This window comes from Desulfuromonas acetexigens (assembly GCF_900111775.1).
In the GTDB taxonomy this organism is placed as follows: Bacteria; Desulfobacterota; Desulfuromonadia; order Desulfuromonadales; family Trichloromonadaceae; genus Trichloromonas; species Trichloromonas acetexigens.
Genome location: NZ_FOJJ01000012.1, coordinates 288,358 through 346,028, shown reverse-complemented (window position 1 = coordinate 346,028; position 57,671 = coordinate 288,358). Strand labels below are relative to the sequence as shown.

The 57,671-nt window shown below is 61.0% G+C and carries 51 protein-coding genes and 2 tRNA genes (1 of these 53 running past the window's edge); 11 read left to right on the top strand and 42 right to left on the bottom strand.

Annotated features, from left to right (window positions below):
* Nucleotides 1-57: 57 nt before the first annotated feature.
* Nucleotides 58-855, top strand: coding sequence for a 2-oxo acid dehydrogenase subunit E2 (locus BQ4888_RS08130; protein ID WP_092056239.1), 798 nt, complete (start codon nt 58-60; stop codon nt 853-855).
* 14 nt (nt 856-869) lie between these two features.
* The gene (locus tag BQ4888_RS08125; RefSeq protein WP_092056237.1) at nt 870-2,096 is read left to right on the top strand and encodes a glycosyltransferase; all 1,227 of its coding nucleotides are present in this window, start codon (nt 870-872) and stop codon (nt 2,094-2,096) included.
* Between the two features lie 4 nt (nt 2,097-2,100).
* Here BQ4888_RS08125 and BQ4888_RS08120 read toward each other — a convergent pair whose 3' ends face one another.
* Nucleotides 2,101-3,153 carry a nitroreductase family protein gene (locus BQ4888_RS08120; protein ID WP_092056234.1) on the bottom strand — a complete coding sequence of 351 codons (1,053 nt, stop codon included), beginning with the start codon at nt 3,151-3,153 and terminating at the stop codon, nt 2,101-2,103.
* 208 nt (nt 3,154-3,361) lie between these two features.
* Here BQ4888_RS08120 and BQ4888_RS08115 point away from each other — a divergent pair, with 208 nt between their 5' ends.
* Genes BQ4888_RS08115 through BQ4888_RS08095 form a run of 5 tightly spaced genes read left to right on the top strand, consistent with a single transcriptional unit; the run spans nt 3,362 to nt 8,815 of the window.
* Entirely contained in the window at nt 3,362-4,495 is a 1,134-nt protein-coding gene (locus tag BQ4888_RS08115; protein WP_092056232.1) for an ABC transporter permease, read from the top strand.
* 3 nt (nt 4,496-4,498) lie between these two features.
* Nucleotides 4,499-5,191: an ABC transporter ATP-binding protein gene (locus BQ4888_RS08110; RefSeq protein WP_092056230.1), complete on the top strand. Its 693-nt coding sequence runs from the start codon at nt 4,499-4,501 to the stop codon at nt 5,189-5,191.
* The gene (locus BQ4888_RS08105) at nt 5,188-6,225 is read left to right on the top strand and encodes an HlyD family secretion protein (protein ID WP_092056227.1); all 1,038 of its coding nucleotides are present in this window, start codon (nt 5,188-5,190) and stop codon (nt 6,223-6,225) included. Before BQ4888_RS08110 ends, BQ4888_RS08105 begins: the two co-directional genes overlap by 4 nt.
* Before the next feature lie 5 nt (nt 6,226-6,230).
* Complete coding sequence (locus BQ4888_RS08100; protein WP_092056225.1) at nt 6,231-7,946, top strand: TolC family protein; 1,716 nt, start codon at nt 6,231-6,233, stop codon at nt 7,944-7,946.
* Entirely contained in the window at nt 7,943-8,815 is an 873-nt protein-coding gene (locus tag BQ4888_RS08095; protein WP_240746310.1) for a ThiF family adenylyltransferase, read from the top strand. The genes BQ4888_RS08100 and BQ4888_RS08095 overlap by 4 nt, the downstream gene beginning before the upstream one ends.
* A 1-nt stretch (nt 8,816) precedes the next feature.
* Here BQ4888_RS08095 and BQ4888_RS08090 read toward each other — a convergent pair whose 3' ends face one another.
* Nucleotides 8,817-9,455, bottom strand: a complete 639-nt coding sequence (locus BQ4888_RS08090) for a PEP-CTERM/exosortase system-associated acyltransferase (RefSeq protein WP_170232794.1) — start codon at nt 9,453-9,455, stop codon at nt 8,817-8,819.
* 279 nt (nt 9,456-9,734) lie between these two features.
* On the bottom strand, nt 9,735-11,978 hold the full coding sequence (locus tag BQ4888_RS08085; protein WP_092056219.1) for a GAF domain-containing protein: 2,244 nt from the start codon (nt 11,976-11,978) through the stop codon (nt 9,735-9,737).
* 286 nt (nt 11,979-12,264) lie between these two features.
* Between BQ4888_RS08085 and BQ4888_RS08080 the strand changes: the two genes are divergently transcribed.
* Complete coding sequence (locus tag BQ4888_RS08080; protein ID WP_092056216.1) at nt 12,265-12,951, top strand: CAAX prenyl protease-related protein; 687 nt, start codon at nt 12,265-12,267, stop codon at nt 12,949-12,951.
* 34 nt (nt 12,952-12,985) lie between these two features.
* Here the strand turns inward: BQ4888_RS08080 and BQ4888_RS08075 are convergent, their stop codons facing one another.
* The 37 genes from BQ4888_RS08075 to BQ4888_RS07895 form a co-directional block, all read right to left on the bottom strand.
* Entirely contained in the window at nt 12,986-15,391 is a 2,406-nt protein-coding gene (locus BQ4888_RS08075; protein WP_276609543.1) for a Lon protease family protein, read from the bottom strand.
* 30 nt (nt 15,392-15,421) lie between these two features.
* Nucleotides 15,422-16,363: a dihydrolipoamide acetyltransferase family protein gene (locus BQ4888_RS08070; protein WP_092056210.1), complete on the bottom strand. Its 942-nt coding sequence runs from the start codon at nt 16,361-16,363 to the stop codon at nt 15,422-15,424.
* Nucleotides 16,364-16,594: 231 nt separating this feature from the next.
* Nucleotides 16,595-16,750, bottom strand: a complete 156-nt coding sequence (locus BQ4888_RS08065) for an SIR2 family protein (protein WP_092056208.1) — start codon at nt 16,748-16,750, stop codon at nt 16,595-16,597.
* 144 nt (nt 16,751-16,894) lie between these two features.
* The gene (locus tag BQ4888_RS08060; protein WP_092056205.1) at nt 16,895-17,449 is read right to left on the bottom strand and encodes a ComEA family DNA-binding protein; all 555 of its coding nucleotides are present in this window, start codon (nt 17,447-17,449) and stop codon (nt 16,895-16,897) included.
* 2 nt (nt 17,450-17,451) lie between these two features.
* Nucleotides 17,452-19,023, bottom strand: coding sequence for a citramalate synthase (cimA, locus tag BQ4888_RS08055; protein WP_092056203.1), 1,572 nt, complete (start codon nt 19,021-19,023; stop codon nt 17,452-17,454).
* Nucleotides 19,024-19,118: 95 nt separating this feature from the next.
* Nucleotides 19,119-20,351 carry an aspartate kinase gene (locus BQ4888_RS08050; protein ID WP_092056201.1) on the bottom strand — a complete coding sequence of 411 codons (1,233 nt, stop codon included), beginning with the start codon at nt 20,349-20,351 and terminating at the stop codon, nt 19,119-19,121.
* Nucleotides 20,352-20,399: 48 nt separating this feature from the next.
* Entirely contained in the window at nt 20,400-21,815 is a 1,416-nt protein-coding gene (gene lpdA / locus BQ4888_RS08045) for a dihydrolipoyl dehydrogenase (RefSeq protein WP_092056198.1), read from the bottom strand.
* Nucleotides 21,812-22,303: a tRNA (adenosine(37)-N6)-threonylcarbamoyltransferase complex ATPase subunit type 1 TsaE gene (gene tsaE, locus BQ4888_RS08040; RefSeq protein WP_092056193.1), complete on the bottom strand. Its 492-nt coding sequence runs from the start codon at nt 22,301-22,303 to the stop codon at nt 21,812-21,814. Before tsaE ends, lpdA begins: the two co-directional genes overlap by 4 nt.
* A gap of 3 nt (nt 22,304-22,306) precedes the next feature.
* The gene (locus tag BQ4888_RS08035) at nt 22,307-22,756 is read right to left on the bottom strand and encodes a CBS domain-containing protein (protein WP_092056192.1); all 450 of its coding nucleotides are present in this window, start codon (nt 22,754-22,756) and stop codon (nt 22,307-22,309) included.
* Between the two features lie 51 nt (nt 22,757-22,807).
* Nucleotides 22,808-24,382 (bottom strand): NAD(P)H-hydrate dehydratase, encoded by a 1,575-nt coding sequence (locus tag BQ4888_RS08030; RefSeq protein WP_092056187.1) that lies wholly within the window; start codon nt 24,380-24,382, stop codon nt 22,808-22,810.
* Nucleotides 24,379-24,762 carry a holo-ACP synthase gene (gene acpS, locus BQ4888_RS08025; protein WP_092056182.1) on the bottom strand — a complete coding sequence of 128 codons (384 nt, stop codon included), beginning with the start codon at nt 24,760-24,762 and terminating at the stop codon, nt 24,379-24,381. The genes BQ4888_RS08030 and acpS overlap by 4 nt, the downstream gene beginning before the upstream one ends.
* A gap of 1 nt (nt 24,763) precedes the next feature.
* The gene (locus BQ4888_RS08020) at nt 24,764-25,486 is read right to left on the bottom strand and encodes a pyridoxine 5'-phosphate synthase (RefSeq protein WP_092056179.1); all 723 of its coding nucleotides are present in this window, start codon (nt 25,484-25,486) and stop codon (nt 24,764-24,766) included.
* Nucleotides 25,487-25,488: 2 nt separating this feature from the next.
* Complete coding sequence (gene glmM / locus BQ4888_RS08015) at nt 25,489-26,865, bottom strand: phosphoglucosamine mutase (RefSeq protein WP_092056175.1); 1,377 nt, start codon at nt 26,863-26,865, stop codon at nt 25,489-25,491.
* Nucleotides 26,862-27,569: a CdaR family protein gene (locus BQ4888_RS08010; protein ID WP_092056170.1), complete on the bottom strand. Its 708-nt coding sequence runs from the start codon at nt 27,567-27,569 to the stop codon at nt 26,862-26,864. The genes glmM and BQ4888_RS08010 overlap by 4 nt, the downstream gene beginning before the upstream one ends.
* Nucleotides 27,570-27,572: 3 nt before the next feature.
* Nucleotides 27,573-28,364, bottom strand: a complete 792-nt coding sequence (cdaA, locus tag BQ4888_RS08005; protein ID WP_092056168.1) for a diadenylate cyclase CdaA — start codon at nt 28,362-28,364, stop codon at nt 27,573-27,575.
* Nucleotides 28,365-28,379: 15 nt separating this feature from the next.
* Nucleotides 28,380-29,603: a dihydropteroate synthase gene (gene folP / locus BQ4888_RS08000; protein ID WP_092056166.1), complete on the bottom strand. Its 1,224-nt coding sequence runs from the start codon at nt 29,601-29,603 to the stop codon at nt 28,380-28,382.
* Nucleotides 29,603-31,423 carry an ATP-dependent zinc metalloprotease FtsH gene (gene ftsH, locus BQ4888_RS07995; RefSeq protein ID WP_092056164.1) on the bottom strand — a complete coding sequence of 607 codons (1,821 nt, stop codon included), beginning with the start codon at nt 31,421-31,423 and terminating at the stop codon, nt 29,603-29,605. The genes folP and ftsH overlap by 1 nt, the downstream gene beginning before the upstream one ends.
* Nucleotides 31,424-31,527: 104 nt before the next feature.
* Entirely contained in the window at nt 31,528-32,904 is a 1,377-nt protein-coding gene (gene tilS, locus BQ4888_RS07990) for a tRNA lysidine(34) synthetase TilS (protein WP_092056161.1), read from the bottom strand.
* Nucleotides 32,905-32,967: 63 nt separating this feature from the next.
* A tRNA-Met gene (locus BQ4888_RS07985) sits at nt 32,968-33,044 on the bottom strand.
* A gap of 43 nt (nt 33,045-33,087) precedes the next feature.
* Nucleotides 33,088-33,164 (bottom strand) — tRNA-Met (locus tag BQ4888_RS07980).
* Between the two features lie 146 nt (nt 33,165-33,310).
* Nucleotides 33,311-34,090 carry an SPOR domain-containing protein gene (locus BQ4888_RS07975; protein WP_092056159.1) on the bottom strand — a complete coding sequence of 260 codons (780 nt, stop codon included), beginning with the start codon at nt 34,088-34,090 and terminating at the stop codon, nt 33,311-33,313.
* A 422-nt stretch (nt 34,091-34,512) separates the two neighbouring features.
* Complete coding sequence (locus BQ4888_RS07970) at nt 34,513-34,869, bottom strand: FtsB family cell division protein (protein WP_092056156.1); 357 nt, start codon at nt 34,867-34,869, stop codon at nt 34,513-34,515.
* A gap of 87 nt (nt 34,870-34,956) precedes the next feature.
* A complete protein-coding gene (locus BQ4888_RS07965) occupies nt 34,957-35,253 on the bottom strand; it encodes a ComEA family DNA-binding protein (protein WP_092056396.1) in 297 nt (98 codons plus the stop codon).
* Between the two features lie 238 nt (nt 35,254-35,491).
* Nucleotides 35,492-38,479, bottom strand: a complete 2,988-nt coding sequence (gene lptD / locus BQ4888_RS07960; protein ID WP_092056150.1) for an LPS assembly protein LptD — start codon at nt 38,477-38,479, stop codon at nt 35,492-35,494.
* 52 nt (nt 38,480-38,531) lie between these two features.
* Complete coding sequence (locus BQ4888_RS07955) at nt 38,532-39,815, bottom strand: bifunctional folylpolyglutamate synthase/dihydrofolate synthase (RefSeq protein ID WP_092056146.1); 1,284 nt, start codon at nt 39,813-39,815, stop codon at nt 38,532-38,534.
* Nucleotides 39,816-39,818: 3 nt separating this feature from the next.
* The gene (gene accD / locus BQ4888_RS07950) at nt 39,819-40,664 is read right to left on the bottom strand and encodes an acetyl-CoA carboxylase, carboxyltransferase subunit beta (RefSeq protein ID WP_092056144.1); all 846 of its coding nucleotides are present in this window, start codon (nt 40,662-40,664) and stop codon (nt 39,819-39,821) included.
* Nucleotides 40,665-40,824: 160 nt separating this feature from the next.
* Nucleotides 40,825-41,505: a uracil-DNA glycosylase gene (locus tag BQ4888_RS07945; RefSeq protein WP_092056140.1), complete on the bottom strand. Its 681-nt coding sequence runs from the start codon at nt 41,503-41,505 to the stop codon at nt 40,825-40,827.
* Nucleotides 41,506-41,521: 16 nt separating this feature from the next.
* On the bottom strand, nt 41,522-42,793 hold the full coding sequence (locus BQ4888_RS07940; protein ID WP_092056137.1) for a DEAD/DEAH box helicase: 1,272 nt from the start codon (nt 42,791-42,793) through the stop codon (nt 41,522-41,524).
* Between the two features lie 12 nt (nt 42,794-42,805).
* Complete coding sequence (locus BQ4888_RS07935) at nt 42,806-43,420, bottom strand: phosphoribosylanthranilate isomerase (RefSeq protein WP_092056134.1); 615 nt, start codon at nt 43,418-43,420, stop codon at nt 42,806-42,808.
* A 52-nt stretch (nt 43,421-43,472) separates the two neighbouring features.
* Nucleotides 43,473-44,825, bottom strand: coding sequence for a TrpB-like pyridoxal phosphate-dependent enzyme (locus BQ4888_RS07930; protein WP_092056130.1), 1,353 nt, complete (start codon nt 44,823-44,825; stop codon nt 43,473-43,475).
* 80 nt (nt 44,826-44,905) lie between these two features.
* Entirely contained in the window at nt 44,906-45,706 is an 801-nt protein-coding gene (gene trpC / locus BQ4888_RS07925) for an indole-3-glycerol phosphate synthase TrpC (protein WP_092056128.1), read from the bottom strand.
* 35 nt (nt 45,707-45,741) lie between these two features.
* Nucleotides 45,742-46,791: an anthranilate phosphoribosyltransferase gene (gene trpD, locus BQ4888_RS07920; RefSeq protein ID WP_092056124.1), complete on the bottom strand. Its 1,050-nt coding sequence runs from the start codon at nt 46,789-46,791 to the stop codon at nt 45,742-45,744.
* 85 nt (nt 46,792-46,876) lie between these two features.
* Nucleotides 46,877-47,443 (bottom strand): anthranilate synthase component II, encoded by a 567-nt coding sequence (locus BQ4888_RS07915; RefSeq protein WP_092056121.1) that lies wholly within the window; start codon nt 47,441-47,443, stop codon nt 46,877-46,879.
* Nucleotide 47,444: 1 nt separating this feature from the next.
* Nucleotides 47,445-48,926: an anthranilate synthase component I gene (trpE, locus tag BQ4888_RS07910; RefSeq protein ID WP_092056118.1), complete on the bottom strand. Its 1,482-nt coding sequence runs from the start codon at nt 48,924-48,926 to the stop codon at nt 47,445-47,447.
* 87 nt (nt 48,927-49,013) lie between these two features.
* Nucleotides 49,014-50,264 carry a cytochrome c biogenesis ResB family protein gene (locus BQ4888_RS07905; RefSeq protein WP_092056116.1) on the bottom strand — a complete coding sequence of 417 codons (1,251 nt, stop codon included), beginning with the start codon at nt 50,262-50,264 and terminating at the stop codon, nt 49,014-49,016.
* Nucleotides 50,265-50,295: 31 nt separating this feature from the next.
* Nucleotides 50,296-51,333 carry a carboxypeptidase-like regulatory domain-containing protein gene (locus BQ4888_RS07900; RefSeq protein ID WP_092056111.1) on the bottom strand — a complete coding sequence of 346 codons (1,038 nt, stop codon included), beginning with the start codon at nt 51,331-51,333 and terminating at the stop codon, nt 50,296-50,298.
* A 51-nt stretch (nt 51,334-51,384) separates the two neighbouring features.
* Nucleotides 51,385-52,248: a hypothetical protein gene (locus BQ4888_RS07895; protein WP_092056109.1), complete on the bottom strand. Its 864-nt coding sequence runs from the start codon at nt 52,246-52,248 to the stop codon at nt 51,385-51,387.
* Nucleotides 52,249-52,445: 197 nt separating this feature from the next.
* Here BQ4888_RS07895 and BQ4888_RS07890 point away from each other — a divergent pair, with 197 nt between their 5' ends.
* From BQ4888_RS07890 to BQ4888_RS07880, 3 genes are all read left to right on the top strand, one after another.
* Nucleotides 52,446-53,453: a DUF3187 family protein gene (locus BQ4888_RS07890; protein ID WP_170232793.1), complete on the top strand. Its 1,008-nt coding sequence runs from the start codon at nt 52,446-52,448 to the stop codon at nt 53,451-53,453.
* 232 nt (nt 53,454-53,685) lie between these two features.
* Nucleotides 53,686-53,937, top strand: a complete 252-nt coding sequence (locus BQ4888_RS07885) for an AbrB/MazE/SpoVT family DNA-binding domain-containing protein (RefSeq protein WP_092056105.1) — start codon at nt 53,686-53,688, stop codon at nt 53,935-53,937.
* Nucleotides 53,934-54,365, top strand: a complete 432-nt coding sequence (locus BQ4888_RS07880) for a hypothetical protein (RefSeq protein ID WP_092056103.1) — start codon at nt 53,934-53,936, stop codon at nt 54,363-54,365. Before BQ4888_RS07885 ends, BQ4888_RS07880 begins: the two co-directional genes overlap by 4 nt.
* Nucleotides 54,366-54,613: 248 nt before the next feature.
* Here BQ4888_RS07880 and BQ4888_RS07875 read toward each other — a convergent pair whose 3' ends face one another.
* On the bottom strand, nt 54,614-55,597 hold the full coding sequence (locus tag BQ4888_RS07875; RefSeq protein WP_092056100.1) for a transposase: 984 nt from the start codon (nt 55,595-55,597) through the stop codon (nt 54,614-54,616).
* 210 nt (nt 55,598-55,807) lie between these two features.
* Nucleotides 55,808-57,671 carry the 3' portion of an OmcA/MtrC family decaheme c-type cytochrome gene (locus tag BQ4888_RS07870; protein WP_170232792.1) on the bottom strand. 587 nt of this gene lie beyond the right edge of the window, so the window shows 1,864 of its 2,451 coding nt (coding positions 588-2,451); its start codon lies beyond the right edge, outside the window; it ends in the stop codon at nt 55,808-55,810.

The following is a 57,671-nucleotide window of genomic DNA, read 5'->3' as shown; positions in this document are numbered from 1 at the left end:
GCATCGTGCAGTGAACCAGTTTAGCCACGTCGGCGATCTTCCCCAGAGAGGAATCTCATGTCCACGCCTGCCCCCCCCGAGCTGTCACGTCCCAACCGGATATCCCGCGCCTTCTGGACCCTCAACCACGAGATGACCGCGGTCTACACCGTCCATTTCGTGCGGGAAATCGATGCCACCGCCTTGGACCGCCTGCGCCGGGAAACTTTCGAGCGCGAGGGAGAAAAACCTTCCTACACCGCCTTGGTCGTCAAGGCGGCGGCCCTGGCTTTGCGGGAGTTTCCCTACGCCAACCGGGCCATTCTCGGCCCGCCCTTCTTCCGACGCATGGTCCAGTTTCGCAACATGGACATTACCGTCGCCATCGAGCGGAACGTCCCCCAGGCCGAGGCGGTGGTGCTGGCCGACACGATTTTGGAAGTAGACGGCAAAAGCCCGCTCGACATCACCCGCGAACTGCAAACGGTTCTGACCGCCGATCCCGAAACCCACCCGCGCTGGAAACTCTTCTCCGGCCTGCTCAGTCGCCTGCCGGTCTGCCTCAGCCGCTGGCTGATCCGCGCCCCCCGCTACCTGCCCGAGCAGTGGGTCAAACACCGGGGGAATGCCTGCTTCGTCAATTCGCCGGCCAAATACGGCATCGATTTCGTCATCGCCGATATGATCTGGCCCTTGACGGTAATGTTCGGCTGGGTCAAGGACCGGCCCATCGCCGTCAATGGGCAGGTGGAGGTGCGCCGCACCATGCCGCTGACCATCATTTTCGACCGCCGAATCATGGCCGGCGCCCCCGCCGCCCACTTCTTCAATCGTCTGGCGGAAATCCTTGAAAACGCCGACCGCGAATTACGCTGAACCGGAGACCCGCCATGCGTATCCTCTGCCTCCCCTACACCCACACCCTCTCCCACATCAGCCGCCCCCTGGCCATCGCCGCCGAGCTACGCGCGCGCGGCCACGACATCATCTTCGCCGGGGACAGCCCGAAGGATCATTTCATCCGTAGCGAAGGGTTCGATGTGCTGCCCGCCTATCAGGTGGAGCCCGACATCCTCTTCAACCGCATTCGCCAGGGCAAACTGCAGTTTGTCAGCGACGATGAACTGTATCGTCTGATCGCATCGGACCGGGATCTGTACCGGCAGGTGCAACCCGACCTGGTTCTTTCCGACGGACGCTTCAGCGCCCCCCTGTCGGCGGGGCTCGACGGTATCCCCCAGGCCGCCATCGTCAATGTTTCCTCCACCGAATATCGGGCGCTCCCTTACATCCCCTTTTTCGAATGGCTGCCGGAGAAGCTCGTCAAACGGGACGGCTCGCTGGGGAAAAGTCTCGACCGTTTCAACCTGGCCCTGGAGATGCTGGTCTTCGACAACGCCGCGACCGTCTTCAAGAAACTCAGCCGCAAGTTCGGCCTGCGGCGCACGGTCACCGCCACCAACTGCCTGGCGGGCAACGACCTGACCCTGCTGGCCGATATCCCCGAATACTTTCCCACCCGCAACCTGCCCGCCGACTACCATTACATCGGCCCGCTGACCTGGCAAAGCCCGCTACCGCCGCCGGCCTGGTGGCCACCGAAAAACGACGGCAAGCGTCTGGTCTACTTCACCATGGGCACCACTTGGATGGGCGGCTCCTTCACCACCCTTTACAAACGATTGCAACAGGAAGGGCTGACGGCGATCATCGCCACGGGGGGCCAGGCGCAAGGGCTGGAAACGATCGAAGGGGAAGTCTACGTGGAGGAGTTCGTCGACGGGGATCTGGTCATGGCGGCCTGCGACCTGGTCGTCTGCCACGGCGGCAACGGCACCATCTATCAGGCGCTGCAGCACGGCAAGCCGATCGTCGGCATTCCGACCATCCCCGATCAGCAGTTCAACATGCGCCGGGTCAAGGCCCTGGGGGTCGGCGAAGCCCTCGCCCCCAAGACCTTCGCCGACCATCCAGAAAAACTTTTCGCCCTGGCCCGGCAGGTCGCGGAAGATTCCCGCTACCGGGATCATGCAAAACGCCTGCAAGGGCAGCTGGCCTCTCTCGCGCCGGCAAAAAAAGCGGCGGACCTTATCGAGGCCCGTTTCGGGCGGAACTAGCTTCCTACCCCGCCAGCTCCACCGGCCGCCGCAGGGCCCGGGCGCTGGGCGGCGCGCTGGTGCCGAGCCTGAAGCACATGACCAGGGAACGTCCGGCGCTATCGAAGGCACGGTCAAGTCCCGCGCCAACCTCGGTGACCAGCGCCCGCTGGGTTTCGTCCAATTCGTCGTTATTTCCCGAACGCAGGCGTTGTACCAGCAAGGCCAGGCCCGCCACCGGTTGTACGGCGAGCCCCAAGGCCGTCGCTTGCAGCCAGAAGCGCTGCATCCCCCGCCCGCCCATCACCAGAGTCGCCGGCTCCAGATCGGGCAGACTCACCCCGGCGATAGCGGCCGAGGAGCCGAGGAGTTTCAGGGCGGTGTGCTCGATGAGGTGGGGAAGACCGAGTCTGTTAAGAAATTCGACAAGGGGCCAGTGCTTAAGCAGGGGGAAGGCCAGCCGATCCGGCGGCGCCAGCTCCAGGGTCTTGATGTCCATGCCGTCGCCGGTGGTTCGCGCCTCTTCGTCGCTCCAGCGCAGGTGATCGAAAAGAAAGGCGTGCAGATTGCGGTTTTCGAAGACCAGCCGATCGTTCTTCGCCAAGAGCGCCGCCAGAACCCGGACCTCGCCCGGCTCATGCACCAGATGCACCTGCGCGGCGGCCCCTTCACCAGGAGCGGCCACCAGCTCCTGGCGCTGAAATTCGGTGAGGGGAATGGGCACGTACTTTTTGCGGTTGGTGCAGCGCCGCTCGATCCAGTAGCTTAGGGGATCCTTGACCGTCTCTCCTTCGGCGAAAAGCACCTCGGCAACATGCTCCGGCGCGGCGGGGTCGGGAAAGAACCGGATTTCGACCTGCAAACCGAGGCCGGGCGCGGCGATCGCCAGATTTTCCAGGAGCGCCCCGTGGGCCAGCAGTGAAGCGCGTTGAGCGTGATTGTAGAGGGAGGTATCCTGGTCGGGACGGTTGAAGAGCTGCAACCGCCCGTCTCCCAGGGAGAACCGCCACGGCTGGCAGTTATCCCCGGAAGGGGCGGCGACAGCGAGCTTAAGCAGTTGGGAGATGCGTTCATCCATGATGGCGTATCCTTTCATGTTGGTGAGAGCAGGTTTTTCAGAGTCTAAAGGATAATCGCACCAATTCAAATCCCCCGACCTCGGCCCTCATCGCCCCGGCCCCGAAAACCTTCACTTTATTGCTGACTTTCCTCAATCTTCCGGCTACATTAAATAAACACTCATTCAAACCGAAGCCATCATTAAACATTCCCGCACTGCAGACCAAATGAATATGCTCTATGTCGCCCTGAGGATTCTTCTTTACGATAAGCTGCGGTCTCTGATCACCCTGATCGGCATCGTCTTCGCCGTCGGGTTGATCTTCGCCCAGATCGGCATCTACTTGGGGCTGATGGAAACCTCGTCGGTGATTATCGACCATACCGAAGGGGACATCTGGATCACCTCGAAAAACAGCAAAAACTTCGACTTTTCCCAGCCTTTTCCCGAATATATCCACGACCAGGTACGCTCCACTCCGGGCGTCTCGACCGCCGAAAAACTGATCGTCGCCTGGGGACTTATCCGCCAGGAACAGGGGGGAACCGAGCAGGTGGAGATCATCGGCTTCAACCCCGACAGCGGCATCGGCGGCCCTTGGCGCATGCGCGAGGGGGATATCCAAGCGGTCAAAAACGGCAATTTCATCATCGTCGACGAATCGGCCAACAAGCGCTTGGGGGACATTCAGGTAGGCGACTACCGCGACATCCTCTATCGGCGCCTGCAGATCGTCGGCATCTCGCAAGGGGTCAAGTCCTTCACCACCGCCCCCTTCGTCTTCACCTCCTACAAACTGGCGCAAAGCCTGGTCGCCTACATCGGCCCGGACAACACGGTCTTCGTGGTCGCCCGGGTCGCGCCGGGCTTCACCGTCGAGCAGGTCGTCGCCTCCCTGAAAGAAAATCTTTCCGGGGTCGACGTCTACAGCTCGCAGGATTTCAGCCGCAAAACCCGCCTCTACTGGACCATTGAGACCGGCGTCGGCTTCTCCTTTTTGCTCACGATCATCATCAGTTTTCTGGTGGGGATGTTGATTGTCGGCCAGACCATCTATAATTCAACGATGGAACACATCAAGGAATTCGGTACGCTGAAGGCGTTGGGCGCGGAAAACTACGAGATCTACAAGATCATTTTCAGTCAAGCGCTGATCAACGCCCTGGCCGGCTACCTGATCAGCCTGTTCCTGACTCTCGCCTCGGTCAAATTTTACGAGACGGTAGGGACGGTGATGGTGGTCAATACTGCCCTGAATCTGGGGGTGCTGGCCCTAACTCTGGTCATGTGCCTGTCGGCGGCGGCGGTGTCGATCCGCAAGATCAAGCACATCGATCCAGCCATTCTTTTCCGGGGATAAAACGTGGAGCATCCCGTCGTCACGCAGGGTCTGGGCAAAACCTACCAGGAAGGCAAGACCGTGGTCCGGGCTGTGGTGGATGTGGATCTCCAGCTCAAGGCCGGGGAAGTGGTCGGCCTGTTCGGTCCGTCGGGGAGCGGCAAGACGACGCTTCTGTCGATGCTTGGCTGCATCCTGAAACCAACGGCGGGTTCATTCAAGCTCTTCGGCCACGAAATCTTCGGGCTGCGGGAAAAAGATCTGCCACCCTTGCGCAAACGGTATATTTCGTACATTTTTCAGGGATTCAACCTCTTCCCGGCGCTGACGGTCTACGAGAACATCATGCTGGTACTCAAGATCAAGGGGCTGACCGGAAGAGCGGCGGAGGACCTGGCGCGGGGGATGATCGCCGAGGTCGGCTTGAATGAACGCGCGGACTTCCTGCCCCGAGACCTGAGTGGTGGGCAGAAGCAGCGGGTGGCCGTCGCCCGGGCGCTGGCGGTGGAATCCCCCTTGATCCTGGCCGACGAGCCGACCGCCAACCTCGACCACGTCAACGGCAAGAAGGTCATGGAGATTCTGCGTGCCCTGGCCGTGGAGCAGAAGAAGTGCGTAGTGGTGGCGACTCACGACAACCGCATCGAAGATATCTTCGATCGCATTTTGACCATGGAAGACGGCCGCATTGTCGATGAAAGGCAGAGATCATCATGAAAAACAGCCGTTCCGGCCTGCTCCTGATTCTGTTTCTCGCCCTGGCGGCCGTGATCCTGGCGCTCTTCGGCCCCGGACTCTTCAGTAAACGTCCCACCGCGCCGAGTACTGCCCCCCAGCAGATTCCGTCACCGCCCCCGGCCGGCTTCGCCGCCAAGGGACTGGTGGAGAGTGTGCAGGAAGTCGTGCTGAGCAGCCGGGTCGCCGGGGAGATCATGGAGATTACCGTCGAAGAGGGGGATCGCGCCGGCGCCGGCGCGGTGCTCGTGCGCATGAACGACCGCAAGGTCGCCGCTCAGGTCGAACTGAGCGAAGCACGGCTTCTTGCCGCCCAGGCGGGCTTTCGAGAACAGTCCTCAGGTTTTCGGAAGGAGGACGTGGCGGCCGGGGACAGCGCCGTGCAACGTGCCACGGCGGTCTTCGAGCAGGCAGGCATCGAGTCCGAACGTCAAAAGCGCCTGCTGGAAAAGGGCGCGACGACCCGGGTCGAATGGGAAAAAGCGGAGGAGGCCCGACGCGTAGCCCGGGCTCAGCTTGACGAACTGAAAGCGCAGCAGGACAAGTTGCGGCGAGGGTCCCGGCAGGAAACGGTGGATCAGGCAAAGGCCGGGGTCGCGGAAATCCACGCCGAACTCAAATACCAACGGGCCCTGCTCGCTGATTACTCGATTGCCGCGCCCTTCGACGCTCTGGTCATCGAACGCTTTGTCGAACCGGGCGAGACAGTGGACATCGCCGCGCCCCTGCTCTCCCTGATCGACCCCGATCAGTTGCGCATTCACGCCGAGGTGGAAGAATCGGATGTCGGCCGGGTCGTCCTCGACCAACAGGTTGCCGTGACCGTCGACAACCTGCCGGGAAAAACCTACGGCGGCAAGGTCTACCGCATCTTCCCCACGGTTTCACGGAAATCCCAGCGCACCTTCGATCCCATGGCCTCTTTCGACATCAACACCCAGAAGGTCTATATCGCCCTTGATGACTATGCGGGATTGGTCCACGGCATGACCGTCAATGTCCGGTTCCTGGAATAAAAACCATGCAACGAATGACTGCCCGTGCGCTTCTCATCCTCTTGTTTACGGCCCTTCCGGTTTCGGCCATGGAACTGGGCCTGGAGGACTGCCTGCGCCTGTCGGTGGAGAATGACCGGGAGATCAAAGCCGCCCAGGCCCGGGAAGAGGCTCGCGGCGAGGAGGTTTCCGCGGCGCGCAAGAATTTTTTACCCGAACTGCGCATGAACGCTTCCTACACCCTGCTCGACCGACCACCCCGGGTGATCATCGATGCGGACTCCTTCGGTCCCGGCTTCCCCACTCAGGATGTGAATCTCTACGGCGACCGGCGCTTTCGTTCGGCCAGCCTGGTGCTGGAACAGCCCCTTTACCGGGGTGGCGCCTTGCATCAGGAGTTGGAGCGCAGTCAGCGACTGGCGGCGCAGTCGCGCTACGAAACGAAGCGCCGCACAGAGCTGGTGCGACGGGACGCCGAGGAATTCTTCCTGCGAACGCTGAACGCACAATTACAACGGGAGAGCCTGGACAAAGCCCTGGAAAGTCAGCGGGAGCAATTAAGGATGCTGCGGGAACGACGGAACGAAGGGTATGCCCAGGAAGAAGATCTGCTGCGCAGACAGAGCGAGCTGGCTTTTGCCGAAGCCGAAGCCCAGCGTGCCCGGATTCGCGAGAAGGTTGCTGTCGACCGGCTTAAAAACGCCCTTTATCTCGATAAAAGTACAACGCTGTCTCTTCGAGAGCCCCGCCATTACCAGCGCCCGAAGGTCACCGACGACGGCACAGCGCTCACCGCGTCCACTTCTCGCTCCGACTCTCTGGCCCTGGAACAACAGGTGCTGGCGGCCGATTCGGAAGTGCGCAAGGCTCGCGCCCGGCTCTACCCCGAAATCTCCCTGTTCGGTCAATACACCCGTCAGGATGACAACAACCTGGACCGGGACGAGGTCTGGAGTACCGGCGCCGTTCTCGAATGGACGATTTTCGAATGGGGGAAAAACCTCGCCGAGATCCGCCGGGCCCAGGCCGAGCGCCTGCGTCTGACCCATCAACGTGCGGCCCATACACGAGGGATTTCCGACGAAGTCGACGAACTCTGGGGAAAGGTGCGGGAAAAAGCCTTGCTCGTTGATGCCTGGGAACTGAAAACCCGCCTGAATCGGACCTCTTTGAAAAGGGTGCGGGCGGAGTTCAACGAAGGGCAGAGCACCCTGGCCGACGTTCTCGCCCGGGAAGCGGAGCTGCTCGACGCCTACTACGAATACCGCCGGGAAATCAATGAGCTGGGCGTCGACCTCGCCTACCTGCGTGCGGCACTGGGCTCGCCGCTGGACGCATGGCTAGAAGAACGGGAGATTCTCCCCCTGGAGGAACAACCTCAACCGCCGGCGCCAACAACAATGTCCCTACCGCCGCCGATTCCGGCGATACCTGAACCGGAAATTCCCCCTCGGGCGCAAGCGCCCCTCTCCCTGCCCGCCTCTCCCGTCGCCATGGCGCACGAGAGGACGCCCGGTCACAGCATCCAGCTCGGCGCCTTCACTGATCCCGCCAACGCCCAAGCCCTGCGAAACCGAGCCGGTGCCGCCTTTCCGAAACATCAGGTGGACATTACCCGCATCGATGGAACGTACAAGGTTCTAATCGCGGGGATTGAAGACCGCGAGCAGGCCCGCGCCCTGCTCCCCGTCATCCGCCGAAAACTGACTATCGATGGTTTTCTTCCAAGGAGTGATCCATGATCGATATCGGCTCGCTGATTGACAACGAATTTTCCCGCAACATCGGCCTGCTGACAGAAGGGGAGCAGGCCCGTCTGCTCAACGCCAAGGTAGCGGTAGCCGGCGCTGGCGGCGTCGGTGGCATCCATCTACTGACCCTGGCCCGACTCGGCGTCGGAAAATTTAACATTGCCGATCTCGACGTTTTCGAGCCGGTCAATATCAGCCGCCAATTCGGCGCCTTTCACAGCACCTGCGGTCGCCACAAAGCGGAAGTGCTCGCCGAGATGATCCGCGACATCAATCCCCAGGCAGAGATCACCCTCTTCCCCCAAGGGGTCTCAGCGGAGAACATCGACGATTTTCTGGAGGGGGTCGAGATTTTAGTCGACGGTATTGAATTTTTCGAGATCGAAATCCGCCGTCTGGTCTTCAACCGGGCACGGAGCAAGGGGATTTACGCCATCACCGCCGCCCCCTTAGGCTTCGGCGCGACCCTGCAGGTCTTCTCGCCGCAGGGGATGAGCTTCGACGATTACTTCGGTATCGGCGACGGTATGGATGAACTGGAAAAGCTGGCGGCTTTCGCTGCAGGGCTGGCCCCCCGCCCCTATCATCTGCGCTATCTGGACAGGCGGAAGGTGAATGTGAAGGAGCGCAAGGGGCCGGCGGTGGCGCCGGCCTGCACCCTGGCGGCCGCACTGGTAGCGACCGAGGTGGTGAAAATCCTGACGGGCAAGGGGACCGTCAGGCCGGTTCCCCATTACCTGCAGATCGACATGCTGCTGGGAAAGATGCACCGGGGATACGTCTGGGGGGGCGGAAAGAACCCCCTGCAACGCATCGTCCGACACTTCGTGCTCAAGGCCATGCGCCAGGCCTCGTCATGAATCAGGCCACAGCCTCCAGGGGCGTTTCAGCCTGACATGTATGAAAGATCACCGGATTGCGGTTGACGATATCACGCACCGCCCCCAGGTAAGGGGCGCGCAGACCGTGATATTCCCGCTCCGGACCGATCTGGGAAAAAAGCACCTTACGCCGAGCCATAAGAATCGGCAACCCCCGCGCCATGACCGCGTAGAGATGGGATATCCCCCGCTCCAGGCTTTCCTCGGCCAGACAGCGCAAAAGTCCGTTCACCACCGCGCCCGCCTCCGAATCGGAACGCAGGCGCGCCTGCTGCAATTCCTGACAATAACTCTTGGAAAGCGCCAGGCGGGAGACTTCTCCCAACTGGCGCGGGTGCAGATGGGAAAGATCCTTGTTGAAAGTGAAGGCTCTTTCAATGGGGAAACTGCTCTCGGAATGGAGAATGAGACGGACCGTTCCCACCACCTTACGAGTGCTTTTCAGCAGGGCGGCGAAATGGACGGCGTGGGAATCGTATTCGTCCCGCTCCAGTCCGTCGGGGTGATCCTCGGGGTTTTCAAATCCGCGCTCTTCGCAGTAGACTTTGTAGCGCAGGGCAAGTACTTCGTGAAACAACGGGTCTTGGTGTTCGATTTTTTGAAAATCAAAGAGGCTCAAGGGGCTTCCTTCGATAAAAGGTTGGTGTTCAGGACCCCCCTCCATAACGTGATTCACAACATCAAAAAAGCCGAAAAACGGCGCAACATGGCCCTATTGCAAATCCCGATCCAATCGAATTAATCCAACTATTACAATAAAATGCAACACCCCCTCGCCACATCGAACCGCAAAAACCGGCTCATCTGTCGCCAAAACCCAACAACCATCCTAAATGTCTTCTTGTTTCCATTTAAAATCAGGAACTTACTCTGTCGCAAAAAAGAAACATAACGTCTTTCATCCAGCCAGGGCCGCCTGCAAGGCTTCGACGACAAGGGGATCGTACAATGTGCCCGCCCCCGCCTCCAGTTCCCGTAAAGCCTCGTCGGAGCCGCGGGCGGCGCGATAGGGTCGATCCTCGGTCATGGCGCAGTAGGCGTCGACGATCGCCAGGGCCCGGGCCATGAGTGGGATCTCGTCCCCCTTGAGACCGTCGGGATAACCCTGACCGTCAAAGCGTTCGTGATGATGAAGGACTGCCTTGGCGACCAGTTGGGAAGACTCGATCGATTCGAGCATATCCAGGGTGGCCTGGGGATGATTGCGAATGACCAGAGACTCGACCGGGGTCAGGGGACGTTTGCGCGTCGCCAGGTGCTCATCGTGGGCGATCAACCCCAGATCATAAACCAAAGCGACATAGGGGGCCAATGCCTTTTCGCGGGAGCCGGCGCCGAGTTCTTCCAGCACCTTTACCAAGAGCTCGGCATAACGGGAACTCTTTTTCCGGTAGCGCTGCTCGGCGGTAAGCAAAGCGTCGAGGCCGGCGACCAGATCCCGCAACTCCCCTTCGTGTTCGCAACTGTGGGAGGTCTTTTCGAGCAGCAGGGAGAGCCGCTCGCAGATCGGCGCGGCCAGGGCGAGATCCCGCTCGGTAAAGGGTTCACCGTTCTTCTTGTTGTTCAGGTTGAGCACGCCGACCGCTTGCCCCTGATGCAGCAAGGGCAGAGAGAGGAGGGAATTTGAGCGATATTGCCCCTTCAGGTTCTTGCGGGCGAAGCGGACGTCGGTTTCGATATTTTCGATCAGCACCGGTTGCCCTTCCTGGGCGACCCAGCCGGCGATGCGGTCACCGGGGCGGATGCGGGTCTGTTGCACGATCCAGTCGTCGAGACCTAGGGCGCTGCGGATGGTCAGTTCGCCGGTCAGCTCATCGCTGAGCATGAGGGAGCAGGTGTCAACCCCGAGCACTTCCGAAACAAAGCCGAGGGCCCGATCCATGACCATGGCCAGGGCCGTATCGCGCCGCATGGCCTGGGCCCGGGGGATGTGCAGGCTGACCCGAAAACCTTCATCGCTGTTGCCAATGCCGAGCCGCCAGCCGTGGTTTTCCGCCACCTTCATCGCCAGGTAAAACTTGACCGATTCCTCGGGACGGTCTGAGCGATAGATATTTTTGACCGCCAGCAACCCGTCCTGCACCGTCTCGGGAACTTCTTCAAAGGCCTGCAGGATGACCCCGACCGCCTCTTTTTCGCGGATGGTAATGCGCAGCCTCGTCGATTTAGTCAGATAGGCGGCGAGTCCGTCGAGCAAGTGCACGAACATCTGCCCTACGAGAATCTTGTCGCCGATCACTTCTTCCAGACTGGGGGGAAGGTCGAGCTCGACCTCCAACTGCCGGTAACGAGCGGATTTCTGCCCCGGAGCCGCCCGCAACACCTCGCGCAGAATGGTTTCCAGTGCGAGGAAGGTCTTGCGCAGCATGCGGCTTTCATCTTCAATCCGCAGAAAGTCGAGCTGCCGGTTCACCATATCCAGCAACCGCTCCGTCTCCGTAGCGACAATATCGAGAAATTCCTCGCGGCCGGACGCATCGCTGATGCGTTCGTCGCGTAACAGATGCATGGCCCCCTGGATCGCGTTCAAGGGCGTGCGTATTTCATGGGATAGGCGGGTCAAAAACTCGGTCTTGGCCAGATCTTGGGCAATCAGGCGGCGGTTGGCCTCTTCGATATCGGCGGCTCGTTCCTGATAGTTTCGGGCCAGCAACAACTTTTCCAGGGCCAGGGCGGCCAGGGCGGCGACAGCCCCCACCAGATCGAGATCGTCGGCATCAAAAGGAGCGGCGAGGCGGTCATAAAAGTTGAGCACACCCAGCACCCGGTCCTTGCCGATGATCGGCGAGGAAACAAAGGAACGGGCGGGAACAGGCTCACGGCACCCTTCAGGGAAACGCCCGTCGGCCAAAACGTCGGCGCAAAAAAGCGGCGTGCTTTGGGCGACAACCGTTCCCGCCACTCCCCGGGCGAGACGACCGCGCCAGGCTCGGGCGGCTTCTCGGTCCATCCCCACGGAAGCGATGATAAAAAGCTCCTGATGGGCGTCCAAGAGCATCAGCGAGCCCCGGCGTGCCGCCAGGAACTCGACACTCAATTCGACAATCAGGTGAGTGACCGTGGACAGTTCGTCACTGGCACCAACCGCTTCCGCGATGCGCCCGAGGAGATCTAACTTTTCTCGGCATTTCCGGTCGAACATGGAAAACCTCGCACCCCCTCCGAGATCATATAGCGACTCCGAGCGCTCATCGCACTCATAAAAGCACCTGTTTTTTCAATTCTCATGCCACATAAATTCTATATATATAACAAACGGTTAAAACTTCGGAGGGCGCGGACAGGGCCGTGACATGTAAAACATTCCGACACAAGTGTCGAAATTCGTCACAGTTCATTCGATGAGGCACGGAAGACTTCGACAAACTTGCCCTCCTGACGTATAAAAGAAAAATCGCAAACAGCAAAGGGGAAAAGGAGGGAGAGACATGGGTTCGGAGGGATGGATTCGGATTGCGCCGTTCGCCCTGTTCATGGGCTTTATCGGCGTGGAGGAGGGAGCGCGCTTCCTAACGGGGCGGGGGTTGCTCCCCTGGAACGAGGGGGAACTGCTCTATCTCTACCCCGTGAAAGCGGCGCTGGTGGGGCTCTGTCTGGTTCTTTTGTGGCGACGCTACACAGAAATCCGCCTGGCTGATCTGAACTGCTTGCGGCATACGGCCCTCAGCCTGCTGTCGGGAATTTTAATCTTTATTCTCTGGATCAACATGGACTGGGGCTTCGCCACCCTTGGCGAACCCCGGGGTTTCGATCCCGGGACGATTCCCGAGGGCGCGCCCCGTACGGCGATGATTGCCGCGCGCCTGGCCGGGGCGGTGCTGGTGGTGCCGGTGATGGAGGAACTTTTCTGGCGGTCCTTCCTGTTGCGCTACGTTATCGAACCGGACTTCATGAAGATCGCCATCGGCCGCTTTACCTGGTTTTCCTTCCTGGCGACGATGGTGCTCTTCGGCCTGGAGCACAACCACTATCTGGCCGGGATGATGGCTGGGGCCTTCTTCAACCTGCTGCTCTACCGAACAAAAAGCATCGCCCAGTGCATCCTCAGCCACGCCGTGGCCAATCTCGCCCTGGGGATCTATGTGCTGCAAACGGGGAAATGGCCGTTCTGGTAGTGCTGAGTGAAGCCGGGCGATTCGTGAATCGCCCCTACTTTTCCCCTTCCTTGCCGGCGCCGAATTTATGCAGGGCTTCGGCCATCTGCCGCAGGCGCTGGTCGACCAGAGCATTGACCGAACCTTCCGGCCAGGAGCCGCCCGCTTGCCATTCGCCGGCGGGGACGCCGGTGAGGATCTCGATCCCCTCGTCGATGGTGGTCACCGCCCAGATGTGAAAACGCCCCTCGCGCACGGCGGTAATGACCTCGGGCTTGAGCATGAGGTTTTTCACGTTCTGCACCGGAATCATCACCCCCTGTTCGCCATTGAGCCCAAAAGCCTTGCAGACCGCGTAGAAGCCTTCGATCTTCTCGTTGACCCCGCCGATGGGCTGAATCTGGCCACGCTGGTTAACGGAGCCGGTCACGGCGATGCCCTGGCGGATCGGTAAGCCAGAGAGAGAGGAGAGCAATCCGTAGAGTTCGGTGGAAGAAGCACTGTCGCCGTCCACCCCGCCGTAGGACTGCTCGAAGCAGATGGAGGCGGCCACCGCCAACGGTTTGTCCTGGGCGAAGCGCTCGCCGAAGAAGCCGCTGAGAATCAGCACCCCCTTGTCGTGGCTCGGCCCGGAAAGTTTCACCTCCCGCTCGATGTTGATCATCCCCCCCTTGCCCAGAAAGGTGCGCACCGTCACCCGTGAAGGCTTGCCGAAGGAATAATCGCCAAGCATATAGACGGAAAGACCGTTCACCTGACCAACGACCGCCCCCTGGGTATCGACCAGCAGGGTGCCGTCCTCGATGAACTCCTGAATCCGCTCTTCAACCTTATTCGACCGGTAGATGCGCGCCTCGATGGCGAGTTCCACCTGCTCGGCGCCGACCAGCTCGTGACCGTGGCGTTCGGTGTAATGGGAAGCCTCGCGGATCAGGTCGGCGATGTCGAGAAAACGGGAGGAGAGCCGCCCCTGATCCTCGATCAGCCGCGCCGAATATTCCACCAGCCGGGCGACGCCACTGGGCGCAAAGTGACGGAGACTTTCCTCCCGACACTTGGAGGCAACGAAGAGGGCATATTGCTGAACATTCTCCCAGGTATTTTTCATCATCCGGTCGAAGTCGGCTTTGACCTTGAAATATTTACGGAAATCCTGGTCGAATTGATACAGCAGATAATAGAGCTGGGGTGTGCCGATGAGGATGATCTTGCAGTCGAGGGGAACCGGTTGCGGCTTGAGGGAGACGGTAGCGATGAGCCGGAACTGCTCGGCCATATCCTCGATGCGGATCTCCCGCTTGCGGATGCTGCGCTTTAAGGCCTCGTAGGTAAAGACGTTGATCAGCACCTCGCGGCAGTCGAGAATCAGGTAACCACCATTGGCGCGATGCAGCGCCCCCGGCTTGATCATGGTGAAGTTGGTGATGGCGTTACCCATCTGGATAACGTGTTCGAGGCGGCCGAAGACGTTGAAATAGGTCGGATTGGCCTCGTAGACGACCGGCGCCCCGGTCAGCTCGCTATTGTCGATAAAGAGATTGACCCGGTAGCGGTCGAAAGAAGGTTCCTGGCTGAGCTGTTTGAGGCCGGGGATGGCCAGGGTCGGCCCTTCGGAGGGGCGAAATTCGTCAATGCGGTCGAGCAGGTCTTTCTTGCAGTCGGCGAAATGTTCCAGCACTTGCGCGTGCTCACCGTAACGCGCCTCCAGATCCTCGAAGAGATGACCGATGGCGTAGAGCAACAGCTCCTTCTCCATTTTCGTCGTCTCTGCGCGCATCTCCTTTTCCTGGTCGCGCACTTGACGCATGACTTCTGCCAGGTGTTCCTGCAGTTCGCTGCCGCTGCGGTCGAGCCCCTCCCGTTCTTCGTCAGAAAGTTCCTCGTACTCCTGCTGCGACAGGGGCTGCCCGCCCTTGGTCGGGACCAGCACCAAGCCGCTGACCGAGCGCTGCAAAACGAAGCGGTTGCGGTTGGCCTCGGCTTCCAGCCGCTCAAACAGCTGCCGATGCTTTTCCTGATAGGCGGCGGCAATCTGCCCCTTCTGCTGTTCGTATTCCTTGCTTTCGAAGACCTTGGGGATTTCCTCGGCCAGGCGCGTCACCAGCGCCTCCATCTCCTTCTGCAGTTCCTTGCCCCGGCCGGTGGGCAGACGCAGGCAGACGGCTCGGCCAGTCTCCTTGAAATCGTTGAGATAACACCAGTCATCCGGCACCGGCTCATCGGCAGCGCGTCGATTGAGCAGTTTGCGGATGGTGGAGGAGCGCCCGGAACCCGGCTCTCCGAGGACAAAGAGATTAAAGCCGCCGTCACGAATGCCGAGACCGAACTCAATGGCGGTAACCGCCCGGTCCTGGCCAATGGTCCCTTCGAGGGGAGGAAGCTCAGCGGTCGAAGCGAATTCGAACTGGGCCGGGTCGCATTGCCAGGATAAGGCTTCAGCTGCCAATTTTTTATGATTCATGGTCATCCCCTCTGCAAAAAATATCACTCATCAGAATTCGCAATCGCCCTTTGCCTCCAGGGTAATCGGCGCTTCCAGGTAACTTTTCAGGGTACCGAGGAACTCGGCGGCGTCGGCACCGTCGAGAATACGATGATCGGCGGAAAGGGTCAGGCGTAGCATCGGGGCGATGCCCGGTTCGCCGTCCTCCTCCACCACCACTTCGCCGCGAATCGTTCCCACCGCCAGCACGGCCGCCTGGGGCGGGGTAATGATGGCGCTGAAGGACTCGACCCCGAGCATCCCCATGTTCGAAACGGTAAAGGTGCCGCCAGCCATTTCCCGTCGCTCCAGCCGTCCTTCGTGGGCTTTGGTGGCCAGCTCGGCAGCCCGACGGCTGAGTTCCCGCAGGCTGAGACGACCGCAGTCAGACAGCACCGGATAATAGAGCCCGCCTTCGGTAGCGACCGCCATCGCCAGGCTGATGGTTTTCTGCTCCACCGCCTCGCCATCGAGCCAGAGGCTGTTGACCCAGGGATGCTCATGGAGGGAGCGGACCACGGCGGCGAGAATGAAGTCGTTGATGGTAACGCCAAGGCTTTTGCGCAGACCGATGACGTCGGTCATATCCACCGCCACGGTCACGAAAAAATGCGGGACAGTGCGCCAGCTCTCCTGCATCTTACGGGCGATGATGCGCCGCACCTTGACCGACTTCCCCGGAACGGACGGGGAGGGTTCATCATGCGCCGCCGGTGCGCGGTCGAGAACCGCCAGCAGCGTTCCGACCGGCACCGTACACCCTTCCTCAATCCGCAACACCACCACCTCGCCCGATTCGCGGGCGCTCAGAAGCAGGGTCTTTCCGCCGATGGCGAAGTCGGCCAGGGGGACGCCCGGTTCCACTCGGCACCCTTCCTGGACATGCCAACGCACCAGGGTGGCTTCCTGCATCGATTCTTCAAGGGGGGGGAGGATGATCGGAGAAAGCATGGGATGCCTCGTATCGGTCGGGACAGGGAATCGGCTGGGAAAAACTCCGGGATGATTCGTTTCAGCGGCCCGTGAATCCAGCCAAACTCTAGCAATTCCCGGCCGGAATGGCAAGAAACCTGACCGCCCAACCCTCCGCGGCCTTCCTTTCTCCCCGCGCACCTATAGAAAAAGCGCCGGAAACCTTGGGTTTCCGGCGCTTGAAGAGGCACGGTTGGGCGAGTGAATCGATCAGCCGAGGAAATACTGGTTGTTGCGGGCGCGGTTTGCGACAATGGTGGGGTCGAGCAACTCTCCGCAGGAGCAGCATTTCCAGGCGTCGAAGGAACGGACGAAATCGTAATATTTCTCGGCGTACATCCTGGCTCGGCACTTAGGACATTTCATGGCTCTCTCCTTGGATGGAATTCAACAGGGAAACCCCTTGTCAACACTCATAAGCGTTTACACAAGACGTGCCAGAATCCCTGGGAGCATCACAAAGGAGCCTTATGTTTCAGAATTTTATGTTAGTTATCGAGAACTTATCATTCATTCAAAATATTTCCGCCAACGTTCGAGCGACTTCCTACCCACCCCCGGAACCCGTAGCAAAGCTTCAAAATCCCCAAAATCGCCATTTTTTTGACGGTCTGCTTCGATTCGTTCCGCCAGTCTCGGGCCGATCCCCGGCAACGCCTGCCAATCGTCCAAGCTCATGCGCTCCGGATGCAGAGCGACCCCCAACGCCATACGCTGCTCCGCCGGCAACCAATCCCTGACCAGAACGAGCTTTTCCGCCTCGTCGAGGCCCAGGGAAAGACGTTCTCCGGGCTGTGGCGGCCGACTGGGAAGCTTCAGGGACAGCCATTCCCGAGCCGTCTCCCCATCCGTCAATTCAATGACGCTCGCCCAGGAAGAAGCGTCAGAGAATTGATGGAGCCCCGGGCGGGTGAACCCGTTCCCGAGCCAAACCGGCAGGGTCGGTGGGGCGGAAAACGCAACGGCCGGCGGGTCTTCGTCGAAAAAGATCCGCCGGCCGCAAAAAAAGCCGAGGCAAAAGACGAGGCACCCCACCAGCAGGCAGGTTCCCCGGGGGGGATTCACCCTCAGTTGTCCTGATCCTTGAGCAGCTTGTATTGCAGGGCATCGACCAGGGCGTGGTAAGAAGCATCGATAATGTTATCGCTGACCCCCACCGTCCCCCAACGACTTTCCTTGTCCCCCGATTCGATGAGGACGCGGGTAAAGGAGGCCGTTCCCTTCCCCGCCGGCAGAACCCGAACCTTGTAGTCGTAAAGGCGGATCTCCTTCAGGCGTGGATAGAAATTCTCCAGCGCCTTGCGCAGGGCGTTGTCGAGGGCGTTGACCGGCCCGTTCCCCTCGGCGGCGGTATGCTCGATGCGGCCGCCGACTTTGACCTGCACGGTCGCCTCGGAAACCGGCTTCTCATCCTCATGGCGCTTGGTGTCGATGACCCGGAAGCCGATGACCGAGAAATAATTGCGCAGAGTACCGAGAGCCCGGCGCATGAGCAGTTCGAAGGAGGCCTCGGCCCCTTCGAACTGGAAACCCTTGTTCTCCAGATCCTTGATGTTTTCCAGGATTTCCAGAGTCACGGGATCCTTGCTGTCGAGATTGATGTTGAACTCCTCGGCCTTGGCCAGGATGTTGGAACGCCCGGAGAGATCGGAGACGAGCACCCGGGTGCAGTTGCCAACCAGCTCGGGACGGATATGTTCGTAGGTTTCGGGATGGCGTTGAATGGCGGAGACATGCACCCCGCCTTTGTGGGCGAAGGCCGAGTTGCCGACGTAGGCCTGGTGCTTGTTCGGCACCATGTTGGCCAACTCGTAAATGGTGCGGGAGAGCTGGCGCAGGGATTTGAGCTGGCCTTCACCAACGCAGTTTTTGCCCATTTTGAGCTGCAGGGCGGGGATGATGGAGCAGAGGTTGGCGTTGCCGCAGCGCTCGCCAAAGCCGTTGATCGTCCCCTGCACATGGACGATGCCGTGGGCCACGGCGATGAGGGAGTTGGCCACCGCACACTCACCGTCGTTATGGGTATGGATCCCCAGGGGGGTGGCGACCGTCTGCTTGACCTGCTCGATGATCGCCGGCAGCTCATGGGGCAGGGTGCCGCCGTTCGTATCGCACAGCACGATGCAGTCGGCACCGGCCTGCTGGGCGGCCTGCAGGGTTTTCAGGGCGTATTCGGGGTTGGCCTTGTAGCCATCGAAAAAGTGCTCGGCGTCATAGACGACCTCGCCGACATGCTGCTTGAGATAGGCCAGAGAATCGTAGATCAGTTCCAGATTTTCTTCGAGGCTGATGCGCAAGGCCTCGTGGACATGAAAATCCCAGGTTTTGCCAAAGATGGTCACGGTATCCGGTTCGGCCTGGACCAGGGTGCGGATATTATTATCCTTGTCCGGCGTGGTATTGGCCCGACGGGTCGACCCGAAAGCAGCGATCTTCGCCTGCTTCAAGGTGACCTTCTTGATGTCCTTGAAGAAGGCGATGTCCTTGGGGTTAGAGCCGGGCCAGCCCCCCTCGATGTAATGGATGCCCAGATCGTCCAGCAGCTGGGCGATGCGGATCTTGTCCGCCACCAGAAAGGACACCTCCTCGGCCTGAGTACCATCGCGCAGGGTCGTATCGTAGAGCTTGATCTGATTCATGCTTGTATCCCCGTTTCTCACAAGACCATGGACGTAGGGGCGCAGCATGCTGCGCCCCTACATGATCTCCCGGTTCGATTGCGTTCGTGTCGAGACTATTCGGCCTTGATGTCTTTTTTGGCCAGATCGAAGGCTTCGTGCAATACCCGCACCGCCAGCTCGGTGTATTTGGAATCGATGACACAGGAAACCTTGATTTCGCTGGTGGAGATCATCTGGATGTTGACGCCCTCCTGGGACAGGGTCTGGAACATCTTGCTGGCGACACCGGAGTGGGAACGCATACCGACGCCGACGATGGAAACCTTGGCGATGCTTTCGTCGCTGGTGACGGAAGCGGCGCCCGTCTCTTTGGCAGTCTCCTCGACGATCTTCAGGGCCTTTTTGAAATCGCTCTTGGGCACGGTGAAGGTCAGATCGGTGAACCCTTCATGGGAGACGTTCTGAATGATCATGTCCACGGTGATGTTGGCGTGGGACAGGGGGGAGAAGATCTTCGCGGCAATCCCCGGCTTGTCGGGAACCCGCAGCACGGAAATCTTGGCTTCATCCTTGTTGTAGGTAATTCCCGAAACCAGAACGGCTTCCATATCAGCATCCTCCTTCGTGACCAGAGTACCTGGATTGTCGTTAAAACTCGAACGGACGTGAACAACCACACCGTATTTCTTGGCGAATTCGACGCTGCGGATCTGCAGCACTTTGGAACCGAGGGACGCCATCTCCAGCATTTCGTCGTAGGAGACCTTTTCCATCTTGGAGGCTTCCGGGACGATACGCGGATCGGTGGTATAGATACCGTCGACGTCAGTGAAGATCTCGCAGACGTCGGCCTTGATCGCCGCCGCCACCGCCACCGCCGAGGTATCGGAACCGCCGCGCCCCAGAGTGGTGATGTTGCCGTCCTTGTCGATCCCCTGGAAGCCGGCGACGATGATGATGGTGCCGCTCTTGAGATCCTCGCGGATCTTCTTGTCGTCGATCTTTTCGATGCGCGCCTTGGAGAAGACGCTGTCGGTGACGATGGGGATCTGAAAGCCGCAGTAGCTCTTGGCCTTGTAACCCATCGACTGCAGGCACATGGAAAGAAGCGACATGCTCACCTGCTCGCCGGTGGCGACCAGCACGTCATATTCACGCTCGCTGGGGAACTCGCACATTTCGTTGGCGAGGGCCACGAGTTTGTTGGTTTCGCCGGACATGGCCGAAACGATAACCACCACATCGTTGCCTTCGTCGTAGGTTTTGGCCACGCGACGAGCGACATTGCGGATTCTGTCGATGGTACCTACGGAAGTCCCGCCGTACTTCTGCACAACCAGGGCCATAATTCCCTCTTCCTCCTTTTGGAAAAACGACTTTAGGGGTCGTATAGGTTAAGCGTCGGATGATTTGCGCCGGGACGCCGCACGCCCCAGCCGATGAACCGCCAGCCCGGAAAGATCCTCAGCAGCCTCCTTGATCATCTCCGGCAGACTGGGATGGGCGCGAATTCCCGCGGCCAGTTCCCGAGCCGAAAGCTTGCGGCTCATGGCCAAAGAAGCCTCGGCAATGAGCGACGAGGCGTCGGCGCCGACGATGGTCACGCCGAGAATCGGCCCGCCGTCCTGCTCCGCCAGAATCTTCACCGTCCCGCGTGGCTCTCCCGCGCACAGGGCCATGCCCGAGGCGAGATAAGCGAAGCGGCCCACCTGATAAGCGAGACCTTGCTCCCGGCACTGTTCCTCGGTCAGCCCGACCTGGGCGATCTCCGGATCGGTAAAAACGATACTCGGCACCACCCGGTAATCGGCTCGGGCCTCTCCGCCCAGAGCGTTTTCCACGGCGATCTCGGCCTGATAGGAGGCCACATGAGCCAACTGCCAACCCCCGGTCAGATCGCCGATGGCATAGAGACCGTCGACGCTCGTGCGCATCCCGTCATCGACCACCACGGCCCCCCGCTCCAGGCGCACTCTGAGCTCTTCGAGCCCGAGTCCTTCGCTGTTGGGACGACGCCCGACGGAAAGGAGGATTTTTTCGACCTGGAGAGTTTCGCCGTTGGCAAGCCGGACATGGACCCCGTCGGAGCGGGATTCGACATCCGTGACGGCGGTGTCGAGATGAAGCTTGACCCCGGCCGCCTTGAAGGACTTTTCCACTTCACGCACCGCCTGCCGGTCGCTGCGCGCGAGCAGAACGGGAAGCTGTTCTACGATGTCGACGGCGACACCGAAAGCGGAAAAAATCCCGGCGAATTCGCAGCCTATGTAGCCGCCACCAACAATGAGCAGGCTCTTGGGAAGATCCTTAATAGCAAGAAATTCATCGCTGGTCAAAACATTTTTCCCAGCTGGAGCGAAGCCTTCGGGGACCAGCGGACGCCCGCCCGTGGCCAGAATAACGGCCTTGGCGCGCAGGTGCCCGACCGCCCCCTGGCCGCGGATTCCGACCCGCCCCGGGCCTTCGAGAAAGCCCCGACCCGAGTAGAGATCGACACCGTTGCCCTTGAGCAACTGCGCGACCCCGTCGACCAACTGGGAGACGACGCCATCCTTGCGCTCGGCCGCCGTAGCGAAATCAAAGACGGGCTCAGCGAGGCGGATGCCATGGCTGCTCGCGTCGCGCATGGAGCGCAACAGACGGGCACTGCTATAGAGGGCCTTGGTCGGAATACAACCCCGATTGAGGCAGGTTCCCCCCACCGCGTCGGATTCCACCAGACAGACTCGGGCGCCGCGCTGGGCGCCACGGATGGCAGCGACATAGCCCCCCGGACCGCCGCCGATCACCGCCAGATCGTATTCCTTCACTCCGCATCTCCCACAATCGTCCAATCCCGCCGCAACGAATCGAGCAGTTGACCATAGGGCTCCCCGTCGGCCTCCAGGGTAATCCGGCGGGAATCATCCGCTGTGTGCTCCAGACGCACCCGCAACCCTTCCAGCACCAGCTGCGGGAAACGATCGGCCCACTCAACGACCGTCACCCCGTTGCCATGGAAATAATCGTCGAAACCGAGGTCAACCAGATCCTCCACCGAAACCAGTCGGTAGAGATCGAAATGATAAAGGGGCAACCGCCCCGCGTAGGGATTCATCAGTGTGTAAGAAGGGCTGGTCACCGGTTCATCCTCCGCGACTTCCAGCCCCCGGGCCAGCCCCTGGGTGAAACAGGTCTTGCCGGCCCCCAGCTCGCCGTGCAGCAGCACCACCGAGGACGGGCCGAGTAAGCGCCCCAAGGCCTTCCCCAGTTCCCGGGTTCGCTCCGGCGAGGTCGTTTCCAGCGTCCAGGAAAGCACGGATCAGGAGCGCATGGAGCGGATGATGTCGAAACGCGCCACGACCCCGAGCAAATTCTCGCCGTCGACCACCGGGATAAGATGCACCGAACGATCGACCATCAGCCCGGCGATGTCGGCGACCGGAGTGTCAGGGGTGCAGGTAGTGACCTCGCGGGAACAGATCTCACCGACCTTGCGGGCGGTGATCTTCTTGACCTCTTCCTGAAAAGTCTTTTCGCTTTCCAGATAGAAGACCCAATCAAAAATGGAAATAACCGTAGGGATATGCAGCGGTTTGTCCTGCTCGACCAGATCCGTCTCCGTCACCACCCCTTCCAGGCGCCCTTCGCCATCCACCACCGGCAGGGCGTTGACATTGTACTGGGCAAAGAGCCGGGCGAGTTCGTCCACTTCGGTCTCGGCTGTGACGGTGTAGACCTGAGTGGTCATAATATCTTTCGCGGTAAGCATGCGTTCTCCTCGTTGATTGGATAAGTACCGGCAAAAACTGCCGGGCCGGCCTCAGCAAAGGCGGTCTTCGATTTCCCCGGCGGCCAAGGCGGCACGGGCGGCGGGCAGTTCTCGCAGCAGGTCGGAAGCAAAGAGCCCCGAATTTCCCTGGCGCACCGCGAGGCGGTCCCCGGCCAGGGCGTGCAGGTAGACCCCGAGGACGGCGGCGGACTCGACCGTCAGACCCTGGGCCAAGAGTCCGCCGATGATCCCGGTCAAGGCATCCCCCATGCCGCCGCTGGCCATGCCGGGGTTGCCGCCGGCAGTGATCCGTACTCGGCCGTCGGGCAGAGCGACGATGGTGCGTGCGCCCTTGAGCACCAGCGTCACCCGATAATCGAGAGCAAAACGGCGGGCCGCGCCGACCCGGTCGGCCTCGATGTCGGCGACGGACGTTCCGGTCAGGCGGGACATCTCGCCGGGATGGGGGGTAAGGACCGCCTGCAGATCGGGGATATCCCGCAGGAAGCTGGGATACGGGCCGAGGGCGTTGAGACCGTCGGCATCGATGACCATGGGCAAGGGACACTCACGGACCAGCTTGCGCACCAGCTCCGTCGTCTCTTCGGAGGTGCCGAGCCCGGGACCGACGGCAAGCGCCTCCTTGTCCCGCCACAGATCGCGAAGCGCCTCCCCGGCCGCCAGGGCCAGGGCGCCGTCGACCTCGGCCAGGGAAGCGGTCATCACTTCGGTGAGCTTGATCGCCATGGCCGGCTGGACCGAAAGCGGACAACCCAGGGTCACCAGCCCGGCGCCCATGCGCAGACCGCCCTCGGCGGCCAGCGCCGCCGCGCCGGTCTTGCCCCGGGAACCGGCCACCACCAGCAGATGGCCGAATGTTCCCTTGTGCCCGGTGGCCGGACGGGCGGGGAGCAACGGCCCGACCTCGGCAGCGGTGACAAGACGGAAGTCCTCTTCGCAGGCCGCCAGCAGGGTCGCGGGAATGCCGATATCGAGAACCTCCAAGGTTCCGACCTGTGCCCACCCGGGATAAAGCGCCTGCCCCAACTTGGGCGCGGCGAAGGTCAGGGTCAGGTCCGCGCGCACCGCCTTGCCGAGCAGGGAACCATGGGTGGCATCGACGCCGGAAGGGATATCCACGGCCACCACTGGACGCCCGCAGGCGTTGATCCAGTCGATGGCCCGCCCGTAGTGGCCGCGCACCGGGGCACAGAGCCCGGTGCCGAAGAGGGCGTCGACCACCAGACGGGTCGCGCCGAGTTCGTCCAGGGCCGTCAGCAGTCGGTGCTCATCGGGCACGAATGCCACCTGGCCGCCCATCCGCGTCAGAATATCGAGATTGACGGAAGCATCGCCGACGATCGCCGACGGTTCGGCGAGTACCAGGGTTTGCACTTGCCATCCCCAGTTGAGCAGATGCCGGGCAATGACATAGCCGTCGCCGCCGTTGTTCCCCTTCCCCGCCAGAATCAGCACGGGTCCGGGAAAGAATTCGGCATAGCACCGGGCCAACCGCTCGGCCGCCCCCCGCCCGGCATTTTCCATGAGGACCACACCGGGGATGCCGAGATCTTCGATGGCCTGACGGTCGAGTTCACGCATCCGCGCGGCGGTCAACAATTTCATGGTCGCTCCAGAATCACCGTGGCGCTGGCGTAATCGCCCTCGTGGCTGTAGGAAAGATGAATCGCGGCGATCCCCCGTTCGGCGAGAATTTCCGCGGCCCGGCCGCTGACGGCCAGGGAGGGCTTGCCGAGATCGTCGCGAAGGACATCCATGTCCTGCCAGGTGATCCCTTCCCGCAGACCCAGACCGAGGGCCTTGAGAAAGGCCTCCTTGACCGCGAAACGGGCGGCCAGATGCGGCGACGGATCCGGCTTCGGCAGGCAGTAGGCCTGTTCGGCCGGGGTGAATATCCGCTGAATGAGCGCCCGATTGCCCTTTTCGAGAAAACGGCGAAAGCGGGAAGCGCGGCTCAGATCGGTGCCGACCCCGACGATCGCCATCCTATTCCCCCGGCCGCACCAAGGCGACCATCTCGCGCACCGCCCGCTCCAGCCCGACCAGAACCGCGCGGGAAATAATGCTGTGGCCGATATTGAATTCGTCGATGCCGCCGAGCGCCACCACATCCTGCACATTCTGGTAGTTGAGGCCGTGGCCGGCATTGACCCCCAACCCGAGCTTGCCCCCGGCGCGCACCGCCTCCTGGATCTTGAGCAGTTCGGCATAGCGCTTGTCGTAGCGGCGGGTTTCGCAATAGGCGCCGGTGTGGATCTCGACGGCGTCGCTGCCCAGGCGGTGGGCTTCCTTGATCTGCTCCAGATCCGGATCGACGAAGAGGCTGACGATGATCCCCTCCTGCCGCAGCGGCTCGATCTGCTTTTTCAGCAACTGCCGATGGCGCAGGACATCCAGCCCCCCCTCGGTGGTCAGCTCTTCGCGCTTTTCCGGCACTAGGGTGACACAGTCGGGGCGGACCTTGAGGGCGATGCCGAGCATTTCGTCGGTCGCCGCCATTTCCAGATTGAGACGGGTCTTGAGCGTCTGCCGCAGCAAAAAGAGGTCGCGATCCTGAATGTGGCGCCGGTCCTCGCGCAGATGAACGGTAATGCTGTCGGCGCCGGCGAGCTCGGCCAACGCCGCCGCCGTCACCGGATCGGGTTCGTTGGTCCCCCGCGCTTGACGGACGGTAGCGACATGATCGACATTGACTCCCAGTCGCGCCACGGCTACTTCCCCTCCTTGGTGCCGCCCAGGTGACGCTCGATGGCATCGCCGATTTCGTGGGCCATTTCGGTGATCTGATACTTGTCCTGTCCTTCGAGCATGATCCGCAGCAGGGGCTCGGTCCCCGAATAGCGGATCAGCACCCGCCCCTTGCCGGCCAGCTTCTCCTCGACGGCGTCGATGACCTTTTGTACCTCGGGAATCTGGCCGATATCCCGCCGCTCCTTGACCCGGACATTGAGCAACACCTGGGGCAGGGAGATCATCACCTCGGCCAGCTCGGAGAGTCGCTTGCCGCTGCGCTGCATGATCGCCAGCACCTGCAGGGCCGAGATCATGCCGTCGCCGGTGGTGTTGTGATCGAGGAAGATCATGTGCCCCGACTGCTCGCCGCCGAGGTTGTAGCCGTGCCGCAACATCTCTTCCACCACGTAGCGGTCACCGACGGCGGTCTTCACCACCTGGCCTCCGGCTTTTTTCAGGGCGATGTCGAGCCCCATGTTGCTCATCACCGTCGCCACCAGGGTCTTCTTCGCCAGCTGGTTCTTGGCCAGCAGGTCCGTGGCGCAGATGGCCATGATATGGTCGCCGTCGACCTCGTTACCGAACTCGTCGACGAAAATCACCCGGTCGGCATCGCCGTCGAGGGCGATGCCGAGATGGGCGCGATTCTCCACCACCGCGTCGGCGATGACCTGGGGATGCAGGGAACCGCAGCCGGCATTGATGTTGGTCCCGTTGGGGGAAATCCCCAGGGGGATGACTTCGGCGCCGAGTTCCTCCAGAACCGCCGGCGCCACCTTGTAGGCGGCGCCGTTGGCGCAGTCGAGGACGATGCGCAAACCCTTGAGGTCAAGATCCTTGGGAAAGGCGGCCTTGAGAAAGACGACGTAACGACCCTTGGCGTCATCGATACGGAAGGCCTTGCCGACCTCCGAGGCGACCGGACGCAGGGAATCGATCTTTTTCGAATAGATCAGATCCTCGATCTTCAGTTCGGTCTCGTCGGGGAGCTTGAAGCCGGTGCCGTCGAAGAACTTGATGCCGTTGTCCTGGTACGGATTATGGGAAGCGGAAATCACCACCCCGGCGTCGGCGCGCATGGACGAGGTGATGAAGGCGATCCCCGGGGTCGGCAGCGGCCCGACCAGCAGCACGTCCACCCCCATCGAGCAGATCCCCGCCACCAGGGCGTTCTCGATCATGTAGCCGGAAAGCCGGGTATCCTTGCCGATGACGATCCGGTGCCGGCGTTTTTCATCCTTATCCTTGAAAATATAGGCGGCGGCGCGACCCAGCTGCATGACGATCTCGGTGGTCATGGGATGGATGTTGGCCACCCCGCGCACGCCGTCCGTGCCGAAAAGCTTTTTGCTCATTCCTTCTTTTCTCCTGTTTGCTCCCCCCCGATCACTTCGGCGGCGGGGATCTCCGGTTCCGGCAATTTGACGATAGTGACATGCACCTCGACGGTGCGATCTTCCTTAAGATAAGTGTAGCGGCCCCGGTAATCGATCGGGACGATCAGACTGAAACTGTCCCGCACCCCTTCGATTTCCACGGGATCGGTTTCCGCTTGGGCAACATTCTTGAGTTCCCCCTCCGCCCCTTCCACCAGCACCTCGGCCGGCGCCAACTGAATCTCACGGAGTTCGAAACCGGGAGCGGGGGCGCCGCTGATGACCAGCTTGACCGGCACCTTCTTGTCTTTGATCCGCTCCAGCCGGACATCCACGAAGGAGGGGGAAAGACGGGTGATTTTCAGGGCACCGGGAAGGTTAAAGAGCTCTTCCAGGCGCCTGAAGGAGGTCACGCCCGGTTGGAGCCCCCGCAGGTCGACGGCGATCCCCATATCCTTGGGATCGAGGTTCATCAGAAGCGTCCGCGGTCCGCTGATGCGGACATCCACCTGGCTGGGAATTTCGTTGGCCACCATCAGGTTGGCCGGCAGATTCTTGATCGCCAGGGGCACCGCGTAGGAAAGCTCCTGCTTTTGCTCGCCCATGACAAAAAACCACAGGATCAGGGCAAAGGCCAGAGACAGCAGTTTGAGAAAGAGATTTTCCGTCAGTCGCCTGAACATGGTCTACCGTTTTTTCTTGGGCTTGCCCTCGCGAGGTTCGAAAAGCCGAGTCAGAACCCGCTTCAGGGAGGTGGAGTCAAGGTCACGGGTGATCCGGCCGCCGACCACCACGGAAATTTTACCGGTCTCCTCCGAAACGACAATGGCCACGGCATCGACCAGTTCGGTCAGGCCGATGGCGGCACGATGCCGGGTTCCCAGCGTCTTGCTGATGTCGGGATTCTGGGAAAGGGGCAAAAAACAGCCCGCGCGCTTGATCCGCCCCTGCTGCAGAACGAGGGCGCCGTCGTGAATGGGGGAATAGGGCAGAAAGATCGAGGTGATCAGATCGCTGGAGACCTTGGCGTCGATTTCGACACCGACTTCGAGAAAATCCTTGAGTCCGGTTTCCCGTTCGATGACGATGAGGGCGCCGATCCGCTTGCTGGCCATGCTGACGCAGGCCTTGACCAGCTCGTCCATGACCTCGGTCTCTTCCTTGTAGGAGAGATCAGCAAAAAACGGATTCCGACCGACATGGATCAACGCCCGCCGGATGTCGTTCTGGAAGAGGACGACGATGACCAGGATGATCGAAGAGAGGAAGTTGTCGAGAATCCAGTGCAGGGTGTAAAGACCGCTGACCTGGGAGGAGACATAGACCCCAAGGATCACCGCCAGACCGAGGAGCATCTGCACGGCGCGGGTTCCCTTAATGAGCAGCATGATCCGATAGATGACAAAGGCGACCAGGCCGATGTCGAGGAGATCGAGCAGCCATCGGAAATTTTTCAGATCGTCGAACAACCCGCCCATGCCCCACCAGTCAGATCAAAGGGTTTCCGTCACGGCGCCTCCGCCTTGTATCGCCCAGGCCATTAGAGCCGCCTCCCGCGCCGGGGCGACCTCGTGCACCCGATGGATCATCGCCCCCGCCCGGACCCCGAGCGCTACCGTCGCCAAGGTCCCGTAAAGGCGCCGGGAAGGCTCGGGTTGTCCCAGAACCTTGCCGATAAAACTCTTGCGGGAAGTTCCCAGCAGGAGGGGACGTCCCAACGCCCGAAACTCCCCGAGGCGCCGCAGGATCTCCAGGTTGCCGGCAACGTCCTTGCCGAAGCCGATGCCCGGGTCAACCGCCAGAGCCTCTTCGGGAATGCCGGCGGCTTGCGCCCGCGCCATTCCCGCTCGCAGATATTCGAGAATTTCCCCGACCAGATCGCCGTACTCGGTATCGGCCTGCATGGTCGCGGCCAGCCCCCGGGTATGCATGAGGAAAAGTCCGGCACCGGCTTCGGCGATCACCGCCGCCATGGCCGGATCGAAATGCAACCCGCTGACGTCGTTAATGAAATGGGCACCGGCGGCCAGGGCGGCGCGGGCCACGGCGCTTTTGCTGGTATCGACCGAAATCGGACAGGAAGTCTCCCGGGCAAGGGCCTCGACGACCGGAACGACCCGATCGATTTCCTCCTGTGGGGAAATCTCCGGGGCTCCAGGGCGGGTACTCTCCCCCCCGACATCGATCAGGTCGAGCCCTTCCCGCTCCATCTCGTGTGCCCGCTCCAGGGCGGCGGAAAGAGAAAGGTAGCGGCCACCATCGGAGAAGGAGTCGGGAGTGACGTTGAGAATTCCCATGATCCGTGGCCGATCCAGTTCCAGCCGCAACCCCCGCCCGCTCAAGAAGGTCGGGGGATATTCCAGACGCTCGAGCAGAAGACTGATCCGGGCCGCTTGCTCGCGCAGGCCAAAAGGCTGCCGGCCGAGACGTTCGACCAGCAGCCTGATTTGTTTGAGGGAGCCGATCAACAAGACATCGGTCGTGGGAAGCGAACAGGCGACGCTCCCCCGTGACACGGCCGCATCGCCACCCAGGGAGAGCATCTCTTGTTTGAGAATGTTCGCGGCGGGACAGGAAACGTCGCGGAGCTTAATCAGTCGCCCCACCATTTTCGGCGCCATGCGGGCAATGCCCGCCGGGTCGACACCGATGCGGAAAAGTTCGCCACGGGCTTGGGCCTCATCCTCAACCCGCAACAGGCGCGGTGGAACTGGCATCAGGCAACCGGTTCGGGAGTAACAGCCTCGGTCGAGGAGCCGAATACCAGGGCGCGAATTTCCGCGCCGTCAAGGTTTTCTTTTTCCAGAAGCGCTTCCGCCACGGTAATCAGAGCGGCTTTCTGCTCCTGCAGGATCTGGCGGGTGCGCTCATGATTTTCCTTGACGATGCGCGTGATCTCCTCGTCGATTTCGACAGCGGTGGCTTCACTGTAATTCTTCATGTGCCCCATGTCGCGCCCAAGGAATACCTCCCCCTCCTTCTCGCCGAAAGCCAGGGGCCCGAGCTTCTCACTCATGCCCCATTCGCAGACCATCTTGCGGGCGATGGCGGTGGCTCGCTCAATGTCGTTGCTCGCGCCACTGGTGATGCTGGAGAAGATGATCTCTTCGGCGACCCGGCCGCCGAGCAGGGTACAGATGCGGATATGCAAACCGTCCCGGGTTTCGTTGTATTTTTCCTGCTCCGGCAGATACATGGTGACCCCCATGGCGCGACCGCGGGGGATGATCGATACCTTATGCACCGGATCTGCGCCGGGGATGAAGAGAGCGACCAAGGCGTGTCCGGCCTCGTGATAGGCGGTAACCTTTTTTTCTTCCTCGGTGATAACCATGGACCGCCGCTCGGCCCCCATCATCACCTTGTCCTTGGCCGCCTCCAGGTCGTCCATATTGACCTGGGACTTGTCGGCGCGAGCGGCCAAGAGCGCCGCCTCGTTAACTAGGTTGGCGAGGTCGGCACCGGAAAAACCGGGCGTCCCCTTAGCCACAACTTCCATCTCGACATCGGCATCCAAGGGAATTTTGCGGGCATGAACGTTGAGGATCTTCAACCGCCCTTTGACATCGGGACGGGGCACCACCACCTGCCGGTCGAAACGACCGGGGCGCAAAAGAGCCGGATCGAGAACGTCGGGACGGTTGGTGGCGGCGATCAGAATAACCCCTTCGTTCGACTCGAAGCCGTCCATCTCCACCAGCAACTGATTGAGGGTCTGTTCCCGCTCGTCATGGCCGCCACCGAGACCGGCGCCGCGATGGCGACCGACAGCGTCGATCTCGTCGATGAAGATAATACAAGGGGCATTCTTCTTCCCCTGCACAAAGAGGTCGCGAACCCGGCTGGCGCCGACCCCGACGAACATCTCGACGAAGTCCGAGCCGGAGATGGAGAAGAAGGGCACCCCAGCCTCGCCGGCAATGGCGCGGGCGAGCAGGGTCTTGCCGGTGCCGGGGGAACCGCACAGCAGCACCCCTTTCGGAATCCGTCCGCCCAGGCGGGAGAACTTCTTGGGCTCCTTCAGAAAGGAAACGATCTCTTCCAGTTCGTCCTTGGCCTCGTCGATCCCGGCCACATCCTTGAACGTGACCTGGGCCTGGTTATCGGTGAGCAGCTTGGCCTTGCTCTTGCCGAAGCTCATCGCCTTGCCCCCGCCCGACTGCATCTGGCGCATGAAAAAGACCCAGACCGCAATCAACAGCAGAATCGGCCCCCAGGAGACCATCAGGGTGAACCAGAAACTGCGGTCCTCGGCGGGACGCGCCTGGATCTCCACCCCTTTTTCACGCAGTTGAGTAATCAGCGCGGGGTCATCCGGGGCGAAGGTCTTGAACAGGGTGTCGTCCTGGTACTTCCCTTCGACATTGGATCCCTGGACCGTGACTTCCCGCACCCGCCCCTCCTCTACCGCCGCCAGAAAAGCCGTGTAGGTGATAGGCTTCTGCTCCTGGCCTTTTTGCGTCATCATGTTGAAGAGCAGGATCATGACCAGGGAAATGACCAGCCAGAGCGCGAGATTTTTATAGAATTGATTCACAGTACCCCCTAAGCACTTAAATTGTAGCCAACGAAACCCGCACGAAGCTCTTACCAGCGGAAAATTGCGCGGGTTCCCGGAAACTTAACATACGGATAGGGATTTCACAACCCGTTTTCGTGGGCATTGCCAGGGCGATAGACAAAGCGCAGAACCCGCCCGCAAGCCGCTTCGGGGCGATAGTCCTGACAGCGTCGAACCCCCACCACCCAGAGTATCTCATCCTTCGCCAGCAACCAGAGGGAACGACGTTTTTCTTTCTCAATCTTTTGATCGATGAAGAAGGATTTGAGCTTCTTCCCCCCGGGCGCCCCTTCAGGATGAAAACGATCCCCTGAACAAAAAGACCGCCACTGGAGCGGAAAATCGATGGTGAAGCCGTCAAACTCCTCGATCAGCGCCGTCGTTTTTCCAGGGCCGCCTTCCACCGTCACCTGCAACTCGCCACCATCGGCGAGGACATATTTTCCGGGGCCAGGAATCTCCAGGGGCGCGTTCTCCATCCCCTGCGGACACTCCCTGCGCAACCACAACCGTTCATACCTTCTTCCGACCCAGGCTCCAGGGAGATCGAGCCCCCCCTGAGGACGCTCGGATTCGACCAGGGCTCGCACAGCGCGCAGGTGAGAGGAGGCAATTCCCTGCAAATCACCCCGCACTTGGGCCAGGGCTCGCCGCAGAACTCGCGGCAGCAGAGCGGGATGCAGCTCAAGCAATAGACCGCGAGACAAGCTCAAACCATCTGATTGGTCGAGCGAAACAACCTTTAAGGCCTCGTCCTCCCGTTCCCGCCAAAAAGCCTCTTCCTCGGAAAGGCGTTCCGACAAGCGACAAAGATGCTCTTCGATCCGCGGATTGAAATTTTCGAGAAGGGGCAGAAGCTGGTGACGGATCCGGTTCCGGGTAAATCGGGGATCACGATTACTGGCATCTTCGATGAACGGCCATCCGTGCTCCGCCAAAAATTCTTGCAACTGCTCGCGGGCAAAGGGGAGCAAAGGACGGATGAAGGGAGGGGACCAAGGTTGCATGGCACTCAGGCCGGAGCTCCCGGACCCGCGGAGCAACCGATGCAGCAGAGTTTCGGCCTGGTCACCGCGATGGTGACCCAGGGCCACCTTCACACAGCCCCGGGTCGCCGCCGTCTCCATCAGAAATTCCCGGCGGGCACGGCGCGCGGAGGCCTCCAGGCCTTCCTTGGCGAGGCGGGAAAGCTTGGGAACGTCCCGCTTGCCGACGCATAGGGGGATGTCCAGCTCGGCACAAAGGCGCCGGACGAATTCGGCATCCTCACCACTTTCAGGGCGCATGCCATGATCCAGGTGTGCCGCCGCAACTTCGATCCCCAGGGACTGAGCGTTCCGCTGCAATAGAACGAGCAGCGCCACCGAATCGGCCCCACCGGAGACCGCGGTAAGCACCCGCTCGCCCGGCGCCAGCAACTGCCGCCGTGTGACATTTTCGATAAATAGCTTATCCATCAGAAACTACCCACGCCAAACAGACAAACCCCCCACCAGAATCCTGGAGGGGGGTTCGCAAAATGGTGGCGGTGCAGAGATTCGAACTCCGGACACTGCGGATATGAGCCGCATGCTCTAACCAACTGAGCTACACCGCCGTTTGAACTGATATGGTCAACCTCGTTGAAGAGGCTCAAAACTTGGTTGCGGGGGAAGGATTTGAACCTTCGACCTTCGGGTTATGAGCCCGACGAGCTACCAGACTGCTCCACCCCGCGTCATGGAGTCGGGAATTTACCCGCAACACCGAAACAAGTCAAGCAAAAAAATTTGCCCAAAAAGCCGTAAAAGAACCCATGCGTCCGCCGCTGTCCGGCTTACGACAAGCCGCCAGGAAGGCCCTCTACTTCAGACCGGAAGGAGGTCAGTGCTTTTTGATCATCCCGGAGAGGCGCTCCTCGTTTTTCAGCCGTTCCACTACCTGGGAAACCGCCTCGTTCCCGGCATAAGGACCGACCATCACCCGTTGCCAAACCCCCTTATCCCCGAGGTTCGCCTCCTGAACATAGGCACCATACCCTTTCTTGATGAGGCGATCGCGCAAGGCGGTGGCGTCAGAAAGAGCCTTGAAGGACGCAGCCTGCACGACGAATGTCCCCTGAACCACTGGTTTAGGCAGGGGAGCAGGCGTCGTTTCGACCTTCACGGTCGACACGGGCGTTTCGACAACGACCGTGGCGGCTTCGGACGCGGCCGGAACTGCCGAGGCAGGAACAGAGGGAACCGGCGGAGGGGGCCGCAGGGGTGACGGCTCCGTCTTGGCCACCGAAGCTTGCGGCTTTTTCGGTTTTTCCGGAGGAGGCAGATTAATCCCGCTGCCGAGGGGAGGCTGCTCCCCCTTGGGCAACGCTTCGTAAAAAGTCAAGGCCGGTTTCTCTGCGCCGTCCTCGACGACAGGCGCCGCCGGGGCTGCCGGCGCGGAAGTAGGCTCAACGGCCGGAAGCGATTCGGCCAGGGGCGGAGGAACCGGCAAGTGAGGCGTTACCGACTCGGTTGGAGCCGCAACGGTCCCGGAAGAGCCCCGGCCCACCATGATTCCCAGAAAAAAACTGACCAGGGAAATACCCAGCAGCAAGACAACCAGAAGAATCGCATGTTTTTTCTCCATGCGTCTCTGGGTGCGGGACTGCATCTGCTTCACCATTCAAACCTCCAAAACCGGCACACTTCAACAAAATCCGTTCCCGCCCCGCAATTGTGGCGGTCATTCGCAAATCCCCACACTACCCTTACTCCGGCGGGATTCAGTCCTGTCGATCTTCCTTCTGTTCAGTCCGGGCACGCTCCCGTTCCTTGCGCAGCATGACATCCTCGCTGAAATCCGGACAATGCAAGGAACTGTCATCTCCGCGAGAAAAACGTTTGGCACAATGAGCTCGCCAGGCACAAAGCGGGCAAAGGGTAGGAACGTCCTGGGTCATGAACTGTGACTCCTCACATCAAAGCTAGCGGAACGGGGCTTGCTCATCCTAGCCCCTGGAGAACTCCCCTGTCAAGAAAGGGGAAATTCGAGACCACAGATGAGAAGAAAGGAAGGGATTGAGACAGAAGAGAGGAGATAAAACCCTATGGGCGGGAAGCACCCTCGGCTTTCGCAGCGGAAGCGCCGGCGGACGAATTCTTTTCCTGGGAACGAAACTGATAGATCAGTTCATCCTCCTTGACCATTCCCAACTCCTTACGAGCGATGCCTTCAAGAAAGCGGGGATTGGACTTAAGATTTTCAATCTCCCTGCGCAGTTCCTGGTTGACCGCCTCAAGCGCCTGGACCTGGCGCAACAGATCTTCTTTTTGCTGATTGGCACGGAGGGCACACAAAATCCCCTTGTCGCCCCAAACGGCCACACCAAGGATTACCAGAACAAGAAGAGCCGGCCAGAGGGAAAGCCAGTTTTTTTTACCCGCAGAATCGTTTTCCGCCATCGAATTACCCTAAAAACCGGGCCGTCCCCAGAGGGCACGGCCCGAGAAAACATGAGATTATATATTTGCCATCCCGAACAGCTGTGGCTACTTAACAGTCACCAGCTCGCGGAACTTCCCCAGAGATTTCTCACCAATCCCCTTGACTTCGACCAACTGATCCACCGATTTGAAAGAGCCGATTTCGCTGCGGCGGTCAAGAATCCGCTGAGCGGAAACTGGTCCCACACCAGGAAGGGACTCCAGCTGCTCCAGGGTCGCCGTATTGATGTTGATCACCTTTTGCACCGCTACGGCTTTCGGGGCCGCGAAGACTTCGGTGTGAGGCATGGCGAAAGTCAACAACATCCCCATGATAACCAGTCTGCAAATTTTTTTCATCATTTTTCCCTCGTGCTCAATTAAGGTTATGAAGTCACGGCATTCCAAAACAACCCCAATCCTCCTCCTTCCTCCTGATAATAACCAACCCGGCCAGGCCGCCGCCAGCGAGACCGACAACACACCGGAGAGAAATTAACAAACCCAAACATTTGACGTCAATAATTAATTTCCCCAGCAGTAAAAAAACCGGCTGCCGCCGGTTTTGGGTTTTCATTTTACTGTGAGCAGGCACCAAGAACTATTCCTCGTCGACCTGGGTACTCCCCAAATTTCCGCCCATGCGTAAAACATTGCCGATCCCACTCAAGGCGAACACCAGAACATACTGCCGTTCATCGATCCTGTCACGCAGGGTCAAAAAGAGACTCCAGCACTGGGAGCGATATTCCAGATCGAATACTTTCTCGAGGCTAACCTGATCCTGGATATCATAGCGATGCTGATAGCCAAGGTAAAATGGTGCAAGCAAAGCCAGGGACGCTGTCCCTGAGACATATTCGGACCCCTGAGTGGCATACTCGGTCTCAGCCCGGGAGTAGCGATAATCGACCGAGAGGCTGTTTCCTCCCTGATCCCGCAAACCGGTACGCGCATTAAAGCCATCCAGGCTGCGGCTGTGAAAATCATACCGTGCATCCAAGTCGACAAAGGTATTGCGGGTTGGCGACCAGAGCAACTCGGCCCGAACATCCCCCAGGGGATCGACGTCATTCACATCCTGACGATCATGGCGGGATTGTCGAACATCGTAGCTTTGCGAAAGCCGGACATTGAGAAATTCCAGATACTCCACTACCCCGGGCTGAGGCTCCAGCCGAGCAGTGAAACGATTGGTCAGGGAGTAAGTGACGCGATTCGCGACCCCAATCCGGTCCAGGGAATCAAAATAAGGCAAATGATCCTGTGATTCGTTAGGAACATGGGAATAGACCACTTCCGGGTCAATGCTGTGGCGGATTTTCCTATAATTGCCCAGTCCACCATGAAACACGCGGGAGAAACTGGTCCCCATCCGCAACGAGAAGTCGTAGATGCCGGCATCCTCTGAACCGGGACCAGAAGAGGACGTCTCATAGAGACGCTCGCGGTAGCCTAGTTCCGGAACAACTTCAAGCCAAGGAAACGGTGAGAAGAAAGCGGAAAGGTACGGCCGGACATTCAGTCGCTGTCCCTTTATCTTGCTGGTTTCCCAATCGCCCGTCACCACTTCTTCTTCCCGCCAGAAATAGGTGTAGGCCGAAGCCAAACCGAAAAAGAAAGGGCTTTGACCAAGACGCCGGCGCAGGGCATCGAAGCGAACTTCCGGTAAACGCTGCAGAGTCGTATCGTCGTCGAATTCCAATTCCTGGGTATAGTCGAACTCCGCGGCAATTATATTGTTTTTCCAGTCGCGGCTCAAATAAACCACCGACTCGGACTGGTCCTTGGTGTATTCCTCCGCGACGGTTCCGAATTCGTCGAAGTAGTCACGATTGCTGACATATTCCACATCAGCACTCAACGTCCAGTCACCGGGCAGGGTGCCGAGATGAGTCCATTCCATGGCGTAGCGATCATCCTCATCGAGGGTGTCCGCCAGATCCGGTTCATCCTTGAGCTTGTCCCGCAGATACTCGTCACGGATGTTGTTGACGTAGTAGCCGCGCAGTGTGCCTTCGTTGTCGGCGCCGAAGATATATCGATATTCCACGCCTTGGCCAATACCGAAATCGGAAAGATAATCGACGGAGATGGTCGCATCCTGATTGCGGGCGATCACCTGATAATAAGCAAGGGAAAGTTCGGCGCCACGCTTGTCCGAATAGCCGAAACGGGGCATGAGCATGCCCGACTCCCGTTCGGTTTTGGCGGGGAAGACGATGTAGGGGAGATAGAAAACCGGCCAGTCGTGCAGATAGAAAAGAACATTGCTGGCCCGGGCATATTTGCCGAGGGTCACATCGATATGCCGAGCACCGAACTTCCAGGAAGGGATGTCACCGTCACAGGTGGTGAAAAATCCCCTTTCCAACTGGTAATCCTGCTCGCCGATCCGCTTCAACTCTTCGCCGGCCAGATGGAAGTTGTGCTCTTTGATAAAAACCTTGCCACTGCGGATCCGGCCTACTCCCGTTTCCATATTGTAATCGGCCTGTTCCGCCCGCAGGCTTCCCGACGGATCGGTGAGATAGACATTTCCCGTCGCGTCGGCATCCCCGGTCAGGTCGTTAAAGAGCATCTGATCCGCGTCGAGGGTTACGCCCCCCTTGGTCAGACGCACCCCCCCACGCGCCGTGTAAAGGGAAGCCTCCCGATCATAACTCAACTCATCCGCCTCCAGATTGACCGGGGCCGGACCGCTCAGATCCTGGAGGCCCGGTCCCGTCGAGGAAACGGCGGCGGGCTTTTGTGAGGTCGCAACTGGAGCGGGGGTTTCCGGCGCGTCGATCACAGTCTCTCCAACGGACTCGCCCTCAGCAATGACTACGTCCTCTGCTCGGGAGAGGTCCTCGGTCCCGGTGGGAGCGGCGAGCGCCTCCTCGGAAGACTCAGCCGCTACCGACTCCCGAAGTGCCTCCGGTTCCGGTACTGGAGCATGCACCAGCGAAGGTGCCGCAACCAAAGGAGCTGTGACCGGCGTAACGAGAGTCGCAGGAGCCGGCAGGGATGTTTCAATGGGAGGGAGAGAGCGACTGGGGACAGCGGGCTCCTCCGCAAGCGGCGGAGCTTCTGCCGGGGGATAATCCGCGATCACTGTGGCGGGGGGGGAAACTTTGGCGCCCACCAAGTGGGAGATGCCCGAAGCCGCGAGCAGCTGACGTCCTTCCGGATCGCCACCCATCGCCGTCAAGGCCAATTCCAGGCGATTACGCAAACCCCGGCGTACCCCTTGGCGGGCGACCACCAGCTCGGTGGACTGTCCGGAAGCGGCCGAAAGGGGGACAACCGTAGCCAAAACCTCGAACTCTCCCGCCTGCTGCTGACGGACATAACTGACGGTAAAGGCCGCCATGTCCACGGTCCGGTAGCGGTTCAGCCATTCATGGAGATCCGTGACCTCCTGAAACTCCCGCACTTCCACTTCTTCACCAAGCCGCCGAGAAAGGTAGTCGGCCAAGACCTGGGCCTCTTCCAGGGAAGGGAAAAAATGGGTCGCCTTGGGCACGACCCCGAAGGTGAGGCGTGCCTGAACCGGCGCCACCCAGCAAAAGATCATGAACAACAGAAACAGCAGCCTGACTCGCATCACAGCAAAGGATCCTTTACCAAGGAAAACCCACAGGTGGATTCAGTTATCATCATAACAGGGGATCCGCCATCGGACTGTCTCCGGCCAGATATTCCCGGGCGGCCGCAACCAGAAAGAGGGAACCGGCGACCAAAACGATCTCCCCCGGGCGCTGCTCCTTGAGAGCGGCGGCCAACGCCTCCGCGCAGCAAGAAAAGACCCGTGCCGGGCGGCCGGCGTCCCGGCCCAGCCGAGCTAGAGCCTCCGGTGGCACCGCTTCCTCGACCGGCGGCGAGGTGCAATAGAGCTCCGTAACCCAAGGCAAAAGTGGAGAAAGGATCGCCGAGGCCTCCTTGTCCCCTTTCAGCCCGACAACCCAGCGGACGGTACGGGGCGAAAGATGACGCAGATAGTCGGCAAGCACCGCCGCCCCCCCCTCGTTGTGGGCGCCGTCAAGCAAAATCCGCCGCTGCCCACCCCACCACTCCAGGCGGCCGGGCCAGCGCGTTTTGGCAATTCCGGCACGAGCGACCGTCGGCGTCAGAGGCACCCCTTGTTCGGCCAGGATCTCCGCCGCCCCCAGAGCCAGGGTCAGGTTCTCCCGTTGATGGTCGCCAAGGAGGCCGGGGCGTAGACCCTCCAGCACCCAGTGGCATCCGTGCCAAGCCAAAGGGTCGTCATCCCCCTCGGGCCCGAGCACGCTGCCGACATCGCGGACCGGGGCCTGCTTCTCTCGAGCCAGGTCACGAAGCACCCGCTCGGCCTCGGGAGCCTGCCGTCCCAGAACCAGGGGGACGCCGGACTTGATGATCCCCCCCTTTTCCCCGGCGATGGTTGCCAAATCATCACCGAGATGCCCGGCATGATCGCGGCAGATCGAGGTGATGACCGTCACCTGGGGGGAGTCGACGGCATTGGTGGCGTCGAGGCGGCCACCCATGCCCGTCTCCAGGACCGCGAAATCGACCCGTTCCCGCTGAAAATGGAGCAGAGCCATGGCCGTGGTGAACTCGAAGAAGGTGCTCGGCAGATTCCCGGCAACCCTGCGCAATTCCTCGGTGTAGTCCGCTACCTGCTTTTCCTCGATGGGGACGCCGTTTACCCGGATGCGTTCAGTGAAGGAATGAAGATGGGGGGAGGTGTAGAGTCCGACCCGCAACCCCGCTTCCCGCAGGATCCGGTCCAGGTAGGCGCAGACCGAACCTTTGCCGTTGCTGCCGGCGACATGGATGACGCCGTAGGCGCACTCGGGATGCCCGAGCCGGTCGAGCAGGGTGCGGATATTCTCTAACCCCAGCTTGATGCCGAATTTCTGCAACCCGTAGAGGTAATCGAGACTCTCCCGGTAGGCCACGGATCAGCTCTTGGTGAAGATCCGCAGAATCTGGGAGAGGCGCTGTTTCATTTCCTGGCGAGGGACGATCATATCGACCATGCCGTGCTCCAGGAGATACTCGGAGCGCTGGAAGCCTTCGGGCAGGGTCTGGCGGATCGTCTGTTCAATGACCCGGGGGCCGGCGAAGCCGATCAACGCTTTGGGCTCGGCCATGTTGATGTCGCCGAGCATGGCGAAACTGGCGGTCACCCCGCCGGTGGTCGGATCGGTCAGAACCGAAATGAAAGGCAATCCGGCCTTTTTCAGCTTGGCCAGGGCGGCGCTGGTCTTGGCCATCTGCATCAGGGAAAGGATACTTTCCTGCATGCGCGCCCCGCCGGAAGAGGAGAAGATGAGGACCGGACAGCGTTTTTCCAATCCCAGCTCGATGACCCGGGTGATCTTCTCCCCGACCACCGACCCCATGCTCCCCCCCATGAAACCAAAGTCAAAAACGGCAATGGCCACCGGCAGACCTTCGATCGTCCCCTTGCCGCAGATCACCGCGTCGCCGCTGCTCTTTTTGACGGCGGCGCGAATCCGGTCCTTGTAGCGCTTGGAATCCTTGAAATCGAGAAAGTCCACGGACTCCATGGCGGCATCCATCTCGGCGAAGGAGCCCTGGTCGATCACGAGACTGATCCGCTCCCGGGCGGAGATGCGGAAGTGGTAGTCGCACTTGGGACAGACGTTGAGGTTGCGCTCAACTTCCTTGGTGTAGATGATCTCGTTGCAGTTCTTGCATTTGGTCCAGACCCCTTCGGGCATCTGGACTTTTTTCGATTCCACTTCGGCGATGGGCGCCTTGGAGCGCTTGAACCAGGACATATGTCTACCTCGTGATGATTGAGTTTCGGCGTGAGCTCGTCGAACGGTTCGAAAGGCGGCGTAAAATGCCGTTTCCGCGAGTTCGCCCAAGGCGAGGCAGGCGCTGGTCGCACCTTGTGCCAGAACGAATTCCCTACATTAATCGAAGCCTTGCTCCATTTCAACCGTTTTCTCGGAGCGCAAGCTCCCGAACCTGAGCCAGCAAATCAAGAAACATGGGCGCATCGATCCGCCTGGTCTGAACATTGTAACGGCTGGTATGGTAACTGGCGACCAGGGTCAGACCGTTGCTTAAGGGATAGGCGGCGCCGTGGCCAAAGGGGCAATCGGAGAGCCGGGCGACCAGCCCCGCTTCCTTAAAAAGACGCAGGCAGCTGACGAAGGCCCCTTGACCAAGGGCCAGTACCACCTTGAGTCGGGGCAAAGCGGCCAGCTCCGCCGCCAGGAAGGGGCGACACTGGTCAAATTCAACAGGCAGCGGCTTATTCTCCGGCGGCGCGCATTTGACCGCGTTGCTGATGTAGAGATCGGTCAGGCGCAGCCCGTCACCGAGGTCGGAAACCTCCGGGCGATTGGCGAATCCGGCTTGATGCAGCAGGGGATACATGAAATCCCCGGCGCCGTCGCCGGTGAAGGGGCGCCCGGTGCGATTGGCGCCGTGGGCGCCGGGGGCCAGCCCGACCAGCAGCACCCGCGCCTGGGGATCGCCGAAGCCGGGCACTGGCCGGTTCCAGTAATCCTCCCGACCACGCCCCCCCTTCGGCGGCAGGGCACTCAGATAGTCGACGAGACGCGGGCAGCGGCGACAGCTCGCCACCCGCTCGACAAAAGCCTTATCCATGCCACCCCTTTCCGGTTCAGGCAGAGGGCTTGCCATCGGACCTGGGCTTGCCCCGACGCCGAGGCTTCTTCGCCTTCGCAGCGGCCGCCGCCGGCTTGGCATGAGCCGGGGGAGCTTTTTTACGGGGCGCGCCGCGTTTGTAGTCCCAGAAGAAATCATCCTCCTCGGGAAACCGGCTGGGAATCTTTCGGCCGATATATTCCTCGATATCGGGCAGATGGAAGACCAGATCCTCGTCGGCGAAGCTGATCGCCTTGCCGAGGGCGCCGGCCCGGGCGGTGCGGCCGATGCGATGGACGTAATCCTCTGGATCCTGGGGCAGGTCGTAGTTGATGACGTGGCTCACGGCATCGATATGAATCCCCCGGGAGGCGACGTCGGTCGCCACCAGAAAGGTCAACTTGCCCTCCTTGAAGTCGGCGAGGATGCGCATCCGCTTGTTCTGCGGAATATCGCCGGAAATCACCGCCGCTTTCAGATCGTTGGCCTTGAGGCGCTCGGTGAGATATTCGGCTTCCCGCTTGGTATTGACGAAAACCAGGACCCGTTCGGCGTCCAACTCCTTCTTGAGCAATCCCATCAGCAGCGGGAATTTTTCCCGTCGGGAGGCATGATAGAGCAACTGCTCGACCCGTTCGGCGGTGACCTGTTCGGGCAGGATTTCGACCCGCTCCGCCAGATCCATGAACTCGTAGGCCAGCTCGCGCACCCGTGGGGACAGGGTGGCGGAAAAGAGCATGGTCTGGCGGTGTTCGAAATCCGGGAGCTTGCGCAGGATATAGCGCAGGTCCTTGATGAAGCCCATGTCGAACATGCGGTCGGCTTCATCGATAACCAGTGCCTCGATGCGGTCGAAGGTAAAGACCCGCTGCTTGGCATAGTCGATGAGCCGCCCCGGGGTGGCGACGATGATGTCGACACCATCCTTCAGGGCCTGGCGCTGCTTGTCGTAATCCATGCCGCCGAAGATCGCCTGCACCTTGATCGGGCAGTGAGCCCCGAGTCCCTTGGCATCCTCGACAATCTGCACCACCAGTTCGCGCGTCGGCGCCATGATCAGGGCGCGGGGGTTGTTGCTGGTGCGTTTGCCACTGGTCAGCAGCCGGGTAAAGAGGGAGACGAGGAAGGCGGCGGTCTTGCCAGTGCCGGTTTGGGCCTGGGCCGCCACATCCTTGCCGGAGAGGGCGATGGGGATGGTTTCTTCCTGCACCGGCGTGAGTTCGGTGAAGCCGACCTCGGCGACCCCTTTGAGGACCGCTTCGGGCAGATTCAGTTCGGTGAATTTCATGGTTTCCTTTCGTTAAAGAGCGGCGCGTGCATTCCGAATGAATGCCGCGACCAGCGCCGGGTCCTTGCGCCCCGGGGAGCTTTCGACACCGCTGGAGACGTCGACGCCGTAAGGGCGCACCTGGCGGATCGCCTCGGCGACATTCTCCGGATTGAGTCCGCCGGCGAGAATGACCGGGCGTTCGGCGGCGAGACGGGCCGCCAGTTTCCAGTCGCCGAGTTGGCCGGTGCCGCCATAGCTGTCCGGATGCCAGGCATCGAGCAAGAGCGCGGAAACGGAAAAATGCTCGACTCCGGCCAGGCTCTCCTCCCCCCGAACCCGCAGCGCCTTGAGCACCCGATGAGGGGGGAAAAGGCACGCCTCCGGTCCCTCGTCGCCGTGCAGCTGAATCACATCCAGCCCGCAGAAGTCGACGATCTCGCGGATCGTTTCCGGACTCTCGTTGACAAAGAGCCCGACCGTGGTCACGAAGGGGGGCAGCGCGGCGACGATCGCCCGCGCCTGCTCCCTGGTGACACACCGGGGACTCTTTTCATAGAAAACCAGCCCCAGCGCGTCCGCCCCGCAGGCACAGGCCTGCAGGGCGTCGTCGACATGGGTGAGGCCGCAGATCTTGATCCTGATCATCTGTCACCCCGGCAGGGGCGATCACAAGGATCACCCCTACGAACATCTTTGCCTAATCCACCTTTGGCAGCTGGGAGAGGGACTCCTTGATCGCCTCGGTCGGATATTCGTAGTCGGTGAGCTTGCCGGCGAAGAAGTCGTCGTAAGCGGTCATGTCGACATGGCCGTGGCCGGAGAGATTGAAGAGTATGGTCTTTTCCTTCCCTTCTTCCTTGGCCTGCAAGGCCTCGTCGATGGCACCGCGAATAGCGTGACTCGACTCGGGGGCGGGGATGATCCCCTCGGTGCGCGAGAAGAGGACCGCCGCGTCGAAGCAGGCGAGCTGATGCACCGCCTTGGCCTCGATCACCCCGGCGGCGAGCAACTGGGAAACCAGGGGGGAAGCGCCGTGGTAACGCAGACCGCCGGCGTGGATACCCGGCGGCATGAAGTCATGGCCGAGGGTGTACATCTTCGCCACCGGCGCCATCTTGGCGGTGTCGCCATAATCGAAGGCATAGACACCCCGGGTCAGAGTCGGGCAGCTCGCCGGTTCTACCGCCAGCACCCGCACCTGCTTGCCATTGGCCTTGTCGGCGACAAAGGGGAAGCCGATCCCGGCAAAGTTGGAACCGCCGCCGTGACAGCCGATGACGACATCGGGATAATCCCCGGCGATGGCCATCTGCTCCTTGGCCTCAAGGCCGATGATCGTCTGATGCAGACAGACGTGGTTGAGGACGCTTCCCAGGGCGTAGCGGGTATCCTCGCGGGAAACGGCATCCTCCACCGCCTCGCTGATGGCCAGGCCGAGGGAACCGCCGTTCTCCGGATCCTTGGCGAGCATGGCGCGGCCGGCGTTGGTCTGGTCCGACGGCGAAGGGATGACGTTCGCCCCCCAGAGCTGCATCATACTCTTGCGGTAAGGCTTCTGCGCGAAGGAAACCTTGACCATGTAGACAGTGCACTCCAGACCGAACATCTGGCAGGCCAGGGCGATGGAACACCCCCACTGCCCGGCGCCGGTTTCGGTGGCGATGCGCTTGGTCCCGGAGATCTTATTGAAATAGGCCTGGGGCACGGCGCTGTTCGGCTTGTGCGAACCGGCCGGGGAAACACCTTCGTACTTGTAGTAGATCTTCGCCGGGGTGCCGAGGGCTTTCTCCAAGCGATGCGCACGAAAGAGGGGGGAGGGACGCCAGATCCGGAAAATCTCCCGCACCGGCTCGGGAATCTCGATCCAGCGCTGCTGGGAAACTTCCTGCTCAATCAGGGGCATGGGGAAGATCGGCAGCAGATCCTCCGGCTTGACCGGCTGCATCGTCCCGGGATGAATGACCGGCGCCAGCGGGCCCGGCATGTCGGGAATGACATTGTACCAGTATTTGGGGATGCGGTCTTCCGGCAACAGGATCTTGTTCTGCATCGCTCTCTCCTTGAATTTTCGCGGTAGGGGCGACGCATGCGTCGCCCTAGGCGCCCCCGCGGGACGCCCCAAAGTATCAATCATCCAATAAGTTCTTCCAACTTGGCGCCGATATCGGCCTCGCGCATCAGCGCCTCGCCGACAAGAAAGGCCCCGGCGCCGGCCTTGAGCAGACGTTTGACATCGGCGCGGCCGTTGATGCCGCTCTCGGCGACAACCAACCGCTCCGCCGGAACCAGCGGCCGCAGGCGTTCGGTGACGCCGAGATCGGTGACGAAGGTGCGCAGGCTGCGGTTATTGATCCCGATCAGCTCGCAGTCGGTTTGCAGCGCCAGCTCCAGCTCCGCCTCATCGTGCACTTCAAGCAGCACGTCGAGGCGCAGTTCCCGAGCGCAGGCGATAAAATCCCGCAGCTGGGACAGATCAAGCATCGCCGCGATGAGCAGCACCGCGTCGGCGCCGAAGGCGCGGGCCTCGACAATCTGATAGGGATCGCAGATGAAGTCCTTGCGCAGCAGCGGCAAAGAGACCTGCTCGCGGATCAGGCCGAGATACTGGAGATGGCCGAGAAAGAACTTTTCATCGGTGAGCACCGAAAGACAGGTGGCCCCGTGCGCCTGGTAAGTTTCGGCGATAGTGATCGGATCGAAATCGGGACGGATCACCCCCTTGGAGGGGGAGCCCTTCTTCACCTCGGCGATGACCGCCGTCCCTCCCGCCTCGTGCATGATCCGCAAGGCGCGAACAAAGCCCCGCGGCTGATCCTCGACCAGCTCCAGTCGCTGCCGCAGGCGCTCCATGGGAAATTTGGCCTTCGCGGTGGCGACCTCCTCGCGCTTGTGCGCGACGATCTTCTTCAAAATGTCGGGGGTATCGTTCATCGATAGTTTCCGTAGGGGCCTTTTGCGGCGCCCGATTATTCGTTCGTCATCCCCGCCAAAGCGTCGACCTTGGCCAGCGCCCGCCCTTCGTCGATGGCCTCGCGGGCCAGCGCCAGACCGGCGGGGATATCCTCGGCGGCGCCGGCGGCGACCAGGGCGTAGGCCGCGTTAAGCAGCACCACATCCCGACGGGGGCTGGTTTCCCCCTGGAGCACGCTGCGCACGATTTCGGCATTGCCGACCGCGTTGCCCCCTTGCAGGGCGCTCATCGGGCAACGGCTGAGACCAAAATCCTCCGGTTCGATGGTGAAAACCTTGACCTTGCCGTCACGGATTTCCGCGACCCGGGTCGGCCCGGTCAGAGTGATCTCGTCCATGCCGTCCATACCGTAAACGACAAAGCCCCGGCGGCAACCGAGACGGGCCAGCACCTGGGCGAGGGGTTCGACCAGCGCTTCCTGATAGACACCGAGCACCTGACAATCGGCCCCGGCGGGGTTGGTCAACGGCCCGAGGATGTTGAAGATGGTGCGGATACCGACCTCCTTGCGCGGGCCGATGGCGTACTTCATCGCCCCGTGCAGGGCCGGCGCGAAGAGAAAGCCGATGCCGAGCTCGCGGATACACTCCTCGACCTTCTCCGGGGTCACGTCCAGGTTCACCCCGAGCTTTTCCAGCACGTCGGCGCTGCCGCAGAGGGAAGAGACCGAGCGGTTGCCGTGTTTGGCCACCTTGACCCCGCAGGCGGCGACCACGAAGGATACGGTCGTCGAGATATTAAAGGTGTTGGTGCCGTCGCCACCGGTGCCGACCACGTCGAGGATCGTCTCCTGGTCGAGGTTGATGTCCTCGCGGTCGATATCGAGCACCTTGCCGACGCGGATCGGCGTGGCCCGGTCGCGCATGACCCGGGCGGCACCGGTGATCTCGTCCACCGTCTCCCCCTTCATGCGCAGCGCGGTGATGAAGGCGGCGATCTGCGCCGGCGTCGCCTCGCCGCCCATGATCTGATCCATCACGGCGATCATTTCCGTCTCGGTGAGATCCTTGCGCTCCACTATTTTGGCTATCGCTGCTTTAATCATTCTACTCTCCGTGATGGGTGGGGAGTGAAGGGTGAGAGGAAAACAAAAGCGCCTTTCTCCTCACTCCTCACCCCTCACGATTCATTCAGCTCATCTCGAGAAAATTGTTCAGCAGCTTCTTCCCTTCCAGGGTCAGAATCGACTCGGGATGAAACTGCACCCCCCAGACCGGCAGGTCGCGGTGCTCCAGCCCCATGATTTCCCCTTCCGCCGTCCAGGCCGTCACCCGCAGACAGTCCGGCAGCGTTTCCCGTTCGACGAGCAGGGAATGGTAGCGGGTGGCGTCGAAGGGGTTGGCCAGACCGGCGAATAGCCCCCGGTTGTCGTGATGGATCGGGCTGGTCTTGCCGTGCATGAGGGAAGCGGCGCGGACGATCCTGCCGCCGAAGGCCTGACCGATGGACTGATGTCCGAGGCAGACGCCGAGAATGGGAATCTTCCCCGCCAACCGCTGGATGGCCGCGACGGAGATGCCCGCCTCCAGGGGCGAACAGGGTCCGGGAGAGACGACCAGGCGCCGGGGCGCCTTCTTTTCGATCTCGTCGATGGTGATCTTGTCGTTGCGGTACACCTCCACCTCGGCGCCGAGTTCCCGAAAGTACTGGACGATGTTGTAGGTGAAGGAGTCGTAGTTGTCGATCATGAGGAGCATGTCAGTTCAGCCCCTTTCGCGCCATGGTGATGGCGGACATGGCGCCTTGCGCCTTGTTGACGGTCTCCTGATACTCGGTATCCGGGTCCGAGTCCGCGACGATCCCCGCCCCGGCTTGCAAGTGGATGCGCCCATCGCGGATGACCAGGGTGCGGATGGCGATAGCCATGTCCATGTTGCCGGAAAAGGAGAAGTAACCAACGGCGCCGCCGTAGATCTCGCGCCGGCAGGGCTCCAGTTCGTCGATGATTTCCATCGCCCGGATCTTCGGTGCGCCGGAGAGGGTGCCGGCGGGGAAGGTGGCGCGGAAGACGTCGAAGGCATCGCGCCCTTCGAGCAGATGGCCGCGCACGTTGGAGACGATGTGCATGACGTGGGAATAACGCTCGATCACCATCAGCTCGCTGACCTCCACCGAACCGGTGCGGCTGACCCGGCCGAGGTCGTTGCGACCGAGATCGACGAGCATGATGTGCTCGGCCCGCTCCTTGGGATCGGCCAGCAGTTCTTCCTCCAGCACCAGATCCTGCTCGGCCGTCATTCCCCGGGGACGGGTGCCGGCGATGGGACGGACCTCGACTTGGTCCCCCTCCTTGCGCACCAGCACCTCGGGCGAGGCGCCAACTACCAGGGTATCGCCGAAACGCAGGAAGAACATATAGGGAGAAGGATTGATGGTGCGCAGGGCGCGGTAGATGTCGAAGGGGTCGGTCGCGCCTAGGGGGCCGGAGAAACGCTGGGACAGCACCACCTGAATGATATCGCCGGCGCGGATATATTCCTTGCAGCGCTCCACCGCCGCCATGAAACCCTCGCGGGTGTAATCCGACTCCATGACCGGCGACTCGGTCGAAATCTCCGGAGCGTGACGGGGCAGAGGTGCGCGCAACTGCTCGATCAGTTTATCGATCTGGGCGACTCCCTGGCGATAGGCGGCCTCGATGTCGGCGTCGGGAGCGAGGTGGACGTTGCACACCACTTTGATCTTCTGACGCATGTTGTCGAAGATCAGCAGCTTTTCCGTGAGCAGAAAGCACGAGTCGAAAGCGCCGATGCGGGCAGGGTTGGCGTCGGGCAGTTCCTCGACGAAACGCACCATGTCGTAGCCGAGATAGCCGACGGCGCCGCCGAAAAAACGGGGCAGGCCGTCGATGGGCACCGGCCGGTAAGGGGCGAGAAAGGCCTTGAGCTCGGCCAGGGGATCGGCGCAATCCCCTGACTGGATGACGCGCCCGTCCTCCAACACTTCATAACGCTTCCCCCGGCTGCGAAAAACCCGCCCCGGACCGCTGCCGAGAAAAGAGTAACGCGCCCACTTCTCTCCCCCTTCGATACTTTCCAGCAGAAAAGAGGTCTTGCCGTCGTCGATCTTCTTGAAGGCGGAAACGGGGGTTTCCATGTCGGCCAGGATTTCCCGGTAGATGGGAATCAGGTTGCCCTGTGTGGCCAGGGAGGCGAACTGCTCGGGGGAAGGGAAATACATCGGGGCTCCGCGTATCCGCCGCCGGGACTTTCGGAGGGGATAAATGAGAAAAAAGTGGCGTAATCTACCATGCCCCCTCCCGAACCGTCAAGGATCATACCGGTCGGCGGAGGTACCGGCCTCGGCGGTAACGGACACGGCGAGAGCGTGCAGCAGGACTTGGAGATCAGCGCTTCCGGCCTCGCCGGCAAAGCCCCGCAGCGGCTCAAGTACGCCCCGCCCTTCCGGCCAGGCGAAAAGCAGCACCCGCCAGCGCCGGAAAAAGGCCGTCAACAGGCCGAGACTCAAGAGGACGCAGCCGCTCCAGACCAGCGGCTCGCCAGGGTCGCGGCTGAGCTGGAAACCGGCGAACCAGAAGCCGAACGGATCCCGGCCATGGGCGGTCTGGTAAATGGTCACGCCGCGATGGACCAGGGGTCGGTTGACCTCGATGACCCCCTGCTTTACCACCTGTCCCTCCTCGAGAATGGACACCTCGCTGTGCAACTGTTTCAGCATCGGATCCCGGAAGGCGTCGGGGTGGAGGGTCAGTCCGAAGGCGATCGGGCTCGTTTCCTTGCCCCCCGCGGGGAGCGCCTGGTAACGACCGAGGGGAAGGCCGTCGCGGTAAAGCTGCAGAAAAAGCATCTGTTCGAAGGGGAGAAATTTTTCCACCTGCGCCGTCAGTCCCGGGCGGGGCAACTCGACCGTCTCTCCTTCGCGGGTGGTCAGCAGCAGCGGCGGGCGGCTGCCGTCGGCTTCGACCACGGCGAGGCGCAGTTCGATGGGGTAATGGACCGGCTCGAAATGATCGAGGCGCAAGGTGAAGCCCAAGGGGCGATCGGCCTGGGCCGCCCAGTCGAAATAGTCCGTCGCCTCGTGCCCCACATGGAGTTGGCGGGTACCGACGAAACCGGCGCCACCGAGGAGCGCCCCGGCCATGATCAAGAGCAGGGAGAGATGCACCACCGTCCCCCCCCAGCGCCCGCCGATGCCTTGCTGGGCGAGGAGCCCCTGGGGATGAGCGACGACCCGATAACCGAGAGCGGCCAGACGGGCGGCCGCCCGGTCGCGATCCAGGCCCTCGGGCAAGACCCGCCACGGGGGGTCGAGATCGGCGCTATTTAAGGGAAAGGTCGGCACCGCGAGCATGCGCCGTCGCTGCAGCAGCGAACGGACCGTGCAGACGCTCAGATTCAGGGCGAGCAGGCCAAGCAGCAGACGAAACCAGAGTCGCTGGTAAAAGATCTCGTAGCGCCCCTCCTCCAGGGGGGCGAAGGTGCCGAAGACCGCCGCCAGGGCCAGGCCCAAGAGCAGCGGCACGGTCAGCCGCAGCGAGGCGAGAGAGCGCCAGATCATGGGCTGGAGACCTCCCTGACAGAGGACACCCCTACCACATCTCCTCCACCACAATCTCCACCCCGGATCTGTCCTGGCCGGTCTCTACTAGGATCGAACCATCGCTGGAATCGGCGAAGCGGCCGTAGCGTTCCCCCGGCTGCGGTGTGCCGCCGAGGGTGTCACGGGCCGCGAGATAGTAGGTACCGCCCGCGGCGAAGGAGAGAACGAAGCGGCCGTCGGCGTCGCTCGGCCGACTGACGTAGAGGGGGCGATTGAGCATGGTCGGGTCGCTGTAAAGAATCGCCCGCGCCCCGGCCACCGGCTTTCCCTCGCCATCGACGATGCGCCCGTGGATGCTGGTCTGGCCGAAGAGGGATTCGGCCAGACGCTCGACCTTCTCCGGCACTTCCAGCATCGGCAAGGTCAGTTGCAGCACCTGGTCCGGGCCGACCACCACCGGGTTGCCGGGATAGTAGCCGATAAAATCCCCGGCCCGCAACGGTCCGGCGAAGCCCCCCGCCTGCCGTTGCCGGGCCAGCAGGTAGTAGGTGCCGGGGGAAAGGGGCAGATCGAAGCGCCCTTCGGCATCGCTCGGCGCCGACAGCCCCAGGCCCATCCCTTTGAGTTGGTCATTGAGATCGGTATAGACATAGACGATGGCGTCGGCCAGGGGTTCCTCCCCGACCAGGGTCCGCCCCGCCACGCCGGTGGAAAACTCGACTTTGCGCTCGCTCACCGCCGGATTTTCCGCGACCAGCGCCAGATTCATCCCGCTAAGCCCGTCCTCCGGCACCGCCACCGGATTGCGGCCGTAGTAGGCGAAGAAGCCGCCCCCCCGGGCGAGGAAGAAGTATTGCCCGGCGGGCAACTCCAGGGAGAAAAGGCCGTCTTTCCCCGTTGCCGCCGAACGGTGCGGCGCCTCGCCAGCAAGGGAGGCCGCCGCCAGCGGATAGGCCAGCACCTGCACCCCCGCCGTCGGCACTTTCCCGCCGTCCGTCGTCACCTTGCCGGCAACGGTCGCGGCCGAGGCCGAAGATCCCCAGCACAGCGTCAGAAAGACAATCAGTTTACAAAAAGTCCGCATCATTCCCACTCCCCACTCCCCACTCCCCACTCCCCACTCCCCACTCCCCACTCCTCACTCAAGCTCCCGGCTCTTGCCCCAATCGGAAAAGCCCCAGGACTGGAAACGCGGCACCCAGGGGGAAGCCTCCCCGGAAGAAGGCATTTCGCCCCGAGGCTTGTCCCAGTCGTCATCCGCCGTTGTTTCGGTCGCAACTTCCGGCCGGGCAACGGGCGTGGGTGTCGCCGCGGGAACAACAGGATGCGCCTGGGACTGACGGAGATCGCTCCCCTGCGGAGCCGCCACCGCTTCCGGAGCGGTCGCTGTGCCCGATGTCTTGGCAGGCGCGGCAACCGGCGCGTTTGTTTGCGACGGGAGGGCGGTAGCGGTTTCAGCAGCGGCGGGCGGTGCCGGGGCGACCTGCACCGGAACGGGCTCCACCACAGCGGGCTTCGACGCGGGCGGGGTGGCAACCGGCGCGGCCGTCACCACCTGCGCTGGAACGGCAGCAGCCTGGGCCTGCTTTTTCCGCACTCCGGCGAGCAGCGCCTTCACCCCCTGGCGCGGGCTTTCCGACGGTCCGAGGTAATAACTCGATTCGGCGACCAGGGCCTGATCCACCGACTTGTAGAAGCGGGTATGCAGACTCTTCGGGCGCATGAAGGTCTTTCCGGACTCATCGATATCCAGCGCCTCGACCACGGAAAGTTGCACCTCCACCTGCGCTTCGGGAGATTCGGCGGGGAGCACTCGGTAGCCCATCCCCTCTAATTCCTCCCGCGCCGTCGCGACCAACTCGGAGTAGGCCTCCGCCGGCCCCTGCAACGCCACCGTCGAAACCGTGCTCCAGTCGAAACCGGGGCGCACCCGGGCATGCCAGGAAGCACAGCCGGCCAAACCTATCACCAAGGCAACAAGCCAAAATCGAAATACACGCATGGGCAACTCCTCGCTTAGGGGATGAAACAATCCTTGTGAGATTAACGTGAGCGGGGTCGCCATGCAACGATTAAACGGCGGCCCGGCCTCACCCCCTTTTGTTTTGACAGCACCGAATGGCTGCGTTAAAACAGGCCTCGGTACTCTTCAGTCTGTCACTTTCATCCCCATCCACCCCAAGACAAAGGTATCGACTCATGATCGCTTGCCGCATCCTGCCCTGGCTGGCCCTGTCGTTGATCCTCCTGGCCGGTTCCGCCGCGGGCGCCGAACTCGCTATCGGCCCTTTCCAAACCGGCAACCGCGCCCCCATGACCCAGATTTTCGGCTTGCCGACCCCCGGCCATACCCTGATCCTCCCCCCCGGCGAACACGCCGCCGAACTCGCCCTGGATACGGCGCAGAACTACACCCACAACAGCAGCGGCGGTGAGAGCGCCTTCTTCGACGGCGAAACCTACCGTTTCAACCTCAACCTGCGCCGAGGCCTGACGCCGCGTCTCGAAGTCGGCCTCGATCTTCCCTACCTGATGCACCGGGGGGGCTTTCTCGACGGCTTCATCGAAGGCTGGCACGACACCTTCGGCCTCCCCCAGAACGGCCGCGACAAGGCGTCCCGCGACGAGCTGCGCTACAGCTACATCCGTAACGGCAAGCAGGAAGTCCTGGTCGACGATCACGCCCAGGGAATCGGCGACATCCGCCTCAATGCCGCCTGGCAGCTCGCCCGCGCCGAAGGGGACGAGCCCTGGGGGACCGCCCTGCACGCCGCCCTCAAGCTCCCCACCGGCGACAGCGACGATCTGCTCGGCAGCGGCAGCACCGACCTCTCCCTCTGGCTTTCCGGCAACCGCAGCTGGCGCCAGGGCGATTCCGCCCTCGCCCTCTTCGGCAGCTTCGGCCTCATGGGCATGACCGACGGCGACGTCGTCGAAGAACAGCAGCGCAACCTGGTCGGCTTCGCCATGCTCGGCGGTGGCTGGCGCCCCTGGTCGTGGATCGTCCTCAAGCTCCAGCTCGACGGCCACACCTCCCTCTACGACAGCGACCTCAAGGAACTCGGCGATCCCGCCGCCATTCTCACCGTCGGCGGCGACCTCGCCCTCGGCGAAAAGACCGCCCTGGAAATCGGCGTCAGCGAAGACATCGCCACCGAAACCGCCTCGGACGTCGTCTTCCGCCTCGCCCTGCGCAGTCGCTTCTAGAATTCCCCCACCCCCCAAATACAGCGAGGCGGCCCCAATCCGGAGCCGCCTCGCTGCTTTTGTACTACTTCAACTGGAGCCAGTAGGATGCGGTGAACGGAAGTGAACCGCATCAAATCGGAAACTTGGGAAAGTTGACTTTTCAAGATGTGCCGCCGATGTTTTTCCTGCTTTGACATCCCTACGAATGTCCGCTAAGCTGAAATTCAGCTTTTCAACAGGAGAACATTATATGCGCGAAAACATCATCGTTTCCAGTCGCGGCCAAATTACCTTGCCCGCAGCCTTTCGGAAAAAGCTGGGGATCCGGCCCGGCGGGGTGATCATTGCCGAAGACCGTAATGGTGAGGTCGTTTTGCGTCCGGCAGCTGTTCTCGAGATCGAAACCTATACGGATTCGGACATCGAGCGCTGGAACCGGGAAGACCGGCTCGATCCGCTGGAAAAAGAGGCCATTTTGAGGAAATTTGAGGCGGAATTGTGAGAAGAATCTTTCTCGACGCCAACGTCATCTTCACGGCCGCACACAACCCCGTCGGCAAGGCCGCCTTGCTGATTGACCTCGCGGCGCGACTCTCCTGGCAAATCATTACCAGTCGCCTGGCGGAGGAAGAAGCACGGCGGAATCTTGAAAACAAATACCTGCAAAGCCTGCCCCGGCTGGCAACGATTCTGTCCGTGATGGACATTATCCCCGGCGGCGAAGGACTGAAATGTCCCCTCGACCTCCCCGCCAAAGACCGCCCCATCTTCGAAGCCGCCCTGCTGAGCGGTTCCACCCACCTTCTGACCGGCGACCTCAAACATTTCGGCCCCCATATGAACAGGCCGGAGAAGACCTCCGGCATCGTCGTGCAAACCGTCGCCGACTTTTTCCGCGACCTGACGGAAAAACCCCAGGCAGGGGGATAGGATGCGGTGAACGAAAGTGAACCGCATCAGCCGGGACAACTTAGAAAAAGTTGCTTTTCAAGACTTGACCCCAGATTTTTGACCCCGGCTTTTCCCAAGTGGTGGGGTTCCCTCGCAGGGGACGTTGGGTTCCCTCGCAGGGGACGTTGGGTTCCCTCGCAGGGGACGTTGGGTTCCCTCGCAGGGGACGTTCCCTCGCAGGGGACGTTGTTTAATTGGTTCCCTCGCAGGGGACGTTGTTTAATTATTTAATTAGCTACCAGTATTGACTCTATTCGCCAGCCCCCCTGCTCCGCCAGAACCTTTCCCCGCCTTACGGCATGACTGACCGCTGAACGTTGCAACCCCAGCAACTTCCCGGCCTGAACGCCGCTGTAGCCAAGGATACGAACTGCAACATAGCAAAAGAGATCGCGAGCCGCGATTCGCTGCGGATAACGACCTCTCTCGACAAGCTCATCGATGCCAATCTCGAAATGTTCAGCGACACGATGTGCGAGTCTTCCCAGATCGAGCTTTGGGGCGAGACCCTCTTTCAGCGGCTCAAGCCCACTTAGTTTTTCCACAAAATCACCGCCTCCGAGAACCCGCTCATCAAAAGCCTGTGGTTCCTCAGAAATGTTCTGGCCGCAACTGCGTCGGAGCCCGCCGCCGACCAGTTCCGGGCGCTCGCCCACGGCAACGCCATCGGCGACAAAGGCCAGATAGCATTTGCACGCCGGGGCCGGGTGCTCCGCGAAAAGAGTAAGGACGTCTTTGACGGATTGCCCCTCCATCGAGGCATTTCCCAGCAGAACACCATGACCGCACCAGGGGAAACGCGCAAGAGCCTCCAGGTTTTTAACCAGCCCGGCTCGCAGCGGATTGAGATGGATGTAACGGATCAATTCCAGCAGATAGGCGTCTTCTTCGCAGACAATCGACTTGTAGCGGTTTTGAAACAGGTGCCCGCTGCGACGGTACCGCTTGTTGAAATTGACGGCGTAGCCTGTCAGCAACCGACGCATGAAGTGCTTGAGTTCACAGCCTTTGGGCTTTAAGAGGAGGTGAAAATGATTGGGGATCAACGCCCAGGCATAGCAGTCCGTATCGGTCTCGACGAGCAGACGGGAGAGTCGCTCGACGAAATCGCGCCGATCCGTGTTGGTGCGGAAAATATTCCGGCGTTCGATACCACGAACGATAACGTGCTGCAACAGACCGGGAATATCGAGGCGGGTTTGACGGGGCATGGTGGGAGAGTAGCAAAGTGGCGGACCTTATTCAACAATTAAACAACGTCCCCTTTCGTCTACAACGTCCCCTTTCGTCTATACGTCCCCTTTCGTCTATAATAAACAAAATCCCCGCCTTTCGACGGGGACTTTGTCAGCAGTCTGAAGCGACGGGCCTTAGCCCGTCGCTTTCTTCTACTTCAAACAAAAACCAATACAATTCCCAGTCTATTGCAGCCCGCTATGCACCCCATCAACGGGCTCGACCGGATTCGAGATGCTGTGGCAAAGGGCACAACGCTCTTCTCCACCAACCACATCAGAACGCTTGGCCCTCACGGAGCCGTTAAAATCCCTGAAGTGCGCAATCGCTTCCGTACTGTTGTGACAGCCGACACAGCTGGCGCTGTAAGGACTGGTCACGAGGTCATCGGCACCGGCTTCAGCGGCGGTACGATCCAAGGTGACATTGGTGGTTACCGCCGTACCGGTCGCGGGCTGCCCAAACGTCCCTTCTTTGTGGCAAGAAAGACAATTGGAGAGAACCCCGGGGTACATGATCGTGGTGAAGTCATAGGCGGTTGCATTGCCGTTAAAATTACGCACGCCGACTAATGTTCCGCCATGAATACCGTGAATCATGTCCTTGAGATTATTACTGACTTCATCCTCCGGCTGACCATCGGGAAGCGTGTGTCCGCTGCTGGTCAGGCGCGGGTTGTGACAACCGGCGCAAACCAAGGGGTTATCCACTCGGTTGCCACCATGGAACCCGATGCCGCCATGGCAACCGAGGCACTTGTCCTGCTCGACAATTTCCCGCCGAGCGGTATCGCCATCGACGAAAGTCAGGGGCGAGGGCGTATCGAGCCGTGCGGTACCAAGTTGGAAATATCCTTGCATAAAAACGGCACGTCGAGTCGCGCCGGCGGGATAACTGCCCCCGGTGACCGTCGCGGTGAACGAACCATCGCCATTGGCGACCAAAGTCCCGGCGCTGCCACTGCCGGTGCCCGCTCCATCCTTCGTGCCCGCGCCGAGATTCGCCAGGGACGCGGAAGCAGGTTGACCATTGGGGCGGTTGAGATCCCAGTCCGTCCCGGTGGTCGAATAGATCAAGGCAAAGTTCGGTCCACTCGAAAGACGTACCGCCGCTCCACCGTAAACCGGAGTATACTCGGGAAGTTGCGCTAAGAGATCCATGTCTGCGAAGGCCGCTCCGGCATTGGCGCGCTGCTGGACGCGGAAACGAATGACCGGTTGGCGATTGGCGTTGACCGATACCGATTCGATGACGTAGCGGAATTGGGGCCGGGCGAAGTCGTGAGAATGGGCATAAAAAGTTCGGCGATAAAGCCTCGGAAGATCTGTGGCGGTTCCCGTGTGACATCCGCCACAGTTGCGGGCATCAATATTGGCTTGATCTGCCGGGTAGGGGTCGGACCCCGCCGTTTGGTCATGGCGGTCATAGGTACCCCCCGCATGGTACGCAAACTCCTTACCGACTTCCAACTGATCGTGGCAGGAGAAGCAGGCAAGATCGGATGTTTTTGTATACCAGTTGTCGCCGTCGGGAGTGCTGGCGGTGCTGGTATGGCAGGCGGTGCAATTGAGCGGTTCGGCCGTCGATCCGTAATAAAGAGAGGGATAGACCACTTCGGAATAGTTGTGCTCCGTCCCGCGATAGCCCCAGATGGCATACTCATCGCCTGCCTTGACACTGGGCAGGTTCTGACCTCGATGAATCTTGTGGACCATATTGGCCATATCGAGATTGAAGCCACTGTTGGCATCGACGGTCCCGGGGTTGTGACACGTGACGCAGTAACCTACCTCGGTGCGATTGCCCCCGTGAAGCGCTAGGCGGCCGTCGTGACAGGCGTTACAGGAAGCGGTTTCAGCCACCAGACGGGAAGCGTCCACCGCCGGGTCGATGGCCAGACCGGTCGCGGGAATAAAGTCGTAAAAGGCATTGACCGGCGCACGCTCCGCCGGCGTGACGCCGCTGAACTGAATCGCAACACGATGGGTGCGGTTGGCGTCAAAAGCGAGAGCAGTGTCCCCAAGAAATGCATACGTCATGGTCGCCGGG

Coding starts and splice junctions, on each gene's coding strand:
- lptD (WP_092056150.1), bottom strand. CDS start 38,479: ATGCGAGTCAGGCTGCTGTTTCTGTTGTTCATGATCTTTTGCTGGGTG.
- BQ4888_RS07915 (WP_092056121.1), bottom strand. CDS start 47,443: ATGCTCCTCATGATCGACAACTACGACTCCTTCACCTACAACATCGTC.
- BQ4888_RS07935 (WP_092056134.1), bottom strand. CDS start 43,420: ATGATCAGGATCAAGATCTGCGGCCTCACCCATGTCGACGACGCCCTG.
- BQ4888_RS08035 (WP_092056192.1), bottom strand. CDS start 22,756: ATGCTTACCGCGAAAGATATTATGACCACTCAGGTCTACACCGTCACA.
- cdaA (WP_092056168.1), bottom strand. CDS start 28,364: ATGGGCGGGTTGTTCGACGATCTGAAAAATTTCCGATGGCTGCTCGAT.
- BQ4888_RS08030 (WP_092056187.1), bottom strand. CDS start 24,382: ATGAAATTGTTGACCGCCGCGCGGATGCGTGAACTCGACCGTCAGGCC.
- BQ4888_RS08070 (WP_092056210.1), bottom strand. CDS start 16,363: ATGCTTTCTCCGATCATCCTCCCCCCCCTTGAAGAATCGATGCAGGAA.
- BQ4888_RS07965 (WP_092056396.1), bottom strand. CDS start 35,253: ATGATGAAAAAAATTTGCAGACTGGTTATCATGGGGATGTTGTTGACT.
- BQ4888_RS07895 (WP_092056109.1), bottom strand. CDS start 52,248: ATGCGTGTATTTCGATTTTGGCTTGTTGCCTTGGTGATAGGTTTGGCC.
- BQ4888_RS08120 (WP_092056234.1), bottom strand. CDS start 3,153: ATGGATGAACGCATCTCCCAACTGCTTAAGCTCGCTGTCGCCGCCCCT.
- BQ4888_RS08105 (WP_092056227.1), top strand. CDS start 5,188: ATGAAAAACAGCCGTTCCGGCCTGCTCCTGATTCTGTTTCTCGCCCTG.
- BQ4888_RS08085 (WP_092056219.1), bottom strand. CDS start 11,978: ATGTTCGACCGGAAATGCCGAGAAAAGTTAGATCTCCTCGGGCGCATC.
- BQ4888_RS08075 (WP_276609543.1), bottom strand. CDS start 15,391: ATGAATCATAAAAAATTGGCAGCTGAAGCCTTATCCTGGCAATGCGAC.
- BQ4888_RS08100 (WP_092056225.1), top strand. CDS start 6,231: ATGCAACGAATGACTGCCCGTGCGCTTCTCATCCTCTTGTTTACGGCC.
- BQ4888_RS07975 (WP_092056159.1), bottom strand. CDS start 34,090: ATGGTGAAGCAGATGCAGTCCCGCACCCAGAGACGCATGGAGAAAAAA.
- cimA (WP_092056203.1), bottom strand. CDS start 19,023: ATGAATCAGATCAAGCTCTACGATACGACCCTGCGCGATGGTACTCAG.
- BQ4888_RS07930 (WP_092056130.1), bottom strand. CDS start 44,825: ATGCAGAACAAGATCCTGTTGCCGGAAGACCGCATCCCCAAATACTGG.
- glmM (WP_092056175.1), bottom strand. CDS start 26,865: ATGAGCAAAAAGCTTTTCGGCACGGACGGCGTGCGCGGGGTGGCCAAC.
- BQ4888_RS08095 (WP_240746310.1), top strand. CDS start 7,943: ATGATCGATATCGGCTCGCTGATTGACAACGAATTTTCCCGCAACATC.
- BQ4888_RS08080 (WP_092056216.1), top strand. CDS start 12,265: ATGGGTTCGGAGGGATGGATTCGGATTGCGCCGTTCGCCCTGTTCATG.
- BQ4888_RS08125 (WP_092056237.1), top strand. CDS start 870: ATGCGTATCCTCTGCCTCCCCTACACCCACACCCTCTCCCACATCAGC.
- BQ4888_RS08130 (WP_092056239.1), top strand. CDS start 58: ATGTCCACGCCTGCCCCCCCCGAGCTGTCACGTCCCAACCGGATATCC.
- BQ4888_RS07885 (WP_092056105.1), top strand. CDS start 53,686: ATGCGCGAAAACATCATCGTTTCCAGTCGCGGCCAAATTACCTTGCCC.
- trpE (WP_092056118.1), bottom strand. CDS start 48,926: ATGTATTTCCCTTCCCCCGAGCAGTTCGCCTCCCTGGCCACACAGGGC.
- BQ4888_RS08050 (WP_092056201.1), bottom strand. CDS start 20,351: ATGGCCCTGGTTGTGCAGAAGTACGGCGGGACTTCCGTAGGTACCATC.
- BQ4888_RS08115 (WP_092056232.1), top strand. CDS start 3,362: ATGAATATGCTCTATGTCGCCCTGAGGATTCTTCTTTACGATAAGCTG.
- folP (WP_092056166.1), bottom strand. CDS start 29,603: ATGCCAGTTCCACCGCGCCTGTTGCGGGTTGAGGATGAGGCCCAAGCC.
- BQ4888_RS07970 (WP_092056156.1), bottom strand. CDS start 34,869: ATGGCGGAAAACGATTCTGCGGGTAAAAAAAACTGGCTTTCCCTCTGG.
- BQ4888_RS07875 (WP_092056100.1), bottom strand. CDS start 55,597: ATGCCCCGTCAAACCCGCCTCGATATTCCCGGTCTGTTGCAGCACGTT.
- acpS (WP_092056182.1), bottom strand. CDS start 24,762: ATGGCGATCGTCGGGGTCGGCACCGATCTGAGCCGCGCTTCCCGCTTT.
- accD (WP_092056144.1), bottom strand. CDS start 40,664: ATGTCCTGGTTCAAGCGCTCCAAGGCGCCCATCGCCGAAGTGGAATCG.
- tilS (WP_092056161.1), bottom strand. CDS start 32,904: ATGGATAAGCTATTTATCGAAAATGTCACACGGCGGCAGTTGCTGGCG.
- trpC (WP_092056128.1), bottom strand. CDS start 45,706: ATGAACGATACCCCCGACATTTTGAAGAAGATCGTCGCGCACAAGCGC.
- BQ4888_RS07945 (WP_092056140.1), bottom strand. CDS start 41,505: ATGGATAAGGCTTTTGTCGAGCGGGTGGCGAGCTGTCGCCGCTGCCCG.
- BQ4888_RS07940 (WP_092056137.1), bottom strand. CDS start 42,793: ATGAAATTCACCGAACTGAATCTGCCCGAAGCGGTCCTCAAAGGGGTC.
- BQ4888_RS07890 (WP_170232793.1), top strand. CDS start 52,446: ATGATCGCTTGCCGCATCCTGCCCTGGCTGGCCCTGTCGTTGATCCTC.
- BQ4888_RS07900 (WP_092056111.1), bottom strand. CDS start 51,333: ATGATGCGGACTTTTTGTAAACTGATTGTCTTTCTGACGCTGTGCTGG.
- BQ4888_RS08010 (WP_092056170.1), bottom strand. CDS start 27,569: ATGTTCAGGCGACTGACGGAAAATCTCTTTCTCAAACTGCTGTCTCTG.
- trpD (WP_092056124.1), bottom strand. CDS start 46,791: ATGATTAAAGCAGCGATAGCCAAAATAGTGGAGCGCAAGGATCTCACC.
- BQ4888_RS08065 (WP_092056208.1), bottom strand. CDS start 16,750: ATGAAATGTCCTAAGTGCCGAGCCAGGATGTACGCCGAGAAATATTAC.
- BQ4888_RS07905 (WP_092056116.1), bottom strand. CDS start 50,264: ATGATCTGGCGCTCTCTCGCCTCGCTGCGGCTGACCGTGCCGCTGCTC.